The organism is Sinomonas atrocyanea, assembly GCF_030811715.1.
GTDB lineage: Bacteria > Actinomycetota > Actinomycetes > Actinomycetales > Micrococcaceae > Sinomonas > Sinomonas atrocyanea_A.
Genome location: NZ_JAUSRH010000007.1, coordinates 1 through 54357, shown reverse-complemented (window position 1 = coordinate 54357; position 54357 = coordinate 1). Strand labels below are relative to the sequence as shown.

57 protein-coding genes and 1 riboswitch (1 of these 58 only partly in view) are annotated in these 54357 nt (G+C 72.0%); of the genes, 24 read left to right on the top strand and 33 right to left on the bottom strand.

Going from position 1 to position 54357, the window contains the following annotated elements; all coding sequences use genetic code 11:
• Nucleotides 1-141: the 3' portion of a cardiolipin synthase gene (cls, locus tag J2W21_RS12115; protein WP_307114761.1), read on the top strand. Its footprint begins 1317 nt before the window's first position; only the last 141 of its 1458 coding nucleotides appear in the window; its start codon lies beyond the left edge, outside the window; the stop codon is at nt 139-141.
• A 33-nt stretch (nt 142-174) separates the two neighbouring features.
• On the opposite strand, the gene J2W21_RS12110 is transcribed toward cls, so the two are convergent.
• The 4 genes from J2W21_RS12110 to J2W21_RS12095 all read right to left on the bottom strand — a co-directional run bounded on the left by J2W21_RS12110 (nt 175) and on the right by J2W21_RS12095 (nt 4581).
• Nucleotides 175-2445 carry a chorismate-binding protein gene (locus J2W21_RS12110; RefSeq protein ID WP_307114760.1) on the bottom strand — a complete coding sequence of 757 codons (2271 nt, stop codon included), beginning with the start codon at nt 2443-2445 and terminating at the stop codon, nt 175-177.
• A 4-nt stretch (nt 2446-2449) separates the two neighbouring features.
• A complete protein-coding gene (locus tag J2W21_RS12105) occupies nt 2450-2980 on the bottom strand; it encodes a low molecular weight protein-tyrosine-phosphatase (RefSeq protein WP_307114759.1) in 531 nt (176 codons plus the stop codon).
• Nucleotides 2981-3054: 74 nt separating this feature from the next.
• Nucleotides 3055-3675 (bottom strand): LysE family transporter, encoded by a 621-nt coding sequence (locus J2W21_RS12100; RefSeq protein WP_307114758.1) that lies wholly within the window; start codon nt 3673-3675, stop codon nt 3055-3057.
• 75 nt (nt 3676-3750) lie between these two features.
• Nucleotides 3751-4581, bottom strand: coding sequence for a methyltransferase domain-containing protein (locus J2W21_RS12095; protein WP_307114757.1), 831 nt, complete (start codon nt 4579-4581; stop codon nt 3751-3753).
• Nucleotides 4582-4736: 155 nt separating this feature from the next.
• Here J2W21_RS12095 and J2W21_RS12090 point away from each other — a divergent pair, with 155 nt between their 5' ends.
• A complete protein-coding gene (locus J2W21_RS12090) occupies nt 4737-5144 on the top strand; it encodes a hypothetical protein (protein ID WP_307114756.1) in 408 nt (135 codons plus the stop codon).
• Nucleotides 5145-5232: 88 nt separating this feature from the next.
• Nucleotides 5233-6645, top strand: a complete 1413-nt coding sequence (locus J2W21_RS12085) for an MFS transporter (protein ID WP_307114755.1) — start codon at nt 5233-5235, stop codon at nt 6643-6645.
• Here the strand turns inward: J2W21_RS12085 and J2W21_RS12080 are convergent.
• Entirely contained in the window at nt 6626-7510 is an 885-nt protein-coding gene (locus tag J2W21_RS12080; protein WP_307114754.1) for a fumarylacetoacetate hydrolase family protein, read from the bottom strand. The two genes, J2W21_RS12085 and J2W21_RS12080, sit on opposite strands and share 20 nt — an antisense overlap.
• A gap of 185 nt (nt 7511-7695) precedes the next feature.
• Between J2W21_RS12080 and dnaK the strand changes: the two genes are divergently transcribed.
• The 6 genes from dnaK (at nt 7696) to J2W21_RS12050 (ending at nt 14198) form a co-directional block, all read left to right on the top strand.
• The gene (gene dnaK / locus J2W21_RS12075) at nt 7696-9579 is read left to right on the top strand and encodes a molecular chaperone DnaK (RefSeq protein ID WP_307114753.1); all 1884 of its coding nucleotides are present in this window, start codon (nt 7696-7698) and stop codon (nt 9577-9579) included.
• A 2-nt stretch (nt 9580-9581) separates the two neighbouring features.
• Complete coding sequence (locus tag J2W21_RS12070) at nt 9582-10253, top strand: nucleotide exchange factor GrpE (protein WP_307114752.1); 672 nt, start codon at nt 9582-9584, stop codon at nt 10251-10253.
• Between the two features lie 154 nt (nt 10254-10407).
• Nucleotides 10408-11388: a DnaJ C-terminal domain-containing protein gene (locus J2W21_RS12065; protein ID WP_307114751.1), complete on the top strand. Its 981-nt coding sequence runs from the start codon at nt 10408-10410 to the stop codon at nt 11386-11388.
• Between the two features lie 3 nt (nt 11389-11391).
• Entirely contained in the window at nt 11392-11811 is a 420-nt protein-coding gene (locus J2W21_RS12060) for a heat shock protein transcriptional repressor HspR (RefSeq protein WP_307114750.1), read from the top strand.
• A 115-nt stretch (nt 11812-11926) separates the two neighbouring features.
• Complete coding sequence (locus tag J2W21_RS12055) at nt 11927-12850, top strand: DMP19 family protein (RefSeq protein ID WP_307114749.1); 924 nt, start codon at nt 11927-11929, stop codon at nt 12848-12850.
• A gap of 49 nt (nt 12851-12899) precedes the next feature.
• The gene (locus J2W21_RS12050; protein WP_307114748.1) at nt 12900-14198 is read left to right on the top strand and encodes an alpha/beta hydrolase; all 1299 of its coding nucleotides are present in this window, start codon (nt 12900-12902) and stop codon (nt 14196-14198) included.
• 70 nt (nt 14199-14268) lie between these two features.
• Here the strand turns inward: J2W21_RS12050 and J2W21_RS12045 are convergent, their stop codons facing one another.
• Nucleotides 14269-14436 carry a hypothetical protein gene (locus tag J2W21_RS12045; RefSeq protein WP_307114747.1) on the bottom strand — a complete coding sequence of 56 codons (168 nt, stop codon included), beginning with the start codon at nt 14434-14436 and terminating at the stop codon, nt 14269-14271.
• A gap of 157 nt (nt 14437-14593) precedes the next feature.
• Between J2W21_RS12045 and J2W21_RS12040 the strand changes: the two genes are divergently transcribed.
• Together J2W21_RS12040 and J2W21_RS12035 are read left to right on the top strand one after the other, a co-directional pair.
• Nucleotides 14594-15103, top strand: coding sequence for a sigma-70 family RNA polymerase sigma factor (locus J2W21_RS12040; RefSeq protein WP_307114746.1), 510 nt, complete (start codon nt 14594-14596; stop codon nt 15101-15103).
• Complete coding sequence (locus J2W21_RS12035) at nt 15100-15816, top strand: anti-sigma factor family protein (RefSeq protein WP_307114745.1); 717 nt, start codon at nt 15100-15102, stop codon at nt 15814-15816. Before J2W21_RS12040 ends, J2W21_RS12035 begins: the two co-directional genes overlap by 4 nt.
• A 51-nt stretch (nt 15817-15867) precedes the next feature.
• On the opposite strand, the gene J2W21_RS12030 is transcribed toward J2W21_RS12035, so the two are convergent.
• Complete coding sequence (locus J2W21_RS12030; RefSeq protein WP_307114744.1) at nt 15868-16107, bottom strand: ATP-binding protein; 240 nt, start codon at nt 16105-16107, stop codon at nt 15868-15870.
• Here J2W21_RS12030 and J2W21_RS12025 point away from each other — a divergent pair.
• On the top strand, nt 16081-16434 hold the full coding sequence (locus J2W21_RS12025; RefSeq protein ID WP_307114908.1) for an STAS domain-containing protein: 354 nt from the start codon (nt 16081-16083) through the stop codon (nt 16432-16434). The genes J2W21_RS12030 and J2W21_RS12025 overlap by 27 nt on opposite strands.
• Nucleotides 16427-16873: an ATP-binding protein gene (locus J2W21_RS12020; protein WP_307114743.1), complete on the top strand. Its 447-nt coding sequence runs from the start codon at nt 16427-16429 to the stop codon at nt 16871-16873. The genes J2W21_RS12025 and J2W21_RS12020 overlap by 8 nt, the downstream gene beginning before the upstream one ends.
• A gap of 8 nt (nt 16874-16881) precedes the next feature.
• Here the strand turns inward: J2W21_RS12020 and trmB are convergent, their stop codons facing one another.
• The 3 genes from trmB to J2W21_RS12005 all read right to left on the bottom strand — a co-directional run bounded on the left by trmB (nt 16882) and on the right by J2W21_RS12005 (nt 20376).
• A complete protein-coding gene (gene trmB, locus J2W21_RS12015) occupies nt 16882-17745 on the bottom strand; it encodes a tRNA (guanosine(46)-N7)-methyltransferase TrmB (protein WP_307114742.1) in 864 nt (287 codons plus the stop codon).
• Between the two features lie 79 nt (nt 17746-17824).
• Nucleotides 17825-19126, bottom strand: coding sequence for an MFS transporter (locus tag J2W21_RS12010; RefSeq protein WP_307114741.1), 1302 nt, complete (start codon nt 19124-19126; stop codon nt 17825-17827).
• 26 nt (nt 19127-19152) lie between these two features.
• Nucleotides 19153-20376, bottom strand: coding sequence for a M20 metallopeptidase family protein (locus J2W21_RS12005; RefSeq protein WP_307114740.1), 1224 nt, complete (start codon nt 20374-20376; stop codon nt 19153-19155).
• A gap of 90 nt (nt 20377-20466) precedes the next feature.
• Between J2W21_RS12005 and J2W21_RS12000 the strand changes: the two genes are divergently transcribed.
• From J2W21_RS12000 to J2W21_RS11990, 3 genes are all read left to right on the top strand, one after another.
• Entirely contained in the window at nt 20467-21531 is a 1065-nt protein-coding gene (locus J2W21_RS12000; protein WP_307114739.1) for an Lrp/AsnC family transcriptional regulator, read from the top strand.
• Nucleotides 21532-21740: 209 nt separating this feature from the next.
• The gene (locus J2W21_RS11995) at nt 21741-23429 is read left to right on the top strand and encodes a DEAD/DEAH box helicase (RefSeq protein WP_307114738.1); all 1689 of its coding nucleotides are present in this window, start codon (nt 21741-21743) and stop codon (nt 23427-23429) included.
• Between the two features lie 143 nt (nt 23430-23572).
• Complete coding sequence (locus J2W21_RS11990) at nt 23573-24052, top strand: pyridoxamine 5'-phosphate oxidase family protein (RefSeq protein WP_307114737.1); 480 nt, start codon at nt 23573-23575, stop codon at nt 24050-24052.
• Here J2W21_RS11990 and J2W21_RS11985 read toward each other — a convergent pair.
• From J2W21_RS11985 to J2W21_RS11970, 4 genes are all read right to left on the bottom strand, one after another.
• Nucleotides 24021-24389, bottom strand: coding sequence for a DMT family transporter (locus tag J2W21_RS11985; protein WP_307114736.1), 369 nt, complete (start codon nt 24387-24389; stop codon nt 24021-24023). The genes J2W21_RS11990 and J2W21_RS11985 overlap by 32 nt on opposite strands.
• A gap of 2 nt (nt 24390-24391) precedes the next feature.
• On the bottom strand, nt 24392-24721 hold the full coding sequence (locus J2W21_RS11980; RefSeq protein ID WP_307114735.1) for a DMT family transporter: 330 nt from the start codon (nt 24719-24721) through the stop codon (nt 24392-24394).
• Nucleotides 24722-24732: 11 nt separating this feature from the next.
• Nucleotides 24733-24798, bottom strand: a riboswitch (guanidine-III (ykkC-III) riboswitch).
• Nucleotides 24799-24800: 2 nt separating this feature from the next.
• A complete protein-coding gene (locus J2W21_RS11975; protein WP_307114734.1) occupies nt 24801-24983 on the bottom strand; it encodes a hypothetical protein in 183 nt (60 codons plus the stop codon).
• On the bottom strand, nt 24980-25135 hold the full coding sequence (locus J2W21_RS11970) for a hypothetical protein (RefSeq protein WP_307114733.1): 156 nt from the start codon (nt 25133-25135) through the stop codon (nt 24980-24982). The genes J2W21_RS11975 and J2W21_RS11970 overlap by 4 nt, the downstream gene beginning before the upstream one ends.
• A 547-nt stretch (nt 25136-25682) precedes the next feature.
• On the opposite strand from J2W21_RS11970, the gene J2W21_RS11965 reads away from it, so the two are divergent.
• The 3 genes from J2W21_RS11965 (at nt 25683) to J2W21_RS11955 (ending at nt 27295) form a co-directional block, all read left to right on the top strand.
• On the top strand, nt 25683-26081 hold the full coding sequence (locus J2W21_RS11965; protein ID WP_307114732.1) for a YccF domain-containing protein: 399 nt from the start codon (nt 25683-25685) through the stop codon (nt 26079-26081).
• A 79-nt stretch (nt 26082-26160) separates the two neighbouring features.
• Nucleotides 26161-26754, top strand: a complete 594-nt coding sequence (locus tag J2W21_RS11960; protein WP_307114731.1) for a YceI family protein — start codon at nt 26161-26163, stop codon at nt 26752-26754.
• 19 nt (nt 26755-26773) lie between these two features.
• On the top strand, nt 26774-27295 hold the full coding sequence (locus J2W21_RS11955; RefSeq protein WP_307114730.1) for a 2'-5' RNA ligase family protein: 522 nt from the start codon (nt 26774-26776) through the stop codon (nt 27293-27295).
• 56 nt (nt 27296-27351) lie between these two features.
• Here the strand turns inward: J2W21_RS11955 and J2W21_RS11950 are convergent, their stop codons facing one another.
• Nucleotides 27352-28260: a DUF4031 domain-containing protein gene (locus J2W21_RS11950; protein WP_307114729.1), complete on the bottom strand. Its 909-nt coding sequence runs from the start codon at nt 28258-28260 to the stop codon at nt 27352-27354.
• Nucleotides 28261-28421: 161 nt separating this feature from the next.
• Here J2W21_RS11950 and clpB point away from each other — a divergent pair, with 161 nt between their 5' ends.
• Nucleotides 28422-31058 (top strand): ATP-dependent chaperone ClpB, encoded by a 2637-nt coding sequence (gene clpB, locus J2W21_RS11945; protein WP_307114728.1) that lies wholly within the window; start codon nt 28422-28424, stop codon nt 31056-31058.
• Between the two features lie 49 nt (nt 31059-31107).
• Here clpB and J2W21_RS11940 read toward each other — a convergent pair whose 3' ends face one another.
• Nucleotides 31108-31719 carry a septum formation family protein gene (locus tag J2W21_RS11940; RefSeq protein ID WP_307114727.1) on the bottom strand — a complete coding sequence of 204 codons (612 nt, stop codon included), beginning with the start codon at nt 31717-31719 and terminating at the stop codon, nt 31108-31110.
• A gap of 175 nt (nt 31720-31894) precedes the next feature.
• Between J2W21_RS11940 and J2W21_RS11935 the strand changes: the two genes are divergently transcribed.
• Both J2W21_RS11935 and J2W21_RS11930 read left to right on the top strand, forming a co-directional pair.
• Nucleotides 31895-32125, top strand: a complete 231-nt coding sequence (locus J2W21_RS11935; RefSeq protein ID WP_066500221.1) for a DUF3073 domain-containing protein — start codon at nt 31895-31897, stop codon at nt 32123-32125.
• Nucleotides 32094-33059: an NAD-dependent protein deacetylase gene (locus J2W21_RS11930; protein ID WP_307114726.1), complete on the top strand. Its 966-nt coding sequence runs from the start codon at nt 32094-32096 to the stop codon at nt 33057-33059. Before J2W21_RS11935 ends, J2W21_RS11930 begins: the two co-directional genes overlap by 32 nt.
• 217 nt (nt 33060-33276) lie before the next feature.
• Here J2W21_RS11930 and purM read toward each other — a convergent pair whose 3' ends face one another.
• The 13 genes from purM to J2W21_RS11865 form a co-directional block, all read right to left on the bottom strand.
• Nucleotides 33277-34449: a phosphoribosylformylglycinamidine cyclo-ligase gene (gene purM, locus J2W21_RS11925; RefSeq protein ID WP_307114725.1), complete on the bottom strand. Its 1173-nt coding sequence runs from the start codon at nt 34447-34449 to the stop codon at nt 33277-33279.
• Entirely contained in the window at nt 34446-36038 is a 1593-nt protein-coding gene (purF, locus tag J2W21_RS11920) for an amidophosphoribosyltransferase (protein WP_307114724.1), read from the bottom strand. Before purF ends, purM begins: the two co-directional genes overlap by 4 nt.
• Nucleotides 36039-36050: 12 nt before the next feature.
• The gene (locus J2W21_RS11915) at nt 36051-36467 is read right to left on the bottom strand and encodes a hypothetical protein (protein WP_307114723.1); all 417 of its coding nucleotides are present in this window, start codon (nt 36465-36467) and stop codon (nt 36051-36053) included.
• 105 nt (nt 36468-36572) lie between these two features.
• Nucleotides 36573-38066 (bottom strand): nucleobase:cation symporter-2 family protein, encoded by a 1494-nt coding sequence (locus J2W21_RS11910; RefSeq protein WP_307114722.1) that lies wholly within the window; start codon nt 38064-38066, stop codon nt 36573-36575.
• A gap of 246 nt (nt 38067-38312) precedes the next feature.
• Nucleotides 38313-39233 carry a factor-independent urate hydroxylase gene (gene pucL, locus J2W21_RS11905; protein WP_307114721.1) on the bottom strand — a complete coding sequence of 307 codons (921 nt, stop codon included), beginning with the start codon at nt 39231-39233 and terminating at the stop codon, nt 38313-38315.
• A gap of 6 nt (nt 39234-39239) precedes the next feature.
• Nucleotides 39240-39581 carry a hydroxyisourate hydrolase gene (gene uraH, locus J2W21_RS11900; RefSeq protein ID WP_307114720.1) on the bottom strand — a complete coding sequence of 114 codons (342 nt, stop codon included), beginning with the start codon at nt 39579-39581 and terminating at the stop codon, nt 39240-39242.
• Complete coding sequence (uraD, locus tag J2W21_RS11895; RefSeq protein ID WP_307114719.1) at nt 39578-40162, bottom strand: 2-oxo-4-hydroxy-4-carboxy-5-ureidoimidazoline decarboxylase; 585 nt, start codon at nt 40160-40162, stop codon at nt 39578-39580. The genes uraH and uraD overlap by 4 nt, the downstream gene beginning before the upstream one ends.
• A 503-nt stretch (nt 40163-40665) precedes the next feature.
• Nucleotides 40666-41139: a thioredoxin-dependent thiol peroxidase gene (gene bcp / locus J2W21_RS11890; protein WP_307114718.1), complete on the bottom strand. Its 474-nt coding sequence runs from the start codon at nt 41137-41139 to the stop codon at nt 40666-40668.
• Nucleotides 41140-41171: 32 nt separating this feature from the next.
• Nucleotides 41172-42515, bottom strand: a complete 1344-nt coding sequence (allB, locus tag J2W21_RS11885) for an allantoinase AllB (RefSeq protein WP_307114717.1) — start codon at nt 42513-42515, stop codon at nt 41172-41174.
• Nucleotides 42512-43657, bottom strand: a complete 1146-nt coding sequence (locus J2W21_RS11880) for a glycerate kinase (RefSeq protein ID WP_307114716.1) — start codon at nt 43655-43657, stop codon at nt 42512-42514. The genes allB and J2W21_RS11880 overlap by 4 nt, the downstream gene beginning before the upstream one ends.
• A gap of 29 nt (nt 43658-43686) precedes the next feature.
• Nucleotides 43687-45474, bottom strand: coding sequence for a glyoxylate carboligase (gcl, locus tag J2W21_RS11875; RefSeq protein WP_307114715.1), 1788 nt, complete (start codon nt 45472-45474; stop codon nt 43687-43689).
• Between the two features lie 140 nt (nt 45475-45614).
• Nucleotides 45615-46541, bottom strand: coding sequence for a 2-hydroxy-3-oxopropionate reductase (locus J2W21_RS11870; protein ID WP_373423106.1), 927 nt, complete (start codon nt 46539-46541; stop codon nt 45615-45617).
• On the bottom strand, nt 46538-47329 hold the full coding sequence (locus tag J2W21_RS11865) for a hydroxypyruvate isomerase family protein (protein ID WP_307114713.1): 792 nt from the start codon (nt 47327-47329) through the stop codon (nt 46538-46540). Before J2W21_RS11865 ends, J2W21_RS11870 begins: the two co-directional genes overlap by 4 nt.
• A gap of 169 nt (nt 47330-47498) precedes the next feature.
• Between J2W21_RS11865 and J2W21_RS11860 the strand changes: the two genes are divergently transcribed.
• Nucleotides 47499-47804, top strand: coding sequence for a hypothetical protein (locus tag J2W21_RS11860; protein ID WP_307114712.1), 306 nt, complete (start codon nt 47499-47501; stop codon nt 47802-47804).
• Nucleotides 47805-47985: 181 nt separating this feature from the next.
• On the opposite strand, the gene J2W21_RS11855 is transcribed toward J2W21_RS11860, so the two are convergent.
• From J2W21_RS11855 to J2W21_RS11840, 4 genes are all read right to left on the bottom strand, one after another.
• Entirely contained in the window at nt 47986-48798 is an 813-nt protein-coding gene (locus J2W21_RS11855) for a bifunctional allantoicase/(S)-ureidoglycine aminohydrolase (protein ID WP_307114711.1), read from the bottom strand.
• 16 nt (nt 48799-48814) lie between these two features.
• Nucleotides 48815-50179 (bottom strand): DUF6986 family protein, encoded by a 1365-nt coding sequence (locus J2W21_RS11850; RefSeq protein ID WP_307114710.1) that lies wholly within the window; start codon nt 50177-50179, stop codon nt 48815-48817.
• Complete coding sequence (gene aceB / locus J2W21_RS11845) at nt 50179-51777, bottom strand: malate synthase A (protein WP_307114709.1); 1599 nt, start codon at nt 51775-51777, stop codon at nt 50179-50181. Before aceB ends, J2W21_RS11850 begins: the two co-directional genes overlap by 1 nt.
• Before the next feature lie 64 nt (nt 51778-51841).
• A complete protein-coding gene (locus J2W21_RS11840) occupies nt 51842-53224 on the bottom strand; it encodes an NAD-dependent malic enzyme (RefSeq protein ID WP_307114708.1) in 1383 nt (460 codons plus the stop codon).
• Nucleotides 53225-53437: 213 nt separating this feature from the next.
• Between J2W21_RS11840 and J2W21_RS11835 the strand changes: the two genes are divergently transcribed.
• Nucleotides 53438-54193, top strand: a complete 756-nt coding sequence (locus tag J2W21_RS11835) for an IclR family transcriptional regulator (protein WP_307114707.1) — start codon at nt 53438-53440, stop codon at nt 54191-54193.
• The last annotated feature ends 164 nt before the right edge of the window (nt 54194-54357 follow it).

Below are 54357 nucleotides of genomic sequence, written 5' to 3'. Positions count from 1 at the left end.
GAGATCGTGGACCAGATGCGCCGGGTCGAGGACATGTACCGCGAGGTGAGCAAGCGCCTCGACCTGCAGGAATGGCGGCGCCGGCCGATGCTCAGCCGCTACGTGGACAACGTCGCCCGGCTCACCGCCACGCTCCAGTAGCCCGCGGCGGCCGAGCGGAGCCGGGGCCCGGCCTCAGTCCTCCGGGAACTCCGAGCCGAGCGCGCTGAGGACCGCGAACGCCTTGGCCCGGATCTCGTCGTGCTCGCCGGCGGGATCTGAGTCGGCCACGACGGCACCGCCCACCCCGAGCGTGAGGCGCGTGGCGCCGTCGTCCGCGGCGTCCATCACGAGGGTGCGGATCACCACCGAGAGGTCCGCGGCCCCCGTGCGGGAGAAGTAGCCGATCACCCCGGAGTAGACGCCGCGCGGGCCCGCCTCGAGCCGGTCCAGGATCGCCATGGTGCTGATCTTCGGCGCGCCCGTCATGGAGCCGGGCGGGAACGCTGCCGCGACGGCCTCGGCGCGGGAGGCGCCCGGGCGGAGGCGGGCGTCGACGGTGCTCACGAGCTGGTGGACCGTCGCGTAGGTCTCGACGGCGAACAGCCGCGACACCCGCACGGACCCCGGGACCGCGTGGTGGCTCAGGTCGTTGCGCAGCAGGTCCACGATCATGAGGTTCTCGGCCCGGTCCTTGGGGTTCGCGGCGAGCTCGGCGCGCACTCGCTCGTCCGCGGCGGCGTCCTCCGGCGACCCGCCGGGTGAGCGGCGGCGGGTGCCCTTGATCGGCTCGGCCCGCAGCCCGCCGTCCGCCGCGACGGACAGGAAGCGCTCGGGCGAGGTGCTCGCGATCGCGAGGCTCCCGAAGCGGGCGAACGCCGCGAACGGCGCCGGGCTGCGGCGGCGGAGCGCGCCGTAGACGTCCAGGGGCACGACGCCGGGCCGGTCGCCCTGCGCGGGGACCGTCGCCTCGAGCGTGGTGGTGAGGCAGGCCTCGTACGTGTTCCCCTCGGCGATCTCGGCCTGGGCCGCGCGCACCTTGTCCATGTACTCCGCGGCGGTGTCCCGGGCGGTGAAGGCGGGCGGCGCCGCCGAGGTCACCCCGTGGGCCGCCGAGGTCACCCCGTGGGCCGCCGAGGTCACCCCGCTGGGCGCCGAGGTCACCCCGTGGGGTGCCGAGGTCGGGGTTTCGCGCGCCGCGGCGCTGCGCTCACGTGCCGCCGCGCACTCCCGGACGGCGGCGACAGCCCGGTCGAGCCACGGTCCGGCGTCCTCTGCGTCGAGGGCCAGGACCCAAGCCTCGCCCGCCGCGTGGTCAAGGACCACTGCGCGGGCCGCGAAGACGAGCTGGGCGTCCGGCAGCCCGGGGTCCACGTCGGATCCGCCGCACTCCCGCTTCAGCTCGTAGCCGAGGTACCCGAGCCACCCGAGCGCGAACCCGCACTCGAGCCCCGATACCGCGGCAGCCTGGCCGGGGCCCCACTCGGCGTCGAGCCAGCGGAAGAACGGGATGTCGGAGCGCACGGAGACCGGCGCGTCCGTCGCGGGCCCGTGGACCACCTCGGTCCGTCCGCGCCGGTGTGCCATGCGCCGCCCGAGCAGCCCGCCGTCGTCCGCCATGACGCTGAAGTGGTTCCGCGGGGTGACGTCGGCGTTCGACGGGGTGACGTCGACGTTCGGCGGGGTGACGTCGGCGTTCGGCGGGGTGACGTCGGCGTTCGACGGGGTGACGTCGGCGTCGGAGGAGTCGAGCCAGACCGCCGCCGCGGACGCGCCGAACAGCGACCGGAAGAGCCGCTCCGGATCGGGCGCCGCCTTGAGTCGACGGACGACGGCGGGCGCGGACTCGCGCGCGGAGCGTTCGGGCGCGAGGAGCCCCCACAGCGACGGCAGCCCGGCGAGGGCGGCGAGCACCCGGCCGGCGAGCCCGTCGGGCCGTTCGGTGCCCGAGGGCGAGGCGACGGTGACGGCGGCGGCCGCGGGGACGTCGTCGTGCGCCAGCCAGGCGTCCTCCTGGGCGGCCCAGCGGTCCCAGTGCGGCGCGTAGAGGTCCCCGTCCCGGGCGAGGGCGCGCCGCCGGCGCTCGTCTGCTGGGGCGTCCACCCACACCACCGCGTCCGCGAGGGCGCGCAGGGGAGCGGCGCCCGCGCCGACCCCCTCGAGGATCACCACGTCGGCGGGCTCGCTCAGGCGCTCGGGGCCGTCGGCGCCGCGCTCCCAGTCCCACGGGCGCCAGCGGGCCTCCTCGCCCCGGCGCAGGGGGGCGAGCACGTGGGCGGCGCACCGGGAGATGCCGTCGGCGAGGCCGTCCCACCCCGGGTAGACGTCCTCGAGGTGGACGAGGGTGACGGTGCGGTGCTCGCGCAGCGCCGCCGCGAGCTCGACGGCCAGGGACGTCTTCCCCGCGCCCGACCTCCCGTCGAGCAGGATCACGGACGGCACGCGCGCCGGGACGGAGGGCCCCACGTGCTCAGGCGTCGACGGCCAGGCCGAGCGTGGCGAGCTCGCGCCGCACGTGGGCGATGATCCCGGGCACCGAGGCGGCGATGAGGCGCCAGGTGGTCTCGAAGTCGCCCTGGTCGCCGAACCACGGATCCTCGATCCCCTGGTCGAGGTGGTCCAGATGGGCGACGGCGGGGTCGAACTCGCGCAGCATGCGCACCTTCTCGGCGGCCCCCAGCGGGGCCTGCTCCCGCAGGTGCCCGTAGTGGTCCACGTCGAGGGCGAGGATCAGCTCCCGCTCGCTGTACCAGGCCGGCTCGAACTGGCGCGCGATGTGGGTGTGGCTGCCCAGCCCGTGGGCGTCGAGGACGCGCGCGGCCCGGGGGTCGATCGGCCGCCCGACCTCGTAGCTGGTGGTGCCCGCCGAATCGACGAGGACGTGCTCGGCGAGGCCGGCAGCGCGCAGGGCGTCGGCGAGCATGAACTCGGCCATGGGGGAACGGCAGATGTTCCCGGTGCAGACCGTGATGATCCGGTAGGGGCTCGCCGTCGAGTTCATGCGATCAAGCATAGGGTCCGCGGCGGCCGCGTCCCGCATCGGGGGCGCCCCGCCGCCGGTCCGTGACGGGGCGCTCAGACGACGGCGAGGAGGACGCCCACGCCGACGAACAGCACGCCGAAGACGCGGTTGAGCGTGCGCTGCCCGCGCTCGCTGCGGGTGAACCGCTGGAAGCTCTTGGCCGCGAGCGCGAAGAAGAACCACATCACCAGGATGTCCACCACGACGATCGTCGCCCCGATGATGAGGTACTGGCTCCACAGGGGGGACTCCGGGCGCACGAATCCGGGGATGAAGGCGAGGAAGAAGACGATGGCCTTGGGGTTGAGGAGGTTGACCCAGAGTCCGCGCTGGAACATGGACCATGCCGGCTCGTTGGCGAGGGCCGCTGCGGTCTCGGCGGAGGTGTCCGGCGTGCTGAAGAACTGCCGGACGCCGAGGTAGGCCAGGTAGGCGGCGCCCAGGTAGCGGATCACGTTGAACGCGAGCGGCGAGCCGGCCACGAGCACTCCGAGTCCGGCGGCGACCACGGCGAGGTGCACCACGAGGGCGGCCTGCTGTCCGAGCACGCCCCAGATGGCGCGGCGGAACCCGGAGGTGAGCGAGTTGCTCATGGTGTTGATGGCACCGGCGCCCGGGGTGAAGCTGATGAGCAGGCAGGCGCCCACGAGGGCGCCCCAGAGGGAAAGTGGCACCCCACCAGCGTAGGGCCGCGGCGGGGCGCGGCCTGCCAGCCGGGGCGCCCTCCAGGCCTAGGCATCCCGCCAGCCCTAGGCGCGGCCGATGACCTCGCCGTTGGGGATGAGGAACCAGCCGTCGGAGGAGGACCCCCAGCGGTGCCAGCCCGCAGCGATCCGCTCGAGGCCCGCCTGCTCGGCGAAGCCGTACTCGAGGGCCTGCTCGGCGAACGCGGAGTGCAGCACCCGCTCGCTCCACACCCGCGCCTGCCAGGCCCTCTGCTGAGGCGTCGCGTACAGCCAGTTGCTGCTGCTGGGGGAGACGTCGGTGAAGCCGGCCTCCTGCATCCAGCCCACGAGCCGGCGCCCGGCGTCCGGCTCGGCGCCGTTGCGCCGCGCGATGCGCTGGTAGAGGTCCATCCACTCGTCGAGCTCGTCCAGCTCGGGGTACCAGCTCATGCCGTGGAAGTCCGCGTCACGCACCGCCACCAGCCCGCCCGGCTTGGCGACGCGCCGCATCTCCCGCAGCGCCGCGACCGGGTCGGTGAGGTGCTGCAGGACCTGGTGGGCGTGGACCACGTCGAACGACTCGTCGTCGAGCTCGAGGTCGTACACGTTCCCCGCGATGAAGGAGGCGTTGCCGACCCCGCGCTCCTCGGCGAGGGCCCGGGCCTGGGCCACGATGTCCTCCGAGCGGTCCAGCCCCGTGACGTGCCCCGGGTCGACGAGCCGCGCGAAGTCGCACGTGATGCTCCCGGGCCCGCAGCCGACGTCGAGCACCGTCAGCCCGGGGGCGAGGTGGGGGAGGAGGAACGCGGCCGAGTTCTCGGCGGTCCGCGCCGCATGGGCGCGCACCACGCTCTCGTGGTGGCCGTGGGTGTAGACGTCTTCGGGGGTCTTGGCGGTGCTGTCCGGCGCTTCCATGGCACCACGTTAGGGGACGCGGTCACAGGAGCGTGTGAAGTTGGCTACTTATAGCACGGTTTCGCGGGGGTCGCCCCGCCCGGGCCCGTAAAGTGGAGGGCGAATCATATACGACCTGACGGGCGATGGTGCCCCTCATCCCGAGAGGAGCGCAGATGTCCCTGACTCACAGCCCGAACAGCGTCCACGGAATCCGCCGGCACGGCCGCATGCGCCTCGGCGAGGACATCCTCCTCGCCCGCCACGGCGACAACATCGCGAGCCTGCGCCTCGACCGCCGGGCCAACCGCATGGTCGCGACCCTGCGCGACGGCAGCATCGACTGCGCGTCCAACTCGGTCCTCGCCGCGGTGCCCTCGCCGATGGCCCGCCTCGGCGCGCAGCTCCACGCGGTCCGCACCGACACCGCGTCGGTCAGCCGCTCCGACGCCCGTGCCCTTATCAAGTTCAGCCTCGTGTGGCTGCTCATCAGCGTCGTCCTCACGGTCGGGGTGATCTGGGCGGTGACCGCCTCGGGCAACGCCGAGATGGTCAACAGCGCCCTCATGTACCCCGCCAACTGACGCACGACGCCGGCGGGCCGGCCCCGCGTCCGGCTCGCCTGGCGAGACCCTCCTGCCGCGCCGGCTGCGCCCTCGCTACCCTGAGCCGGTGAGCTCACCCGCCCCGGCCGTCTGGAACCCCCGCCTCGCGCTGCTCGTTGCCGCGACGTACTTCATGGAGTTCCTCGACGGCACGGCCCTGGCGACGGCACTGCCGGCGATCGGCGCGGACTTCGGTGTGCCCCCGGCCGACGTGAACGTGGCCATGACGGCCTACCTTGTCGCCGTCGCGATGGGCATCCCGTTCAGCTCCTGGCTCGCCGAGCGCTTCGGTCCGCGGCGCGTCTTCACCTCGGCGATCCTGGTCTTCACCCTCGCCTCGCTCGCGTGCGCGCTGAGCCCTGGCCTCGCGGCGCTCACAGCCTTCCGGGCGGTGCAGGGCTTCGGCGGGGCGATGATGGTCCCCGTCGGCTCGCTCGTGGTGCTGCGCGGAACGCCCAAGGACGAGCTGCTGAAGGCCACGGCGTTCCTCGTCTGGCCGGGCCTGCTCGCCCCGGTCCTGGCTCCCCTCGTGGGCGGGGCGCTCACCCAGTACCTCTCTTGGCACTGGATCTTCCTCGTCAACCTGCCCCTCGGCGCCGCCGCGCTCGTGGCCGCCCTGAGGCTCGTGCCCGAGGGCGGCGCCGATCCCGGTCGGCGGCTCGACTGGCCGGGGCTCGGGCTCACGACCCTCGGCGTCGCCGCCGTGGTGGTGGGCCTCGAGCTCTTCAGCGAGGGCCGCCCGGCCGGCTGGGCCGCGGCCACCCTCGCGCTGGGCCTGGCCGGCCTGGCCGCCGCCGTGGGCTGGATGCGTCGCGCGCCGCGCCCGCTCTTCGACTTCTCCGTGCTGCGCGTGCGCACGTTTCGCGCGACCCAGACGGGCGGGTTCGTCTACCGGCTCACGATCCAGGCCGTGCCCTTCCTCCTGCCGCTGCTCTTCCAGGACGGCTTCGGCTGGGACCCGGTGCACTCGGGGCTGCTGGTCGCCGCGGTGTTCGTCGGCAACATCGGCATCAAGCCGGCGACGACGCCGCTCATCCGCCGCTTCGGCTTCAAGCCGGTGCTCGTGGCCGCCGCGGGAGCCTCGGCCGCGACCTTCGCCGGGTGCGCGCTGCTCGCCCCCGAGGCTCCCGAGGCGCTCATCGCCCTGCTGCTCGTGGCCTCGGGCGCGTTCCGCTCCATCGGCTTCTCCGCGTACATGAACGTCCAGTACGCCGACGTCTCGGCAGAGCAGCTGCCCAGCGCGAACGCCATCGCGAACACGCTGGTCCAGCTGGCCGCGGCCCTCGGCGTCGCCGTGGGCGCCCTCCTGATCAGGGCAGGGGCGGCCTGGCTCCCCGCCGCCGGGGACCACGCAGCGGCCGCGGCCCTGCCCTACCGGTTCGCCTTCATGGCGATCGCGGTGCTCATGATCGCCTCCGTCGTGGACAGCGCGCTGCTGCCGCGGCACGCGGGGACCGAGGTCAGCGGGCGCCGGCGGTGATCCCTGCCGTCTCTGCGGTGAGGACGCAGCGCTGGCGCCCGAGGCCCTCGACCTCGACCTCGACCGTGTCGCCGGGGGCGAGGTAGGGGAAGCGGCCCGAGAGCGCCACGCCGGCGGGGGTCCCGGTCAGGATCACGTCGCCCGCCTCGAGCAGCATGTACTGGCTCACGTGGTGGACGAGCTCGGCCGGGGAGAAGACGAGGTCCGCCGTCCGGGAGTCCTGGCGCGGCTCGCCGTTCACCCAGCTGCGCACGCGCAGGTCCGCCGGATCGGCCTCGTCGGCCGGGACGAGCCAAGGCCCGAGCGGGGTGGAGCCGGGGGAGGACTTGCCCTTGGTCCACTGGCCGGCCGCGCCCATCTGCCAGTCGCGCTCGGAGAGGTCGTTCGCGCAGGCGTAGCCCGCGATGCACTCCGCGGCGGCCGCGACGGTGGGCAGCACGTGGGCGTCGCGGCCCACCACGATGGCGAGCTCCGCCTCCCAGTCGTACTTCCCTCCCGCTGCCGGGTACGGGGCCGGGTCGAAGGGGCCGGCGACGGTGCTCGTGGGCTTGAGGAAGACGATGGGGACGGTCGGGACGGCCGAGCCGGCCTCGGCCGCGTGGTCGGCGTAGTTCAGGCCGATCCCGACCACGGACCGCGGACGCGCCACCGGCGCACCGATCCTCAGGCCGGCCGGGTCGATGGCCGGAAGCTCCCCGGCGGCGAGGGCCGCGCGGACCCGGGCGGCGCCGTCGTGCGCGAGGAAGGCGCCGTCGATGTCCGAGGTGAGCGGGAGCAGGCTGTAGGCCCGCTCGGTGCCGTCGGGGTCGGCCGTGAGGACGGCGGGCTGCTCTGCGCCGAGGTCGCCGAGTCTCAGGAACTTCATTGGTCCTCCATGATGTGGAAAATGTTTTCCAATATCAGCCGATTCTACAGTGCCGCCCACGGTGCCCGCTCGCCGTGAACTTGAGTCCAGCTCGCTCAAGTTCATTTGACATCCGGCGCCTCCTGCGTAGAGTTGAGTGCAGACCGCTCAACTTGGTCCAGACCAGAAACCAGCAGGAGGAACCTATGTCCCGTGCAGTCGGCATCGACCTGGGCACCACCAACTCCGTCGTCTCCGTCCTGGAGGGCGGCGAGCCGACCGTCATCGCGAATGCCGAGGGCGGCCGCACCACGCCGTCGGTCGTCGCCTTCTCCAAGACCGGCGAGGTGCTGGTCGGCGAAATCGCGAAGCGCCAGGCCGTCAACAACATCGAGCGCACCATCGCGTCGGTCAAGCGCCACATGGGCACCGACTGGACGGTCAACATCGATGACAAGAAGTACACGCCGCAGGAGATCTCCGCGCGCATCCTCATGAAGCTCAAGAACGACGCCGAGTCGTACCTGGGCGAGAAGGTCACCGACGCGGTGATCACCGTGCCGGCGTACTTCAACGACGCCGAGCGCCAGGCCACCAAGGAGGCCGGCGAGATCGCGGGCATGAACGTCCTGCGCATCATCAACGAGCCCACCGCGGCCGCGCTCGCCTACGGCCTGGACAAGGGCAAGGAGGACGAGCTCATCCTCGTCTTCGACCTCGGCGGCGGCACCTTCGACGTCTCCCTCCTCGAGGTCGGCAAGGACGAGGACGGCTTCTCGACCATCCAGGTCCGCGCGACCGCGGGCGACAACCGCCTCGGCGGCGACGACTGGGACCAGCGCGTCGTCGAGTACCTCCTCAGCCAGCTCAAGGTCAAGGGCATCGACCTCTCCAAGGACAAGATCGCCCTCCAGCGCCTCCGCGAGGCCGCCGAGCAGGCCAAGAAGGAGCTCTCGTCCTCGACGAGCACCAATATCTCCCTCCAGTACCTCTCGGTCACCCCCGACGGCCCGGTCCACCTCGACGAGTCCCTCTCGCGCGCGAAGTTCCAGGACCTCACCAAGGACCTGCTCGAGCGCACCAAGAAGCCGTTCCACGACGTCATCTCCGAGGCCGGCATCAAGGTCGCGGACATCGACCACGTGGTCCTCGTCGGCGGCTCCACCCGCATGCCGGCCGTGTCCGAGCTCGTGAAGGAGCTCACCGGCGGCAAGGAGCCGAACAAGGGCGTGAACCCGGACGAGGTCGTGGCCGTCGGCGCCGCGCTCCAGGCCGGCGTCCTCAAGGGCGAGCGCAAGGACGTCCTCCTGATCGACGTCACCCCGCTCTCCCTCGGCATCGAGACCAAGGGCGGCGTGATGACCAAGCTCATCGAGCGCAACACGGCCATCCCGACCAAGCGCTCGGAGACCTTCACGACTGCCGACGACAACCAGCCGTCGGTGTCGATCCAGGTGTTCCAGGGCGAGCGCGAGTTCACCCGCGACAACAAGCCGCTCGGCACCTTCGAGCTGACCGGCATCGCACCGGCGCCGCGCGGCATCCCGCAGATCGAGGTCACGTTCGACATCGACGCCAACGGCATCGTCCACGTCTCCGCGAAGGACAAGGGCACCGGCAAGGAGCAGTCGATGACGATCACGGGCGGCACCGCGCTGTCCAAGGACGACATCGACCGCATGGTCGCCGAGGCCGAGGCCCACGCCGCCGAGGACAAGCAGCGCCGCGAGGCCGCCGACCGCCGCAACTCCGCCGAGCAGCTCGCCTACTCCGTGGACAAGCTCATCGCGGACAACAAGGACAAGCTGCCCGAGGAGGTCCGCACCGAGGTGCAGGCCGACGTCGACGCCCTCAAGAAGGCGCTCGAGGGCACGGACAACGACGACGAGGTGAAGACCGCGTTCGAGAAGCTCCAGCAGTCCCAGACCAAGCTCGGCGAGGCGATCTACGCCCAGTCGCAGGCGGGTGCCGCCGCGGGCGACGGCGCGCAGGCGGGGACGCACGACGCCGGCGCCCACTCCGGGGGCTCGGCGAACGCCGACGAGGACATCGTCGACGCCGAGATCGTTGACGAGGACGAGAAGAAGTAACCATGGCTCCTCACCACGGAAACGAGAACGAGCACGGGTCCGAGCGCCCCGAGCCGGTGATCCGGGACAACCGCAAGGTGGACCCGGTCACCGGCCAGGCCCGGCACCCGGAGGGCGCGGAGGCCTCCGAGGCCGCCCCGCACGACGGCCACGAGGAGATGCAGCCGGTGGACGAGGCCCACGACTCGGGCGACGCGCTGGCCCAGGCCGAGCAGATCCTGAATGAGGCCGAGGCCGGCGAGCAGGAGGGGCAGGCGGCCGTGGTGGCCGAGCTGCGCAACGACCTGCTGCGCCTCCAGGCGGAGTACGTGAACTACCGCCGCCGAGTGGACCGCGACCGCGCGGTCGCCGGGGAGGTCGCCACGCTGGGCGTGCTGAGCTCGCTGCTGCCGGTCCTGGACGACATCGACGCGGCCCGGGCCCACGGCGACCTCGAGGGCGGCCCGTTCGCCTCGATCGCCGGCAAGCTCGAGTCGATCGTCGCCGGCCAGGGGCTCGAGCGGATCGACCAGGCGGGCGTGGAGTTCGACCCGAACATCCACGAGGCCCTCATCCAGCAGCCGGGCGAGGGCATCGAGGTGGACACCGTCCAGCAGGTGCTCCGCACGGGCTACCGCACCTCGTCGCGCGTGCTGCGTGCGGCCCAGGTCATCGTGGCGACGCCCCAGGGCTGACCCACCCTTACGTTTCGGGTACGCATCTCGCCGCCCTCTGAGGGTTTCGGGTACGCGGGCTCCTTCGCCCGCGTACCCGAAACGGGATTTCCGTGACGAGATCCGTACCCGAAACCGTGCACACTTGAAGCAGCAGCTGATCTAAGGAGCGTTCGTGGCAAGTCAGGACTGGGTGGAGAAGGACTTCTACGCCATTCTGGGCGTGTCCAAGGACGCCTCCGAGGCCGACATCAAGAAGGCCTACCGCAAGCTCGCCCGCAAGTACCACCCCGACCAGAACCCGGGCGACGCCGAGTCCGAGAAGAAGTTCAAGGACATCACGGAGGCCAACTCCGTCCTGTCCGATCCCGAGCAGCGCCAGCAGTACGATGCGATCCGCGCCATGGGCGGGGCGCGCTTCTCCGCCGGCGGCCCCGGCGGCGGGGCGGGCGCAGCAGGCTTCGAGGACCTCTTCGGCGGGCTGTTCGGCGGCGGCGCCGGCCGCCACTCGCGCGGCTTCAACACCGGGAACCTCCCGCCCGAGTTCGCCGACCTCTTCGGCGGCGGCGGCTTCGGGGGCGCGGGCTTCCAGCCCCCGCCCCAGCGCGGCGCGGACCGCCAGGCCAGCACCACGATCTCCTTCGCCGGGTCGATCCGCGGCACCACCGTGGGCCTGCGCGAGCGGGACGGCGAGGTCATCGAGGTCCGCATCCCCGCGGGCATCCGCGACGGGCAGAAGGTCCGCGTCCGCGGCAAGGGCGGCCCCGGGTCCGCCGGACCGGGCGACCTCATGGTCACCGTCCACGTCCGCCCGCACGACTTCTTCACTCGCGAGGGCGACAACCTCCGCATCCACGTGCCCGTGACCTTCGACGAGGCTGCCCTCGGCGCCCAGATCGAGGTCCCCACCGCGGACGGCCCGACCGTGAAGATGAAGATCCCCGCCGGGACGAGCTCGGGCCGGACGCTCCGGGTGAAGGGCCGGGGCGTCAAGACCTCCAAGGGTTCGGGGGACCTTCTCGTGACCGTCGACGTCGTGGTCCCGAAGAACCTCTCGAAGGAGGCCGAGCAGGCCATCCGCGCCTTCGCCGAGGCGACCTCCAAGAACGGCCAGTCGGATCCGCGCGCACACCTTGCGGAGAAAGCGAGGCTCTAGGCCATGGCCATCGACCCGTACGCTCCGATCTTCGTGATCTCCGTGGCGGCGGAGCTGGCCGAGATGCACCCCCAGACCCTGCGCCAGTACGACCGTCTGGGAATCGTCTCGCCGTCCCGCCAGGGCGGCCGCCAGCGGCGCTACTCCCAGCGCGACGTCGAGATGCTCCGCGAGGTGCAGCGACTCTCGAAGGACGGCGTGTCCCTCGAGGGGATCCGGCGCATCCTCGAGCTCGAGAACCAGGTGGCGGCCCTCCGCGCGCGCGTGACCGAGCTCCAGGCAGAGCTCGCCAACACGCAGCGCACGAGCGAGGCCCGGCGCGTGTTCGCCGCCGGGATGGCCGGCGACGTCGTGAGCCTCGCGCGCGGGCAGCGGCCCGAGCCGCGGTCCCAGGCCCTCGTGGTCTGGCGCCCCCAGCGCTGACCGCAGCCGAAGGTTCGCCCAACGTTCACCCCGCGGCGGCCGAGCCGGCCCGCCCGCGGTGCGGCCGGCGTCGTACGTTCGATGCGTGAGTGACCGCACGAGCGAGGAGCCCCGCATGAGCACCGCCCAGCACCCCGTCGTCCTCCCGGCCGAGGCCCTCACGGCCGGCGACGAGGCCGTCGTGGACGCGAACATCGACATCGTCAACGCCATGTACGAGGAGCTGCTCGACGAGCGGGAGATCGCCCCGAACGCGCTGCGCAGCTACTACGTGGACTTCTACCTCGCGCAGATGCTGGACGGCGGCTTCGCCCAGTACGCACTCGCGGCCCACGAGCGGGCGCGCGTCGACAGCCTCGTCCGCGAGGGCCTGCACGAGATGGGCGCGTCCGCGCACCTGGCCCTCTTCGACGAGCTGGCGGCCGCCGTCGCGGCCCTGACCGTCGAGGAGACCGAGGCGTACCTCGACGGCGACCCGGAGGGCTCCGTGGCCGTAGCGCGCCTCGAGGACCTCGACGACAGGTTCGAGGGCCTCCTCGAGGAGGAGGACCTCCTGGCGCTCAACGGGTCCTGGCTCAGGGGCCAGGAGGGCCTGCTCGCCCTCGACGAGGACGGCATCGAGGACGAGATCGCCCGCCGGGTAGGCCTCATCGGTGACCTCGAGGAGCGCAGGGCGGCGGCGGACGGGGACGGCCTCGAGGACATGCCCGACTTCGAACTCGTGATCCGCGAGCTGTGCGACGCCGCGGGCCACGAGCTCGTGGCCGTGACGATGGCCGACCCGAACTACGTCCACGAGGGGATCGAGTCCTTCGGGTGGCGCTTCACGACCGACCTGGGGGAGTACGTGATGGTCGAGGAAGGCGACGAGGCGTCCATGATCGACGCCGGAGACGGGACGGTCCTCGCCACCGTCGAGTTCGTAGAGCTGGACGAGGACGAGCTGACGTCCGATCATGATGCCGATGGGCATGGTGTGGACGAGGCCTCCCTGCGGGGAGGCCCCGAGGACGGACGCGCAGCGCAGACGGCACCCTGAGCCGCCGGCCGGCACCGGCCGCGCGCGCTGACGGTGGCCGGGAGGCGGCATGGACTGGATCTACAGCCTGGACATCCTCGACGGGGCCTTCGTGGGGGGCGCGGTCGCCGCAGGCGTCGCGGTCCTCGTGGTGCTCGTCGCCGCCCGCTCTGACCGGTGGAGGGTCCAGCGGCTCCTCCTCGCCGCGGCGGCCGGGACCCTCGTGGGACTGACCTTCTTCGTCTCGTGGGACGCCGCCGATGCCCTCGGCCTGTACCTCCCGGAGGACGTCGGCCGCCTCCTCATGGCGACGTGCGCGGCCGGCGGCGTCGCCATCGCCTGCCTCTGGGACCGGCAGGCCTGGCGCAGGGCGCTGGCGGCGGCGGGCGTCCTCGTCATCGCCGTGTCCGGCGGGGCCGCGGTCAACGCCTACTTCGGCTACGACCGGACGCTCGGGGCCCTCGCCGGGGTGTCCACGGGACCGCCGATCGACCTCGGCGCGCTCCCCCAGGGCGCCGGGCCCGTCAAGGGCGCCGCGGCGGGAAAGCTCCTGTCCGCGTGGACCCCGCCGGCCGGCATGCCCGCCGTGGGCCGTCGGGGCACGGTGCAGATCCCCTCCAACGGCTTCGCCGCCCGCCGGGCCGGCGTCTACCTTCCGCCGGCTGCCCTCACGGCCCACCCGGTCCGGCTCCCGCTCGTCGTCCTCATGATGGGCTACCCGGGCACCCCGGACCCGGGCGCCGTCGCCAACGTCCTCGACGCCTTCGCTGCCGCCCACCGCGGCCTGGCGCCGATCGTCGTCGTCGCCGACCAGATCGGCACCAAGGGCGATCCCGCCTGCGCCGACTCGACAACCTACGGCCCGGCGGAGAGCTACATCCTGGACGATGTCATCCCCTGGGCCCGACGCACCTTCAGCGTCCTCGGCGACGCGGCGCACACCGCCATCGGCGGCTACTCGAACGGCGGGGCGTGCGCCTTCAAGCTCGCCGCCGAGCGCCCGGCCCTGTTCGGGGCCATGTTCTCCGTCTCGGGCGAGGAGTACCCCGGCGCCGAGTCCCCGCAGGCGGCCATCGCCGACGTCTTCCACGGTGACGTGAAGGCCTTCGACGCCGCCAAGCCCGCCGCCATCCTCGCCCGCCACCACGGCAGGTACTCGCACATCACCGCCGTCTTCACGGTCGGCTCGGGCGATCCCACGTTCACGCCCGGGGTCCGGCGGGCCGAGCAGGCGGCCAAGGCGGCCGGCATGGCCGCCTCCTTCCGCACCGTCCCCGGAGCCGGCCACGTCCACGGCGCCATCGGCGGCGGGTTCCGCACCGCCTTCGAGGTCCTGCTGCCGGTGCTGGGCCTCGGCGGGCAGAAGTAGGCCACCCGCCCGCGCTGCCCCTCAGGGGCGCGGGCGGGTGGCCGCCCAGGCCGTCAGCCTTTGTACTGCGTCAGCCGTTGTACTGCGGACAGGCCTCGTTGGAGCAGCCCTTGTCGCGGGGGATCCACTTCTCCCCGTCCTGCTGCCACACGATGTGCCGGTGCTGCCCGCAGAGTTCGCATGACGGCGCGACGAAACTGTGCTTCTCATCTTCCGTGTAGGTGCGGAAGTCTGACATGGTTCCTCCTCCACCTCGGGCTCCCCACACTACCCGCGGCACGGGGGCGGTTCCAGAGGTGCCGCCGTGCGGGCGCAGCGGCGCAGAATGATCCTGGGCGCGCCGTGCGGTGAACCGAGCCGGCGAGGAGGACGTGTGAAGGGGCGAGGAGGTCCCCATGCCCATGGACGAGGACGCGGTCGCGGCGCTCTACCGCGAGCACGGCGCCGCCCTGCGCCGCTTCGCCCGTGGCGCGGTGGGCAGCGAGAAGGCGGAGGACATCGTGCAGGAGGCCATCATCAGGGTGTGGCGGCAGGCACCGCCGGGGGCCCAGGGCCTGCGCCCCTACCTGTACCGCACCGTGCGGAACCTCATCGTCGACCAGCACCGCCTCGCGTCCCGCCGTCCGCGGATCGTCGCCCCGGTGGACGAGGCGGGCGACGGCTTCGCCGTGGCCGTGGACGCCGAGCGCATCGACGAGCTCCTGGACCGCGTGGTCATGGAGGAGGCGCTCGCGAGGCTGACGCGGGAGCACCGGCAGGCGCTCGTCGCGGTCCACTACCGGCGGCTCACCGTCGCGGAGGCGGCCCTGGAGCTCGGCGTGCCGGCGGGCACGGTGAAGTCCCGCTGCTTCTACGCGCTCAAGGCCCTGCGCGCCGCGCTCGACGAGATGGGGGTGGACCGATGAGCACCGGACCGTTCCGGCCAGGACACGAGCAGCGGGCGGACCTCGGCGCCTACGTGCTCGGGGCCCTCAGCCCGCAGGAGAGGCAGGCCGTCGAGGAGCACCTCGCCGAGTGCGCGCCGTGCCGCGCCGAGCTCGCCGGGCTCGAGACGCTCCCCGCGCTCCTCGACGCCGTGCCCGCCGAGCGTGCCGCGCAGATCGCGCACGACGCCGTCCGCCCGCCCGAGCCGGGCACCGCACCGCGCGAGCTGCTCGCCCGGGTGACGCGGCGCCGTCGTGCGCGTGCGGCGGGCTGGGCCGCGTCCCTTGCCGCCGCGGCGGCGGCATTCTTCGTCGCCGGGATCGCCCTCGGCCCGACGCTCGGAGCGGTGCCGCCGAAGGCGGCCCAGCCGTCGCCGAGCGCCACGGCCCCGGCCCCCGCGACCACGGTCACGCTCACCTCGGGCGACGGCGCGCACGTCGACCTCGCTCTCGTCACCAGGGCGTGGGGCACCGAGCTCGACCTCACCTGCCGGGGCATGCCGAGCGGGGGCGCCTACACGGTGTGGGTGGTGTCCGCCGGGGGCGCCGCCCAGCAGGCCGGCGGGTGGAGCTCGACCGGGTATTCGGGGCGCGCCGTCCTGACGGGTGCCACCTCCTTCGAGCTCTCCGCCATCCGCGCGGTGGAGATCCGGGACTCGGCCCAGCAGACCGTGGCGAGGACGTCGCTCGGCTGAGTGGCCGGCTGAGCCGGCCGGCCGGCTGAGCCGCCCGGCCGGACCCCTCGGTCAGGCCCCGGCGCTCAGGGGCAGGCGCAGCGTGAAGACGCTGCCCTCGCCCAGGACGCTGCGGCACTCGAGGGCGCCGCCGTGCTCGCGCGCGACATCGTGGGCCAGGGCGAGGCCGAGGCCCACCCCGGGGATCCCGGACTTGCGGGCGGCGTCGCTGCGGTGGAACCGGACGAACGCCTTGGCGACGTCCTCCTCCGACATGCCGATACCCTGGTCTGCGACCTCGGCGACCGCCATGCCGTCCTCGCGCCGCGCGGCGACTACGCGGAGCTGGCCGGCAGCGGCCGGCTGAACATGGTCGGGGCGCCGGAGCTGAGGGAGGCGGTGGCCGCCGCCCTCGAGTCGGGCCACCGCAACATCGTCCTGAACCTCGGCGAGACCGACTTCATGGACTCCTCGGGCCTCGGCGCCCTGGTGGGCTGCCTGAAGGCGGCGCGCCAGGCGGGGGGAGACCTCCGCATCGCCAACATCGGCCCCCAGCTGGAGATGGTCCTCAAGCTCACGAGCATGGACCGCATCCTCACGCCGTACGCGAGCGCCGAGGAGGCCTTCAGCCGTGGCTGAGGTCCTCGCCTCTGCGACGGTCCGCGGGCCGGCGCAGCCGCCGGTCATCGAGGCGCTCCATGAGACCTTCGAGCGGCTCTGGGACGACGCCCTCACCATCGGCCTCGAGGACCGCATGCCGTTCGAGCTGGCGGTCGTGGAGGTGGCCACCAACGCGGTGCGCCACGCGAAGGCGCCGGACGACGGCGCGGTGGAGCTGCAGGTCGACATGGAGGTCCGCCCGCGCCTGCTCCTCGCAAGGCTCTACGAACTCGGCGCCGCCCCGCTGGGCGAGCTCGAACTCCCCGCGTCCATGCCCGGCCCGGAGGCGGACAGCGGGAGGGGCCTGCAGATGGTGCGCCAGCTCCTGAGCACCGTCAGCTGCGAACGCCAGGGCGAGGCCAACGTCTGGACGCTCACGCGCACCTCCGGAGACGGCGCGGGCCCGGACGCCCCGTAGCGGGGCGCTCAGGTCCGGACGGCCGTGAGGTCGAAGACCACCCGGCCGGCCTTGAGGGCCTTGTTCTCGAAGCTCGTCAGGATCCGCCCCTCGAACCGCGGCGCCCAGCCGCCCACGGCATCTGCCTCCCCGGTGGGCTCGCAGTCCACGCCGGAGGCCCAGGCCGCGGTGAGCGGGCTCGCGGGGCCGGCCAGCTCGCCGTCGTGCGCGTTGCGGAAGTCCGGCGAGCCGGCCACGACGTCCCGCATCTGCTGCGCGTAGCCGGACCAGTCGGTGGCGAGGCGCCAGACGCCGCCGGGGGCGAGGACCCGGGCGGCGAGCGCGGCGAAGGAGTCCTTCACCAGGCGCCGCTTCTGGTGGCGCGTCTTGTGCCAGGGGTCCGGGAAGAACACCCACAGCTCGTCCACCGATCCGGCCGGCAGCATCGAGCCGAGCACCTCGGGGGCGTTGGCCTGGACCACGCGGACGTTCGTGAGCCCGCGCTGGCCGATCCGCAGGAGGGTGTTGGCCAGGCCCGGCCGGTAGACCTCGACGGCGAGGAAGTCCCGCTCGGGGGAGGCCTCCGCGGCGGCGACGACGGCCTCGCCGAGGCCCGAGCCGATCTCCACGACGAGGGGCGCCCGGCGCCCGAACTCGGCCGCGGCGTCGAACACGTAGTCGGGGTGCACGGAGGTGTCCGCGACGTGCCGGGGAACGTCCACCACGTAGGCGTCCGCGTGCTCGTCCCACGCGGACTGCCGGCGCCCCTGGAGGCGCGTGCCGCGCCGGACGAAGCTGAGGGGCTGGCGGCGGTAGGTGCCGAAGGAGGCCTGGCTGCCCGGGGTGGCGGGGTTGCCAGGGGTGGTCGCGGGGGATTCGGGGTGCTCGCTCATTGCCCTCCAAGGGTACCGGGGCACGCACGACGGCGCCCCGCCGGCCTGCGCTGGCGGGGCGCCGTCCGCGGCACTCGGCTCAGTGGCGCAGGTCCTTGCCCTTCGTCTCGGGCAGCCCGAGCACGGTCAGGATCGAGACGAGGACCATGAGCACGGCGTAGACGTTGAACATCCACGACTGGTGGAACACGTCGGAGAAGAGCTGCTGGAGGTACGGGGCCGTGCCTCCGAACAGCGCGACGCAGATCGAGTACGGCACGCCGACGCCCACCGTGCGGATGTGCGCGGGGAACATCTCGGCGTACGCAGCCGGGACGATCGCGGCGGAGCAGGCGATGAAGATCAGCATGACGGACATGGAGACGAACAGCTGCCACGCGGCGTTGTGCAGGAGCCACGTCATCGGGAAGTGCAGGACCGCGACCCCGGCGCCGCCGATGATGAGGACCTTCTTGCGGCCGATCCGGTCGCTGACCCTGCCCCACAGCGGCAGGGCGATGAGGAACACCACGTTGGCGCCCACGCCAGCCCAGAGCGCCTGGGTGGGGTCGATGTGCAGGCTCGAGATGGCGAACGCCGGGGCGACCACGCCCCAGACGTAGTAGATGATGGTCAGGCCGACGGTCATGCCGATCACCTGCAGGGCCTGCTTGCGGTGCTCGACGATGGAGCGCCAGAGCGGGTGCTGGGGCTTCTTCGCCCCGGCCGTGAGGCCCTCGAACGCCTCGGTCTCGGGCATCCGGGCCCGCATGATGAGCCCGTACAGGCCGAGCACCGCGCCGAGGAAGAACGGGATGCGCCAGCCGAAGGCGTCCATCTGGGCCTTGCTGAGCACGCTCGTGAGGACCACGCCGAGGAACGTGCCGAAGAGGACGCCCATGGTGCCGGAGACATAGATGAGCGAGGACCAGAGGCCGCGCTTCTCCCGGGGGGCGACCTCCGAGAGGTAGGTCTGGGACGAGGGGAGCTCGCCGCCGTGGGCGAGGCCCTGGATGAGCCGGGCCACGAGGAGCACGAGCGAGGCGAGCACGCCCACCGAGCTGAACGTCGGGGCCAAGGCGATGAGCAGGCTGCCGAACGCCGCAAGGGCCACGGCGAGCGTCATCGACGTCCGGCGGCCGATCCGGTCGCCGATCCAGCCGAACACGAGCCCGCCGAAGGGCCGGGCGAGGAATCCGACGGCGAAGACGGCGAGGGTCGCGAGGATCGCGGACGTGGGGTCGGCGCCGTTGAAGAGCTGCTTCGAGAAGAACGGCGCGAAGGTCGCGTAGACGTTCCAGTCGAACCATTCGACGGCGTTGCCGACCCCGGTGCTCATGAGGGTCTGCCGGGTCGAGGGCGCCTTGCGGACGCGTCCGGCCACGGCGGCGTTGGTGGACATGGGTGGGGCCTCCGGGTGGGGGGTGATCAGCGGCCAGCGAGCTGGGCGGTCTTGGAGAATGCGAGGTGCGCGTACAGGGCGGCGCCGTCGGCGAGGACGGCGTCGTCGAAGGTCGCGTACGGGGAGTGGTTGAAGGCGGCCGTGGCGGGGTCGACTCCGGCCGGGACGGCGCTGAGCCCGATGAAGCTGCCGGGGACCTCGGCCAGGACCCGGGAGAAGTCCTCGGACCCGCTCAGCGGCTGGGCGAGGCGTGCGTGCCGGCCGGCCGAGCCCCCGAAGAGCTCGGCCACGGCGGCCTCCGCGAACTCGGTCTGCGCGGTGTCCGTGATGGTGAGCGGGTACTCGGCTTCGTAGCGGACCTCGACGTCGAGCCCGTGGGCGTGGGCAATCCCGGTCAGCAGGCGGGGGATGGCCGTCTGCATGCGCTCGCGGTGGGCATCAGAGAAGGTGCGGATGGTGGCGTCGAACTCCGCGGTGTCGGGGATGACGTTGCGCTTGGTCCCGGCGGCGAGCCGGCCGACCGTGACGACGGTCGGATCGAACATGTCGAACTGGCGCGTGACCATGGTCTGGAGCGCGAGGACCATCTCCGCGGCGACCGTCACCGGGTCCTTGGCCGAGTGCGGGGCGGAGCCGTGGCCGCCGGCGCCCAGGACCCGGACGAACACCCCGTCGGAGGCGCTCATCATGACGCCGGGGCGGGTGACGAAGGTCCCGTGCGGGGCCATCGAGGAGAAGACGTGCATGCCGAATGCGGCGTCGGGGCGGCGCCCGGCGGCCTCGAGCACGCCCTCGCGGATCATCACCCCGGCGCCGTCGAAGCCCTCCTCGCCGGGCTGGAACATGAACACGACGTCCCCGGCGAGCCGGTGGCGGGAGTCCGCGAGCAGCGTCGCCGCACCGAGCAGCATCGAGGTGTGGAGGTCGTGGCCGCACGCGTGCATCGCGCCGTCGATCTTCGAGGTGAAGGCCGCCCCCGTGCGCTCCTGGACGGGAAGCGCGTCCATGTCCGCCCGCAGCAGGATGGTGGGTGCCGCCTCCGCGGACTCGTGCGCCCCGCCGCGCAGGACTGCGGTGACCGAGGTCGTGTCCGTGCCGGTGGAGACCTCGAGGCCGAGGCCGTCGAGCACCGAGAGGACCTTCTCCTGAGTCCGGGGGAGGTCGAGCCCGATCTCGGGCTCCTCGTGGAGGGCATGCCGCCACTCGGTGAGCGTGTCCTGGAGACTGCGGGCATCCGCGATGAGATCCATGGTTCCTTTCCTGTGACGTGCGCCACGTGGCGGTCGATGGTGACCAGTGTGTCGCTCGGGGCGCCTCAGGGGGCTAGATTCGGCAGCATCATGCAGAACTCACGCCGAGACAGTCAGAAAAATGCAGGGCCCCGGGCCACGGACCAGCTCTCGGAGGCCGACCTCGAGCTCATCAACGCCCTGCAGATCGCCCCCCGGGTCACGTGGCAGGATGCCGGCCGGATCTTGGGGGTGCGCCCGGCCACGCTCGCGGCCCGCTGGGAGCGCATCGAGTCCGAGGGCCTGGCCTGGATCACCTGCTACGGGGTCGGCGACCCCACAGAGATGACCCTCGCGTTCGTGGACGTCGACTGCGCCCCCGGCAGCACCCCGGGCGTCGCCGAAGCGCTCAACGCCATCCCCGAGGTCCAGACGGTCGAGCTGCCGGCCGGCCACCACGACTGCGTCCTCACGGTCTTCACCGCGACCCTCGCCGACTACGCCCAGCGCGTCGCTCCGGCGATCCTGGCCATCCCCGGCGTGGAGCGCGTCCAGACCTCGCTCGGGAGCCGGCTGCACCAGGCCGGCCACTCGTGGCGCCTCGCCGCGCTCACCCCGAAGAAGTCGGCCGCCTTCGCCGAGCTCGCCGCGCGCGGCGCGGCCGAGGGCCCGCTGTCCCCGGCCGCGCGGGACCTGCTGCCCCTCCTGGCGCGGGACGGCCGGGCGACGGCGGCCCAGATGGCCAAGGACCTCGGGCGCACCCCGTCCACCGTGCAGCGCCAGCTCGCGCGCGTCCTCGGCTCGGGCCTCATCGCCTTCCGCTGCGACGTCGCGCAGAACGCGGTCGGCTTCCCGGTGACGTGCACGTGGTACGCCCGAGTGCCGCCCGGGCACCACGCCGCCGCCGCGGGCGCCGTGCGGTCGCTGCGCTCCGTGCGCCTCGCCGCGTCGATCACCGGCCAGGCCAACTTCCTCGTGACGATGTGGCTCCGCTCCGTCGCCGACGTCATGACCGCGGAGCTGGCGCTGCAGGAGAAGGTCCCCGGGATCGAGCTCCTCGAGAGCCTCGTGCTCCTGCGCGTGACCAAGCGGATGGGTGTCCTGCTCGGCCCTGACGGGCGGGCCGAGGGGCGCGTGGCCATGCCGCGGGAGGCCATGCCGGCGGGGCTCGACTGAGCCGACCCCGCGGACAGGGTAGACTGGGAGGTCGGTGCGCCAGGCGCACCTGCGTCGATGAACGCGTTGACAGGCCCCGCGCCCGGACGCGAGCGCCCCCATCGGGCGCCGCCCGGAACCGCGGCGAGGCCAGGCTCCCTTTCCTCGGCGACCCCCGCGTGCCGGCTTGGCCCGTGGGGCCGATCCGACGCTGGAGTGTTCTTACAGCCATGGCTGACACCACCTTCGTTTCCCTCGGCGTGCCCACCGCCCTGACCCGCGTGCTCGCGGAGCAGGGCATCGAGACGCCGTTCCCCATCCAGACCAAGACCCTTCCCGACACGCTCGCCGGCCGGGACGTGCTCGGCCGCGGCCGCACGGGCTCGGGCAAGACCATCGCCTTCGCGCTGCCGCTCGTGGCCCGCCTCGCGGACGCCGGGGCAGGAAGCCGCCGCGCCGCCAACCGGCCGCGCGGGCTCGTCCTCGCCCCGACGAGGGAGCTCGCGACCCAGATCAACGCGACCGTCGAGCCCCTGGCCCAGGCCGCGGGGCTGAACACGACCGTGATCTACGGCGGCGTCTCCCAGGCCCGGCAGGAGCGCGCACTCAAGGCCGGCGTCGACATCGTCATCGCCTGCCCCGGCAGGCTCGAGGACCTCGGCCGGCAGGGCCTCGTCTCCCTCGCGGACGTGGACGTGACCGTCCTCGACGAGGCAGACCACATGGCGGACCTCGGCTTCCTGCCCGTGGTCAAGCGCCTGCTCGACCAGACCCCCCAGGGTGGCCAGCGCCTCCTGTTCTCGGCCACCCTGGACAACGGCGTGGACAAGCTCGTCAAGCGCTACCTGCAGAACCCGCTCACGCACTCCGTGGACGCCCCCCAGGCTGCCGTAAGCACGATGGAGCACCACGTCCTCCTCACGGCCGATGCCGCGAGCAAGAAGAACCTCATCGAGGTCCTCGCCTCGGGCAAGGGCCGGCGCGTGCTGTTCATGCGTACCAAGCACCACGCCAAGCGGCTCGCGCAGCAGCTCACCAAGTCCGGGATCCCTGCCGTGGACCTCCACGGCAACCTGTCCCAGAACGCCCGTGACCGCAACCTCGCGGACTTCTCCTCGGGCGCGGTCAGCGTGCTGGTGGCGACGGACGTCGCTGCGCGCGGCGTCCACGTGGACGACGTCGAGCTCGTGGTCCACGTCGACCCGCCCGCCGAGCACAAGGCCTACCTGCACCGCTCGGGCCGCACGGCCCGCGCCGGCTCCGAAGGCACCGTGGTCACCATCGTCCTGCCCGAGCAGAAGCAGGATGTCCGCAAGCTCCTCAAGGACGCGGGCGTCAAGGTCGAGGTGACCCCCGTGACGTCCTCCTCCCCGGAGGTGCTCGCCCTCGTGGGGGAGCGCGCCGAGTATGTCGACCCGGCCGAGCGCGCCGCCGCGGTGGCCGCGAAGATGCCGCAGCAGGGCGGCGGCCGGTCGACCGGTTCGAACGCGCAGCGCAAGCGCTCGCGCCGCGGCTCCGGGGCGGCCTCGTCGTCCTCCTCCGCGCACGACGACGTCGCCCGCCGCGGCGGCCGGGGAACCGGCGGCGGTGGCCACCGCAACGACGTCCCGGCCGCGCAGGGCCAGAGCAGCGGGGGCCAGGGCGGCGGGAGCCAGCCCGGTCGCGGCCAGCGCTCGCGCCCGCAGGGCGAGGGCGCGGCCCGGGGCCGCGGCCAGCAGGCGCGCGGACAGCAGGGCCGCGGGCAGAAGCGCGCGGAGCAGGCGTCCGGGGGCAGCGCTCCCGTGTGGAGCTCGAGCACGGGCGGCACGTCGGGCGGCAGCTACGGCGGCGGCTCGGGTGGGTCCGGCCAGCGCGGTGCCCAGGGCGGCCGGGGGCGCGGTCCGCGCCGCGCGAGCGCCCCGGCGTCCAACAGCCGCTGAAGGCCGAACGGCCACTGAAGGCCGCGCAGCCACTGAAGGCCGCGCAGCCGCTGGACCGCGCGGCGCGGGGCGCACGCAGCGCCCCGTGCCGCGGGGCCCTTGGGCACTGATCCCGAGGGCTGCGGCGTGCGTAGACTGGCCGCATGAGCAGCCACGAGACCTCTGCCCCGTCCGAGGGCGTCCGGAGCCTCTCCCCTGAGGACGCGTGGGAGCGCGCGCGCACCATGGTGGTCGGGCGGCTCGCGTTCAGCTCCGACGAGCGCCTCGAGCTGTTCCCGATCAACTACCTCGTGGACCGCGGGACCGTGCTCTTCCGCACGGCGCCGGGCACCAAGCTCGCGGCGTCCCTCGGACGGCTGCAGGTCGCCTTCGAGGTGGACGGCTACGAGCCGGACATCAACGAGGCGTGGTCCGTGGTGATGCACGGGGTGCTCGAGCCGGTGCTGGACACCGCGGAGATCGTCGACGCGGTCGCGCTGCCGCTGTTCCCGTGGCAGTCGGGCGAGAAGGCGTTCTTCGTCCGGATCGTCCCCTCCCAGGTCACCGGCCGCCAGTTCCAGGTCGCAGACCCCTCGCACTGGGTCTCCCAGTTCACCGGCGTGCGCCGCGCCCAGCCCGAGTAGCGCGCCCGGTCCGAGCAGCCCGTCCGCCGAGGGCCTTGAGCCCGGCGGAGCAGCCCACGATCCCGGCGATGAAGACGAGCTTGGCCCAGCTGAAGGCCTCGGCCCCCGTCAGCATCGCCCAGCCGACCGTGAGCGAGGCGCCGGCGCCGACCCAGACGGCGTAGGCCGTCGCGAGCGGGATCCGGCGCACGCTCCACGCGAGTCCGGCCATGCTCGCGGCCGACCCCACGAGGAAGAGGGCACTGGGACCGGGCCGGGTGAACCCCGCGGACGCCGCGAGGGCCGTGGCCCACACCGCCTCGAGCGTGGCGGAGGCCAGGAGCACGGCCCACGCCATCGCTACGCCACCGCCTTGAGCCCGGCCACGCACCCGGCGATGCCGAGCAGCAGGACCGTCCGTGCCGCCGTCGTACGCGCGCCGGCCGAGGGCTCCACCCGGGCGGCCATGGCGTAGACGGCGGTGAGGACCACGCCGACGCCCACCCACACCGCGTAGGCGGTGCCCACGGGGATCGCGGTGAGCGCCAGGGCCAGGCCGCCCATGCTCGCGGCCAGGGCGAGCACGAACACGAGGGCCGGCAGCGGCCGTCGGAACCCGTCCGACCGTTCGAGGGCGGCGGCCCAGACGGCCTCGAGGGCGCCGGAGACGATGAGGACGAGCCAGAGCATGGGGCGGGCCTTCCGGCCAGTCTTGTCGCGTTCCGGGTACTGGGTTCCCTCGTCCGGGGAGCCGCTGCGGCCCCTGGGATCAGGGTAGCAACGCGCCCGTCTCGAGCCCCAGCGACGGCACTGCGAACCGGGCCTCGGCCCGGCCCGCGCCGACGTCTGCCTCGGTCACAGTGAGGGAGGGGTACGGCGCGCCGAACACGGCCCGGCCGCCGGGCGGGAGGTCCACAGGAATCGTGGCCCCGCCCGGATGCGCCAGGGTCACCCCGGCCGCCGCCACTCTCTGGGGCAGCCGGACCCGTGCACGGAAGGCGAGGATGTCCCCTGGATCTCCGAGTAGCCCTCGCGCTCGAACAGCACGCCGATGCGCCCGTCGGGGAGCTCGGCCGCCACGAGTGCCCGGAGCTGCCCTCGCACAGGACGAGCTGGTGCGGCCACGTCGCGCCGCCGTCGCGGGAGAGGCTCAGCGCCGTGTTCCGGCGCAGCTCGGGGTCGAGGTTGGACGAGGCGAGCAGCACGCCGGGCGGGCCGGGCGCGGAGGCCCGGCTGCCGGCGTCGTGCGCGGAGGGCGCGAGCGCCACGGGGGAGCCGTTGTCGCCCGGGTCCGGGAGGCCGCCGATGGGGAGGGGCGCGCTCCAGGAGGCGCCGCCGTCGTGCGAGAGGGAGGCGAGCCGGTGCCCGGCGGCGCGCGAGTGCAGCACGAGGGTGCCGCCGGGCAGGGCCGCGACGGCGGACTCGTTGGTGCCGGGCCCCACGGTGGCTGCGCCGCAGCAGCAGGGCGATCGGGCTCGGGAGGTCGTCGAGATTGGGCCTGCCGTCGTAGGCGGCGAGGAGGGTCCCGGCAGGTGTCACGGCCAGCGAGGGGATGCGGTACTGCGTGCAGCCGTCCGCGCCGCGTCGCGCGATCTGGACGTTGGACGTGGGACAACTGTAGGGCGGGACCCCGCGGGGCAGACTGGTGTCCATGAAGACCATCCTCAATCTCATCTGGTTCATCTTCGGCGGCTTCGCCCTCGCCCTCGGCTACTTCCTCGCGGGCGTCGTCTGCTGCGCGCTGATCGTGACCATCCCCTGGGGCATCGCTTCCTTCCGCATTGCCTCCTACGCGCTGTGGCCGTTCGGGCGCACCGTCGTGGACACCGGCCGGGGTGGCGCCGCGTCGGCGCTCGGCAACATCATCTGGCTCCTCGTCGCGGGGATCTGGATCGCGATCGGGCACGTGGCGACCGCCCTTGCGATGGCCGCGACGATCGTCGGCATCCCGCTGGCGATCGCAAACCTCAAGCTCATCCCGGTCTCGCTCATGCCGCTGGGCAAGGAGATCGTCCCGAGCAGGAGGCTGTTCGCGAGCTACACCCGCTGAGCAGCGGTTCCGGGCGGGGTATCCTCGTCTGGATTCAGGGGGGAGCGCACAATAAGTTGTATCCGACAAGGAGGCACCCATGCCCGAACTCGACAGCTCCCTCGCCGGCGAGTGGCGCTTCGACCCGGCCCACACCCGGCTCGGGTTCTCAACCCGCCATGCGATGGTCACGAAGGTGCGCGGCGCGTTCAACGACGTCGACGGCGTCATCAACGTCGACGTCGACGAGCCGACCAACTCCTCCGTGAGCGTGACCATCAAGGTCGCCAGCATCGACACGCGCAACGCCCAGCGCGACGAGCACCTGCGGACCAACGACTTCTTCGACGCCCCGCACTACCCGGAGATCACCTTCGTCTCCAAGCGGATCGACCAGGTCGAGGAGAACAGCTTCATCGTCAACGGCGACCTCACGATCCGCGGGGTCACGAAGGAGATCGCCGTTCCCATCGAGTTCATCGGCATCGAGACCGACCCCTTCGGGAACATGCGCGCGGGCTTCGAGGGCTCGCGCCGGATCGACCGCAAGGACTTCGGCGTGAACTGGAACGCCGCGCTCGACTCCGGCGGCGTCCTCGTCTCCGACCGGATCCTGCTGGAGTTCGAGATCTCCGCCATCAAGTCCGCGGCAGGCAGCGGGCAGGCCGAGCAGACGCAGGCCGCGCAGGGCTGACGGCCCCGGGGCGGCTGGCATGGGCGAGGGCCCTGGCGGGTCCCCCGGAGAGTCCGAGAGCCCGGTCCGGATCCATCCCTTCGTCGCGGTGGCGTTCATCGAACCCGCCGGGATCGGCCAGCGCTTCGGCAAGCGGCACTGGCCGCTCCACGTGACGCTCCTCCGTTTCGACACGGCCCCGGAGGCCGCCCACGCGGCGGTCGCCGGGGCCGTCGCCGCGTCCGGGGCTGCCCTTCCGCTGCGCGTGCGGATCGGCGAGGACGCCGACTTCGGCTACCGCGGCCGTGTCCGGGTCTCCCTCGTGGAGCCGGACGCGGGGCTCCAGGCCCTCCACGACCGCCTCCGCGAGGACGTGGCCGCCGCGGGCGGCCGGATCCACAGCCCCCAGCACACCGGGCAGGGCTTCAGGCCGCACGTGACCGTGCAGGGCGAGCGGCGGGTCCACACGGGCCAGGTGGTTGCGCTCGGCAGCGTGGCCTTGGTCGACATGGCCCCGGATGGCGACACCGACTGGCGCGTGCCGCTCGCGGCGTGGCCCTGACCGGCCGGCCCCGCTCGCGTCGGGTGTGGCGGCGACCAGCGTGTGGAGGGCCGGGCTCAGCGCCCCAGCCACGAGCCGGCGTCGAGCTCGGCGCGCAGATTGTGCCGGGCCCGCGCAGCCCACAGGCCGCGGGCCGGGTCGGTGTGGAAGAGCGGATCGAGCCCGAGCAGCTGCTCGAGGACCGCGGCCCGGCCCGCGCGGAAGGCCTCGTCCGGCACATGCGCGAACTCGGCGCGGACCTGCGCGGCGTACCGCCGGTATCCGCGGAGGTCGCGGCCCAGCACCGCGAGGTCCGCGTCGCACAGGAGCTGCCCCGCGGCGTCGGACGCCGCCGGCGCATGCCCGGCGGTGAGGCGCACGAGCCGCCCGACCTCGCCCACCTCCGCGGCCGGGAGCCCGGCGTCGGCGAGCCGGACCTCGGCCAGGAGCGCCGACTCCTCCTCGTCCCGGCCGGGCTCGGCGCCGGCCGCGGCCGGGGCGCCGTACACCGCGTCGTGGAACCACGCGGCGAGGACGACGGCGCGCGGCGGGGTGCCGCCGTCGGCAATCGTCTCGAGGGCGCCGAGGACCGCGAAGAGGTGGGCGCGCGTGTGGTAGCGGCGGTGCGGCTCCGCCCAGCGCGCCAGGAGCTCCCGGCCGAGCCCGTCCCGGCCCGCCAGGAGCGCCTCCCAGCGCTGGGCGAGCGGACGCTCCAGGGACTTGGCCCGCTCGCGCGCGGGCACGCGCAGCCCGGACGCGATGAGGGCCCGGGCCAGGTCCCGGCCCGTCACCTCCCGGGCCCCGAGGGCCACGAGGTCCGCGTGGCGGCGCTCGGGGACGTCGTAGTGGTCCTCGTCGAAGGCGCGCTCCGGGATCCCCGCCGCGGCGGCGAACACGTGCAGTTCCGCGAGCGAGGCATCGGAGACCAGATGCGCGAAGACTGTCCCGTGCGCCGGCCACATCGGCGAGTCGATGAGGATTGCCATGGGCACCAGCATCCACCCGCGGGGGCGCCCGTGTCGCGGCCGCGGGGCGATCGCCGAGTTGCCGGTGAGACTTGAGTTGCTTACACTCAGGTTAAATGCGTTGACCTGCATGAGGTCGGCGAGGTTGGATGGATCCGGAAGCTGTGGGAAGGGAGCTCGCTTTGGACGTCAAATTCACCACCAAGAGCCAGGAGGCGCTCTCCGCGGCGGCGATGAACGCCTCGACCGCCGGCAACCCGCAGGTCGAGCCGGCCCACCTCCTCAAGGCGCTCATGGACCAGCGCGAGGGGGTCGCCGTCGCGCTCCTGAGGGCCACCGGCGCCGATCCGGACGCCGTCAGCGTGGCCGCGAGCACCGCGATCAAGGCGCTCCCCTCGAGCTCCGGCAGCACGGTCGCCCAGGCCCAGCTGAGCCGGCAGGCCCTCCAGGTCGTCCAGGCCGCCCAGCAGCAGGCCGAGCAGATGGGGGACACCTACGTCTCGACCGAGCACCTGCTGCTCGGGCTGGCCGCCGACGGCGGTGCCGCCGGCAAGGCGCTGCGGGACAGCGGCGCCCAGCTCGAGTCCCTCAAGGCGGCCCTCCCGGGGGTCCGCGGGGACCGCAAGGTGGACTCGCCCGATCCCGAGAACACCTTCCAGGCCCTCGAGAAGTACGGGACCGATCTCACGGCCGTGGCCCGCTCCGGCAAGCTCGACCCGGTCATCGGACGCGACTCCGAGATCCGCCGGGTGATCCAGGTCCTCTCGCGCCGCACCAAGAACAACCCGGTCCTGATCGGCGAGCCCGGCGTCGGCAAGACCGCCGTCGTCGAGGGCCTCGCCCAGCGCATCGTGGCGGGCGATGTCCCGGAGAGCCTGCGCGGCAAGACCCTCATCTCCCTCGACCTCGGCTCCATGGTCGCCGGCGCGAAGTACCGCGGCGAGTTCGAGGAGCGCCTCAAGGCCGTCCTCGAGGAGATCAAGGCCTCCGAGGGCCAGATCGTCACCTTCATCGACGAGATCCACACCGTGGTCGGCGCCGGTGCCACCGGCGACTCCTCGATGGATGCCGGCAACATGCTCAAGCCCATGCTCGCCCGCGGCGAGCTGCGGCTCATCGGCGCCACGACCCTGGACGAGTACCGCGAGAACATCGAGAAGGACGCCGCGCTCGAGCGCAGGTTCCAGCAGGTGTTCGTGGGCGAGCCGAGCGTGGACGACACCATCGCGATCCTCCGCGGCCTCAAGGAGCGCTACGAGGCCCACCACAAGGTGGCCATCGCCGACTCGGCGCTCGTGGCCGCCGCGACCCTGTCCAATCGCTACATCTCCGGCCGCCAGCTCCCGGACAAGGCGATCGACCTCGTCGACGAGGCGGCGTCCCGGCTGCGCATGGAGATCGACTCGGCGCCGGAGGAGATCGACCAGCTGCGCCGCGCCGTCGACCGCCTCACCATGGAGGAGCTGGCCCTCGAGGGCGAGACGGACGCCGCGAGCGTCGAGCGGCTCGCCGCCCTGCGCGAGGACATGGCGGACAAGAAGGAACAGCTCGCCGCGCTCAACGCGCGCTGGGAGGCGGAGAAGGCCGGCCTGAACCGGGTCGGCGACCTCAAGGCCAAGCTCGACGAGCTGCGCGGGCTCGCGGACAAGGCCCAGCGCGAGGGCGACCTCGCCGAGGCCTCCCGCATCCTCTACGGCGAGATCCCCACGTTCGAACGCGAGCTCTCCGAAGCCTCGGCCGAGGAGGCTGCCGGGGGGCTGGGCAGCGCGAAGATGGTCGCCGAGGAGGTCACGGCGGACGACATCGCCGAGGTCATCTCCGCGTGGACCGGCATCCCCGCCGGCCGCATGCTCCAGGGCGAGAGCCAGAAGCTCCTGCGCATGGAGGAGGAGCTGGGCAAGCGGCTCATCGGCCAGAGCCGGGCCGTCCAGGCCGTCTCCGACGCCGTGCGCCGCGCGCGGGCCGGCATCAGCGACCCGAACCGTCCCACCGGCTCGTTCCTGTTCCTCGGCCCGACCGGCGTCGGCAAGACCGAGCTCGCCAAGGCGCTCGCGGACTTCCTGTTCGACGACGAGCGCGCCATGGTCCGGATCGACATGAGCGAGTACTCCGAGAAGCACGCAGTCGCGCGGCTCGTCGGCGCCCCTCCCGGGTACATCGGCTACGAGGAGGGCGGCCAGCTCACGGAGGCCGTGCGGCGGCGCCCCTACTCGGTGATCCTCCTCGACGAGGTCGAGAAGGCCCACCCCGAGGTGTTCGACATCCTTCTGCAGGTCCTCGACGACGGACGCCTGACCGACGGCCAGGGCCGCACCGTGGACTTCCGCAACGTGATCCTCGTGCTCACCTCGAACCTCGGCAGCCAGTTCCTCGTCGACCCCGACCTCAGCGAGGGATCCAAGCGCGAGGCCGTCATGGGTGTGGTCAACGCCTCGTTCAAGCCGGAGTTCCTCAACCGGCTCGACGACGTCATCATGTTCGATGCGCTCTCGGTCGACGAGCTGTCCCGGATCGTCGAGCTGCAGGTCGACTCGCTCCAGGCCAGGCTCACCGAGCGCCGCCTCACCCTCGAGGTGACCGACGGAGCCCGCGCCTGGCTCGCGATGACCGGCTACGACCCTGCGTACGGGGCCCGGCCGCTGCGCCGCCTCGTGCAGCGCGAGATCGGCGACCGGCTCGCGCGGGAGATCCTCGCCGGCGAGATCTCCGACGGCGACACGGTCCTCGTGGACGTGGCCGACGTCGAGGTGGACCTCAAGGACCTCACCGGTGCCACGAGCGGGCTGAGCGTGAAGCGCAAGGAGCCGGCGGTCCAGTAGGGGATGGCGCGGCCCAGCTGGGAAGGCCGGCGACCAGGGAGGCCTGCGATCAGGGAAGGAAGGACGCGGTGAGCGTGTTGCCATTCGTGCTCACGATGTAGCAGTCCATCCTGTGGTCGCCGGACTTCCAGCCGTCCTCGCTCGGGTAGGCGGAGCGCTGCTTGAGGGCGCTGACGTCCTGGGGCAGCTTCACGTCGGAGGCCTTGCACAGCTGCCCGGCCCGCTGCTCGAGGGCGTCGCGGCCGGGGTAGGCCTCGCCGTCGGCCGCCTTCTCGACGCCTACCAGCTGCGCCGAGTGGGGCTCGGTGCACGGGATCCTGTTCCCGGAGCCGGCCGCGGCGTCGAAGTCGGCGAAGCAGTCGCCCTTGGCGTACGCGGTCGCCTCGACCGAGGCGGGCCTGCCGACCCCCGCGAGCGCCGCGATGCCCCAGATGATGAGGCCCACGGCCGCGATGGCCGCGAGCAGGATCCAGGCTGGCGGACGCTTCCGCCCGCGGCGCCCCTGCCGCCTCGTCGCGCCCGGCCTTCCGGTCGGTCCGTCCGCTGCCGGTCCCGCCGGAACGGACGGGACCGCCGCGGTCCGCGGGGACCGCTCGGGGCGTGGGGGAGGGGGCGGGAAATCCTCGCGGCGGGGGGCGTCAGGGACGTTGGACGTGCTCATGCACTGGGCTCGCTTCCTTGTAGCTCACACGGCCAGTGGCCAGCGCCGATCGAATACGCGGAACGGCACAATTGCCTGTAGTCTAGACCTACGACAAATTGATCAGACACTCCGGGGCCTCGCGAACGTGCCTTCGCGACAACCTCCGGGACGACGCAAAAGAGGGGGTCACGCCATGGGGCGCGGCCGTCAAAAGGCTAAGGCAACCAAGCAGGCTCGGGACATCAAGTACTACAGTCCCAGCACTGACTACGCAGCTCTCGAGCGGGAACTCGGCTCGCAGGGCGGCCACTCGTCTCACCGTTACGCGGACAACCCGGAGCCGGACTACTCGGACTACGAGGACAAGTACGCGGATCAGTTTGCCGACGAGGATGAGGACGAGGACTCTCGCCGGATCGGTTGAGGCCCTGAACCCCTTCGAGCATCCGGCCGTCGCCGGAGCGCATGCCGCCGCGCTGCGGTCCATAGCGCGCGAGGTGACGGAGAACGCCGCACCCCAGCCGACCGACGTCGCCCGTGAGGGGATCCTCGCGATGCTGCGCGGGCGGGACGTGCTCGTGCTCACGGGGGCGGGGGTCTCCACCGCGTCGGGCATCCCGGACTACCGCGGCCCGCAGGGCTCGTGGCGCAAGCACCGCCCGATGACCTACCAGGAGTTCCGCCACGATCCAGCGGCGCGGCACCGGTACTGGGCGCGCAGCTACATCGGCTGGCGGCACCTGAACCGGGCGGAGCCGAACCGGGCCCACCGGCTCCTCGCCGGGCTCGAAGCGTCCGGGCACGTGGCCGGGATCGTCACCCAGAACGTGGACGGGCTGCACGCGGCAGCCGGGACGCAGCACCTCGTGACGCTCCACGGCGATCTGGACCGGGTCGTGTGCCTCAACTGCGGCAACCTCGAAGGCCGGACCAACCTCGACGAGCGGCTCGCCCAGGCCAATCCTGGCTACGCCGAGGCCGTCGCGCACGATCCCGCCACGGTCAACCCGGACGGCGATGTCGAGCTCGATGCCCGGTGGGTCGCGCGCTTCGTCATGGTCCCCTGCCTCGTCTGCGGCTCTGACATGCTCAAGCCGGACGTCGTGTACTTCGGCGAGGGCGTGCCGGTGGAGCGCAAGGACCGGGCGACGGCGATGCTCGCCGCCGCGCGCGGCCTCCTGGTGCTGGGCTCGTCCCTGGCCGTCATGAGCGGGTTCCGGTTCGTGCTCGACGCCGCCCGCGACCACAAGCCGGTCGGGATCGTCAACCAGGGTCCCTCGCGTGGGGACTCCCGGGCTGCGTGGCGCTGGCGCGCCGACATCGGCGAGGCCCTCGAGGAACTCAGCGGCGCCCTCTGACGCCGCGGGCCCACCCCCGCCCACTGACGCGCCGCGGGCCCACCCCCGCAGTCTGACGCGCCGCAGGCCCGCCCCCGCAGCCTGACCGCGGGCCCACCCCTTACGGTTTCGGGTACGCATCTCGTCGGCAAAACGGCGTTTCGGGTACGAGCCTTCGTACCCGAAACGCCAGAACCGCGACGAGATGCGTACCCGAAACGGGGGGGGGAGGGGAGGGTCAGGCGTAGGCGTTGACGAGGCGCACCGCGCCGCCGTCCACGCCCTTGGCGCCCTGGACGTAGTCGGGGTCGCCGGCCTGGGCGAGGGACGCGTCGTCGTCCGAGACCCGGCCCATGACCCACGAGGGGAGCCCGCGCTCCGCCAGGCGCGCCAGGGCGGAGTCGGCGGCCTCGGGCGCGACGATCGCGACCATGCCGACGCCGAGGTTCAGCGTCCGCTCGAGGTCGGCCTGGGGCACGCCCCCGAGCTCGGCCACGAGCTTGAAGATGGCCGGGAGCTCCCAGGTGGAGCGGTCCACGGTCGCGAGGAGGCCCTTCGGCAGCACCCGGGCGAGGTTGGCGGCCAGGCCGCCGCCGGTCACGTGGGAGAAGCCGCGCAGCGCGAGGTCGTCCCCGCCGGCCGCGCCGTTGAGCTCCCGCACGAGGTCGAGGCAGTCCGCGGCGTACACGCGGGTGGGCTCGAGGAGCTCCTCGCCGAGCGTGCGGCCGAGCTCGGAGACCTGCCGGTCCAGCGCCCAGCCGGCGTGGTTGATGACGCGCCGCACGAGGGAGTAGCCGTTCGAGTGGATGCCGGAGGAGGCCATGCCGATCACCACGTCGCCCGCGCGCACCCGCTCTGGGCCGAGGAGGGCGTCCGCCTCGACGACGCCGGTGGCGGCGCCCGCGACGTCGTACTCGTTCTCGCCCAGCAGGCCCGGGTGCTCGGCCGTCTCGCCGCCGACGAGGGCAGTCCCGGCGACGGAGCAGGCCGCGGCGATGCCGCGCACGATGTCCGCGATGCGTTCGGGGACGACCTTGCCGCACGCGATGTAGTCGGTCATGTACAGCGGCTCGGCGCCGACCACCACGATGTCGTCCACGACCATGCCCACGAGGTCGAAGCCGATCGTGTCGTGCACGTCCATGGCCTGCGCGATCGCGACCTTGGTCCCGACGCCGTCGGTCGAGGTCGCCAGCAGCGGCCGGCGGTACGTGAGCAGCCGCGAGACGTCGAACAGGCCCGCGAAGCCGCCCACGCCGCCGAGCACCGAGTCGGTGTGGGTGGCCTTGACGGCGTCCTTCATGAGCTCGACGGCGCGGTCCCCGGCCTCGACGTCGACACCGGCGGCAGCATACGTGATGCCGGTGGCGCCCGGTGCGGGCTGGGACTGGTCAGGGGTGCTGGAGCTCATGCGGTTTCATTCCTGTCGGCCGGGGTCAGCAGGGACTCGAGTTCGGATCCGGGGCCCGGATCGCAGCCGGCGGCGCCGGGGCGTTCGGCGGGGTCGGCGGTGGCGCCGTCCGCGGTGGCCGCGGCGGACTCGCGCTCGAGGAGGTTCTTCCCGAGCCGGTCGGCGCTCGGCAGCTCGATCGGGTACGTGCCCGTGAAGCAGGCCGTGCAGAGGCGCTCGCGCGGCTGCTGGGTGGCCGCAATCATGCCGTCCTCGGAGATGTACCCGAGGGAGTCTGCACCGATGGCCTGGGCGATCTCCTCGATGGTGGCGCCGTTGGCGATGAGCTCGGCGCGCGAGGCGAAGTCGATCCCGTAGAAGCACGGCCACTTCACCGGCGGGGACGAGATCTTGATGTGGACCTCCTTGGCCCCGGCCTCGCGCAGCATGCGCACGATCGCCCGCTGGGTGTTGCCGCGCACGATCGAGTCGTCCACCACGACCACGCGCTTGCCCCGGATCACGGACTCGAGCGCGTTGAGCTTGAGCCGGATGCCGAGCTGGCGCAGCGTCTGGGACGGCTGGATGAACGTGCGGCCCACGTAGGAGTTCTTGACGAACCCGTGCGCGAACGGGATGCCGGACTCCTCGGCGTACCCGACCGCGGCCGGGGTGCCCGACTCGGGGACCGGGATCACGATGTCCGCCTCGTGCGTGTTCTCGCGCGCGAGCTGGCGACCCATCTCGACGCGGGACTCGTAGACCGAGCGGCCTGCGATCGAGGCGTCCGGGCGGGCGAGGTAGACGTACTCGAAGACGCAGCCGGCGGGCGTGGCCGCGCCGAAGCGCTGGGAGCGGACGCCCTTCTCGTCGATGGCGATGAACTCGCCGGGCTCGATCTCGCGGATGAAGCTCGCGCCGACGGTCGCCAGGGCGGACTGCTCGGAGGCGACCACCCAGCCGCGCTCGAGCCGGCCCAGGCACAGCGGGCGGACGCCGTAGGTGTCGCGGGCGGCGTAGAGGGTGCCCTCGTCCATGAACACGAAGCAGAAGCCGCCGCGGATCTTCGGCAGCAGCTCGACCGCCGTCTGCTCGAGGGTCTGGCCCTTCTGGCCCTGCAGGAGCGCGGTGACGAGGGCCGTGTCCGAGGTGTTGCCCTGCTTCATCTCGCCGGTGAGCTCGCCGCCGGTGAGCTCCTCGAGCATGTCGCGGAGGTCCGCCGTGTTGGTCAGGTTGCCGTTGTGGGCGAGGGCCACGGTGCCGTTCGCGGTCGCGCCGAGCGTGGGCTGGGCGTTGGCCCAGTGGCTCGCGCCGGTCGTCGAGTAGCGGCAGTGGCCGACGGCGAGGTGGCCCGTGAGCGTGTTGAGCGTGGACTCGTCGAAGACCTGGGAGACGAGGCCCATGTCCTTGTACACGTTGATCCGGGTGCCGTCGCTCGTCGCGATGCCCGCGGATTCCTGCCCGCGGTGCTGGAGCGCGTACAGCCCGTAGTAGGTGAGCTTGGCGACTTCTTCGCCAGGGGCCCACACCCCGAAGACGCCACAGGCGTCCTTGGGACCTTTGTCGTTTGTGTCTAAGTCGAGCGAGAGGAGTCCGTCACCACGTACCACTGGTCGATTGTCTCACGGAGCCGGGGCCGGACCGGCCTCGGGACCTTCCTCGTCCGTGGATGACGCGCCCGGCGCGGCCGGCGAGTCCGCGGACGACGGCGAGTGGCCGCCGTCGTGCGCCGGGTCACCCTCCGCCGCGGGCGCCGAGGCGGGCGCCGCCGGCTCCTCGACCTCCTCGACGGTGGCGCGCTCGGACCGGCGCAGCGAGACGCGGTCGAGCACGAGGGCCACGAGGCCGCCGAGGAGCACCCCGCCGGCGGCGAAGAGGACCATGAAGTAGCCGAACACCGAGCCCTGCGTGTAGTTCTGCGGCGCGGGCTCCGCGAAGGACGTGACCGCCGCGGCGATGACGCCGAGCAGGCCGCCGGCCACGAGGAACGGCACATACTTGGGGGCGCGGCGGACGCTGATCTGGCGCTGGGAGGGCATGGGACAAGCCTATCCGCCGCCGGCCCCACGCACGACGCCGCCCCGTCACCGGCGGATGGCGGTGACGGGGCGGCGCGGGCAGGGTGTGCGAGCCTGCGGCCGGGGTCAGTGGGCCCCGTTGGTCTCCTTCACGGGCAGCTCGTTGCCGTCCTTGTCGAGGACTTTGCCGTTCTCGCAGCGGTCGCCCTCCTGGAGGCAGTCGAGGACCTGGATCGGGATCATGCGGGTCGGGGCGGCCGCGAACACCGACGGATCGTGCGGGGTGCCGCGCTTGATCACGTTGAAGATGATGTTCAGCAGGACGGCCATGATCGCCGCGGAGGAGATGCCCGAGTCGAAGATGACCTGGAACCAGGAGGGGAAGCTCGCGTAGAACGTGGGGCTGACCACCGGGATGAGGCCGAAGCCGATCGACGTCGCCACGATGATCAGGTTCATGTTGTCCTTGTAGTCGACCTTCGACAGCGTCCGGATGCCGGAGGCCGCCACGGTGCCGAACAGGACGACGCCGGCGCCGCCGAGGACGGGCATCGGGATCGCCGCGACGACGCGGCCGAGCACCGGCAGGAGGCCGAGGACCATGAGGACGCCGCCGCCGGCGGCCACCGCGAAGCGGCTCTTGATGCCCGTCACGGCCACGAGGCCGACGTTCTGGGCGAACGCGCTCTGCGTGAAGCCGTTGAAGATCGGGGACACGGCCGAGGAGAGCATGTCGGCGCGGAGGCCGTTGGCGATGCGCTTGGAGTCGACCTTCGCCCCGGTGACCTCGGCGACGGCGAGGATGTCCGCCGTCGTCTCCGTGAGGATGACGAGGACGACGATGACCATCGAGATGATCCCGGCCGGCGGGAAGGTGGGGAGGCCGAAGTGGAAGGGGTCCGGGAAGGCGAAGATCGGGCCGTTGGCGACCTGGGAGAAGTCGGCCTTGCCGAGGAAGGCGGCGATGACAGTGCCGATGACAATCGCGAGCAGGATCGACAGGCGCGAGATCATGCCGCTGCCGAGCTTGCTCAGGACCATGATGATCACGAGCGTGAGGGCCATGAGGCCGATGTTCGCCATGCTGCCGTAGTCCGGGGCCTTGGCGTTGCCGCCGAGGGCCCAGCCGGCCGCGACCGGGACGAGCGAGAGGCCGATGGTGGTGATGACCACGCCGGTGACCACTGGCGGGAAGAAGTGGATGATCTGGGCGAAGAACGGCGCGACGATGAGGCCGATCACCGAGGCGGCCATGACCGAGCCGAAGACCGCGGGGAGTCCGCCGCCTCCGCTGACGATGGCGAGCAGGGTGGCGACCGAGGCGAACGAGGTCCCCTGGACGAGCGGCAGCTGGGAGCCGAACCACTTGATCCCGAGCGTCTGCAGGAGGGTCGCGAGGCCGCCGATGAAGAGGCAGGCCGTGATCAGGAGGGCGAGGTCAGGACCCTTCAGGCCCGCGGCGGAGCCGATGATGAGCGGCGGGGCGATGATGCCGCCGTACATCGTCAGGACGTGCTGGAAGCCGTAGGCAAACGCGGTGCCGATGGGCAGCTTCTGATCTTCCGGGCGTGCCGCCTCGGCGCTCTGATGGCCGGGTGCGGGCGCTTGATTTCGGGACATAGCGGACCTCCTTGTCAGCTGGATATTCCGAGTGCGCAACTTCTCTTGGGGTGGGGTGTGGTGTGCCGCGGGCGGCCGGCCCAGGGAGTGCGGGGCCGCCCGCGGCGGTCTGGGCCCCCCGGAGGGGACGGTCCCGCCTCGGGGTGAGGCGAGTCGGAGGGAGGACGACGGCGGCCGGAGTTCACCGCCGTCGTGCCTCCCTCCGTGGGGTGGGAGGGCGGGCGCCTAAACGGTGGTGGCGCCGGCTCAGCAGAAGCCGGTGATGCCGTCCCAGGCGTCGTTGTCCGGCGAGATGGACTCGCGCTGGAAGTTGGCCTCGATGAGGCCGTACGGGCGGTCTGCCGCGTAGAAGACCTCGTTGGGGTTGTCCAGGCCGAACGGTGTCAGGTCGACGAGGAAGTGGTGCTTGTTCGGGGTCGAGAAGCGGATCTCCTCGATCTCGGCGTGCGCGTCCAGGACCTTCTGGGCCATCTGGAAGAGCGTCTGCTGGAGGGCGTACGAGTAGCCCTCGGTGAAGCCCTCGAGCAGGAGGGCCTTGACGTCGTCGTAGGACTTGTTGAAGTCCACCGAGCCGTTGGCGACTGCCTCCGGGTTGTACCGCCACCGGGCCGAGACGTCGGTGGCGAGGATGCGCTCCGTGGTCTCCGCGAGCGTGGTGAAGCGGTCCTTCGGGTAGCCCACGAAGCCGGACTGGGTGGACTTGAGGACCGTGAGGTCGTTCAGGCCGGAGATCACCTGGATGGCGTCACCGTCCTTCACGACGACCGCGTTGCGGACTTCCTGGCCCTTGCGGACGAACGAGTGGTCGTGGCCCTCGCCGGCCGCGATGATGCGCTCCCACGCGTACTGCTCGGCCTCCCAGCGGCCGCCGGTGACCCACTCGAACTCGCCGGTGAAGTGGTTGGCGAGGCGGATGAGGAACTGCTCGGGGGAGCCGACGCCGTCACGGGCGAAGCCGTAGACGGTGTTCTTCTGGGTGTCCGTCGGGACGACGTGCCCGTTGTCGCCGTCGAAGTGCGCGGCGTCGAAGTCGCCGCGCAGCTGCGAGGTCACGTTGAGGTCCTCGATCTCGTGGCGGTCGGTGTCGCGGGTGATCTTGACGACGCGGACCTCGGCCTTGCCGTACTGGTTCTTGCCCAGGACGATCTTGGTGTTCTCGTTGCTCATGGGTACTTAGCTCCCTCGGTACGTGGAAAAGGCGAAAGGACTCAGCAGAAGCGGCACGTGGTAGTGCGCCTCGGCCGCGTTGACCGTGAAGGTCAGCGATACCTCTGGGAAGAAGGTGTCCTGCCCGATGCCGGCGAAGTAGGCTCCCGTGGCGAACTGGAGGCGGTAGTCTCCGCTGTCCAGCCGCTCGGGGCCAAGCTCTTTCACCCGCCCGTCAGCATCGGTGGTGCCCGCTCCAATCTGGGACCATGCCTCGCCGTCGCGGGCGTAGAGTTCGACGGCGACACCTGCGGCCGGCTTCCCGGCAGCGGTATCCAGAATGTGGGTGGTCACATGTGAGACGCTCACGCGCTCAGCTCCTCTCGGGACGCGCTCTCCTGCACGCTCTGCTGCAGGCGCAGCACCGCGATCTCGCGGAGCTGCTCGGCGACGATGGGCGCCTCCTGCTCGGGCGTGTGGCCCAGGCGCTCCTGGAGGGCGGAGAGCATCTCTTCGGCGCTGCGGCCGGCGGCGCGGATCAGGAAGACCCGGCCGAACTTCTCCTCGTAGGCCCGGTTCCCCTCGGCCAGGGCGGTGGCGACGGCTCGGTCGCCGGGGTCGACGCCGGCCTGCTCGCTGCGCGACATCGACGCCTCGGCCGACGCGCCGGACGCCTTCTCCCCGATGCGGGGGTGGTGGGACAGTGCGCCCTCCAGCTCCTCGGGGGTGAAGGGGTCCGCCGCGCGGCGCGCTGCTGCCAGGAGCTCCCCGACGCCCGCGAACGGGCGCGCTTCGGTGATCTCCTCGACCCAGCGGTCGATGTCGAGACAGGGCTTCAAGAGCTCTCGTGCCTCGGAGGCGGGGGCGGCATTGAACTGTTCAAGCAACATGGCTTGTCGGGTCCTCAACTGCTCAATGCTGGCATCCACGGTGACGGCTATACGGAACATCGGTTTCTGGGTTCCGCATCGTGGAACTGTTATTTCAGCATGTGCAATTATTCTCGCCTATGGATGATGTGACTGTCAACACGTCCGCGTGATCTGGGATACAGGGATTCTGCCACAGGGCCGGAGACCCGCGAGGTCACCCCGTGGGTGCGCGAAGTCATCCCGTGGGTGCGCGAGGTCGGGCCGTGGGTGCGCGAGGTCGGGTGTTAGGACGACGACGGGGGATTGCCGGACCGGACAGCACGAGGCGGCCCCTCGTCGTCGTCCGCGGAATCGGCGACCAGACCGCCACGAGTGTGTGGCTGACGCGGGTGCTGAGCGCAGGAACCCGCATCAACCGCACACTGGCAGATACGTCCCGGCCCTGCGGGGTGACGTGGCGGTCCCACGGGGTGACGCCGGCGGTCCACGGGGTGACGTCGGCGGGGGAGGAGCGGGAAAGGGATGCGGAAGGGCCCCGGACCTGCCGTGGCTGGTCCGGGGCCCTCGCGGGGCTCAGCGGGTCAGAGCCCGAGCCTGGTGCGCAGCGCGGCCACGTGGCCGTCGGCCTGCACGTTGTAGTCGACGGACTCGATCTCGCCCTCGGGCGACACCACAGCCGTGGACCGGAGGATGCCCTCGCGGACCTCGCCGTTGACGATCTTCTCGCCCCAGGCGCCCCACGCCCGGGCGACGGACGCGCCGTCGTCCGCAAGGAGCGGGAAGGTGAGCGAGTAGTCCTCGGCGAACTTCGCGATGTCCTCGACCGGGTCGGGCGAGACGCCGATGACCTTGACCCCGCCGGCGTTCAGCGCGTCCAGGCTGTCGCGGAAGTCGCACGCCTCGGTGGTGCACCCGGGGGTGGCCGCCTTGGGGTAGAAGTACACGACGACGCGTCCGCCGCGGTAGTCCTCGAGCGAGACGGGCGTGCCGGTGGCGTCGGGCAGGGTGAACGCGGGGGCCTGCTGCCCCGCGCTGAGCTTCGTCGGTGCTGTCATGGTTCCTCCTGTTGGCAGATCGGCGGAGCGTCTCACGCGGAGCCGCGGCGGAGCAGCTGGCCCTTGGGCTCGCTGAAGTCCACCTCGGTGCCGCGCACGAACGTACGCCGGACCACGCCGGAGAGGGACTTGCCCTGGTACGGCGTGATGTGGTTCTTGTGGTGCAGCTTCTCCGCGTCGACGACGAACGTCTCCTCAGCGGCGAACACCGCCAGGTCCGCGTCGTAGCCCGGTGCGAGGTGGCCCTTGCGCTGCAGCCGGGCGAGCTCGGCCGGCCTGCGCCCCATCCACTCGACCACGCGCTCGAGCGGGATGCCCCGCTGCCGCGCCTCGCTCCAGATGAGCGGCAGCCCGAGCTGGAGCGAGGCGACCCCGCCCCACGCCACGCCGAAGTCGCCGTGCTCGGGGTCCTTGAGGTCCACGGTGGAGGGGGAGTGGTCCGAGACGATGCAGTCGATGACGCCGTCCTGAAGGCCCTTCCACAGCAGCTCCCGGTTGGAGGCCTCGCGGATCGGCGGGCAGCACTTGAAGGCGGTCGCGCCGTCGGGGATCTCCTCCGCCAGCAGCGTCAGGTAGTGCGGGCACGTCTCCACGGTGAGCTTGACGCCGTCGCGCTTGGCACTGGCGATCATGGCGAGCGCGTCCGAGGACGAGAGGTGCAGGATGTGGGCCCGCGCCCTGGTCCAGCGCGCGCGCTCGATGACCTCGGCGATCGCGACGTTCTCGGCGCCGCGCGGGCGGGAGTGGAGGAAGCGCTCGTAGACGGCGCCCTCGGCGGAGGGGGCGTGGTCGATCGCCTGGGAGTCCTCGGCATGGACGATCATGAGGCCGTCGAACGCGGCGATCTCCGCGAGGTCCTTCTCGAGCTCGTCGATCTCCAGGTGGGGGAACTCGTCCACGCCTGAGTGGAGGAGGAAGCACTTGAAGCCGAACACACCCTCCTCGTGCAGCGGGCGCAGGTCCCCCGTGTTGCCCGGGATCGCCCCGCCCCAGAAACCCACGTCCACGAACGACTGCGTCTCGGCCGAGCGGCGCTTGACGTTGAGCGCGTCCACGCTGACGGTGGGCGGGATCGAGTTCAGCGGCATGTCGATAATGGTCGTGACGCCGCCGGCCGCCGCGGCCTTGGTGGCGGAGGCGAAGCCCTCCCACTCGGTCCGGCCGGGCTCGTTGACGTGCACGTGGGAGTCGACGAGGCCGGGGATGAGGGTCTCGTCCTCGGCCAGCTCGATGACCTCCCGGCCGGACAGCCCGGCTCCGAGCGGCTCGACGGCGAGGATCCGCCCGTCGGAGATCCCCACCTCGCGGGGGTGGATGCCCTCGTCCGTGAGGACCCGCTGCCCGCGGACCACGAGGTCGTATTCGATATCAGTCACCGCACAGGTTCCCTTCCGCTCTTGTCTCCAACGATAGACGCGGCCAGGTCGATCCCGACCTGCCGCACGAGGCTGCGCGCCCCGCGGATGCACGCCTCGACGTCCGGCTCGAGGTCCGTGAGCGCGTGCACGGCGTCGAAGCCGGCTGCGCCGGGGTCCGCGAGCTGGCTGCGCCCGCACACCGCCACCACCGGGACGCCGAGCGCCCGGGCCTCGGCCGCGACGCCCACCGGCGCCTTCCCGGAGAGGCTCTGGATGTCGAGGCTGCCCTCGCCGGTGACGACGAGGTCGGCGCCGGCGAGCTTCTCGCGCAGTCCCGTGAACTCGACGACGACGTCGATCCCGCGGCGCCGTGTCGCGCCCAGGGCCAGGGCCGCGTAGCCGACGCCGCCGGCGGCGCCCGCCCCGGGCTGGTCCTTGGCGGCCGCGGCCGCCGGCCCCATCGCAGCACCGAGGACGGCGGCGAACCTCTCGAGGGCAGCGTCGAGCTCCTCGACGTCCGACGGCGAGGCCCCCTTCTGGGGGCCGAACACCGCGGCGGCGCCGCGGGGGCCGGTGAGGGGATTGTCGACGTCGGCCGCGAGGGTCAGGTGCGCCAGGTCCAGCCGGGTGTCGAGGTCCGACAGGTCCGCAGCGGCGACCCGCGCGAGCGCCGCGCCGCCGAGCGGGAGGTCCGCGCCGGCGTCGTCCGTGAAGCGCGCGCCGAGGCCGGCGAGCATGCCCGCCCCGCCGTCGGTGCAGGCGCTGCCGCCGACGCCCAGGACGATGTCCCGGCAGCCGGCATCGAGGGCGGCGCGGATGAGCTGGCCGGTGCCGAGGCTGGTCGCGCCGCGGGCGTCCTTGACGCCGCCCGGGAGGACGTCGAGGCCGGACGCGGCGGCCATCTCGATGACGGCGCGGGTGCCGGACACGGCGAACTCCGCCGTGAGGGTGGCCCCGGTGGGGCCGGCCACGGCCGCCCGGCGCGGGGTGAAGCCCGCGCCGAGCGCCGCCGTCACGGTGCCCTCGCCGCCGTCGGCCACGGGGACCAGGACGAGCTCGGCCTCCGGGAGCACCGCGCGGAGGCCCTCCGCGAGCGCCTCGGCCACCTCGGGGGCGGTCAGGGAGCCCTTGAACTTGTCGGGGGCGAGGACGATCTTCATCGGTTCTGCTCCGTGCCTTCCGCGTCCGCTCAGTCCAGCAGGGCCACGATGGCGGTCGGGGCGTCCTCGTGCCGCTCGGCGAGGTCCTCGAACTCCACCACGTTGTCCAGCTCGGTGCCCATGGCGATGTTGGTCACGCGCTCGAGGATCGCCTCGACCACCACGGGGACCTTGTACTCGGCCATGAGGGCGCGGGCCTTCTCGAACGCCGGGCCGAGGTCGTCCGGGTGCTCGACCCGGATGGCCTTGCAGCCCAGGCCCTCCGCCACCTTGACGTGGTCCACGCCGTAGCCGGCCGCGGTGCCCTCGCCCTCGGAGTTGATGTTCTCGAACGCGAGCGAGACGTGGTAGTCCATCTCGAAGCCGCGCTGGGACTGGCGGATGAGGCCCAGGTAGGAGTTGTTCACCACGACGTGGATGTACGGCAGCTGGAACTGCGCGCCGACGGCGAGCTCCTCGATCATGAACTGGAAGTCGTAGTCGCCCGAGAGGGCCACCACGGTCTCGCCGGGCTTGCCGCGCACCACGCCGAGGGCGGCAGGGCCCGTCCAGCCCAGCGGACCGGCCTGGCCGGCGTTGATCCACTTGCGGGCCCCGAACACGTGCAGCATCTGGGCGCCGGCGATCTGGGAGAGGCCGATCGTGGTCACGTAGGTCGTGTCCGGGCCGAAGGCCTTGTTCATCTCCTCGTAGACGCGGAACGGCTTCATCGGCACGTTGTCGAAGTGGGTCTTGCGCTGCATCCGGCCGCGCTTGTCCTGCGACGCGGCGGCCCAGGCGCTGTAGTCCGGCAGCGTGCCAGCGGCCTTGCGCTCGCGGGCCACCTCGAGGATCTCCTCGAGGAAGGCACCCGCGTCGGAGACGATGCCGAAGTCGGGGGAGAACACGCGCCCGATCTGGGTGGGCTCGATGTCCACGTGCACGAACGTGCGGCCCGCCGTGTACTTCTCCACCGAGCCGGTGTGGCGGTTGGCCCAGCGGTTGCCGATGCCGATCACGAAGTCGGACTCGAGGAACGTCGCGTTGCCGTACTTGTGCGAGGTCTGCAGGCCCACCATGCCCGCCATGAGGCGGTGGTCGTCCGGGATCGCGCCCCAGCCCATGAGCGTGGGCACCACCGGCACGTTGAGGGTCTCGGCGAGCTCGACGAGCTGCGGGGCGGCGTCGGCGTTGATGATGCCGCCGCCGGCCACGATGAGCGGCTTCTGGGCCGCGGTGAGCATGTCGAGCGCCTTCTCGGCCTGCCGGCGCGTGGCACGCGGCTTCTGGACCGCGAGGGGCTCGTAGGCGTCGATGTCGAACTCGATCTGGGCCATCTGCACGTCGAACGGCAGGTCCAGGAGCACGGGGCCGGGGCGCCCCGTGCGCATGAGCTGGAACGCCTTCTGCACGGCGCCGGGGACCTGGCCGGGCTCGAGGATGGTCATGGCCATCTTCGTCAGGGGCTTGGCGATGGACTCGATGTCCACGGCCTGGAAGTCCTCCTTGTGCAGCTTGGCCACGGGAGCCTGGCCCGTGAAGCACAGCATGGGGATCGAGTCGGCCTGCGCGGCGTAGAGGCCCGTGATCATGTCCGTGCCGGCGGGGCCCGAGGTGCCCAGGCACACGCCGATGTTGCCGGCCTTGGCCCGGGAGTAGCCGTCCGCCATGTGCGAGGCGCCCTCGACGTGGCGCGCCAGGGTGTGGCGGATTCCGCCGTGGGCCTTCATGGCCGAGTAGAGGGGGTTGATCGCGGCGCCGGGCAGGCCGAAGGCCTCGGTGGCGCCCTCCTTCTCGAGGATGGCCACGATCGCGTCGACAGTGCGCATCTTTGCCATGTCGGAGCTCCTTGGTGGTGAAGTGGGTGGAAGAGGCGGGAATGGGGCCGGCCCCGAGGTTGCGCGCCCGGGGCCGGCTGTCTGTGGGTACGCGCCGCTGGCGTGCCGCGCGGACGACGGCGAGTGGTCGCCGTCGTGGGTCAGCTCTTGCCGGAAAGCTCGGCAGTGAGCTTGAAGAGGCCCGAGTGGTCGAGGCCGCCGTCGCCGCGGGCCACGAGGGCCGAGACGAGCTGGGCGACCGCCGCGCCGAGCGGCACCACGACCCCGGCCTCGCGGGCCGCGGAGGTGACGATGCCGAGGTCCTTGTTGTGGAGGGCCAGGCGGAAGCCGGGGTCGAAGTTGCGGTCGAGCATCTTCTGGCCCTTCTGGTCCAGGACCTTCGAGCCGGCCAGGCCGCCGCCGAGGACCTTCAGCGCGGCGTCGGTGTCCACGCCGTAGGCCTCGAGGAACACGACGGCCTCGGCGAGGGCCTGGATGTTCACGGCGACGATGAGCTGGTTCGCGGCCTTGACGGTCTGGCCGGAGCCGGAGGGGCCGACGTGGACGATGGTCCTGCCGACGGCCTCGAGGATCGGGAGGGCGGCGTCGAAGTCAGCCTTCTCGCCGCCGACCATGATGGACAGCACGGCGTCGATCGCGCCCTGCTCGCCGCCCGAGACGGGGGCATCGAGGGGGCGGATGCCTGCCTCGCGGGCCTCGGCGGCCAGGCGCGCCGAGACGTCGGGGCGGATCGAGGACGCGTCGATCCAGAGCGCGCCCTTCGGCGCGTTCGCGAAGACGCCGTCGGGGCCGGAGACGACGCCCTCGACGTCGGGGGAGTCCGGGACCATCGTGATGATGACCTCGGCGTCCTTGACGGCCTCTGCGATGCTCTTGGCCCCCTTGCCGCCCTCGGCGGCAAGCTTGTTGACCTTGTCCTCGCTGCGGTTGTAGCCGGTGACGGAGTGGCCGGCCTTGACGAGGTTGACGGCCATGGGGAGGCCCATGATGCCGAGGCCGATGACTGCGACGTTGCTCATGCTGTTCTCCTTGAAGTCTCTGGGAGGTGGTGGTTGGCGGCCGGTCAGGCGACGGGGCGGATGGCCCACTTGAAGGCCTCGGCCTGGGGCGCCTTGTACTCGAGGCCGATGTAGCCGGTGTAGCCGAGCTCGCGGGACCGGCTGATCCACTCGCCGAGCGGGAGGGCGCCGGTGCCGGGGGCGCCGCGGCCGGGGTTGTCGGCGATCTGGATGTGGCCGAAGTCCTTCGCGTGCTCCTCGATCACCGCGGCGACGTCGTCGCCGTTGACCGCCAGGTGGTAGAAGTCGGCGAGGAGCTTGACGTTGTCCACGCCGGCGTCCTGGGTCTTGGCGATCACCGCGAGGGCGTCCGCCGCCGTCTTGAGCGGGTAGGCCGGGGTGCCGGAGACGGGCTCGAGGAGGACCGTGCCGCCGATCTTGGCGACGCCCTGGGCGGCCGCGACGAGGTTCTTCAGGCCGAGCTCGTCCTGCTCCTCGGGGGTGAAGCCCTCGAGGCGGTTGCCGTAGAGCGCGTTGAACGCCTTGGTGCCGGTGCGCTCGGCGATGCCGACCACCACGTCGATGTTGTCCTTGAACTCGCCGCAGCGGCCCTTCCACGACACGAGGCCGCGGTCCCCGGCGGGCATGTCGCCGGCGAAGAAGTTCAGCCCGGAGAGCGCCACGCCCGCGTTGTCGAGCGCGGCGATGAAGGCGTCGACGTCCTTGTCCGCCGGGACGGCCTCGCTGAACGGCCACCAGAACTCCACGGCGTCGAAGCCTGCGGCCTTCGCGGCCGCGGGGCGCTCGAGCAGGGGCAGCTCGGTCAGCAGGATGGAGCAGTTCACCGTGTAGGTCATCGTCGGGTCCCTCTCGATCGATCCACTCGATTTCAGATAGTGGAAATAAATTCTCTCTGAATGAAAGTGTAGGGCTCGGATGTGACCGCGGTCAACTCTTTTGGATACCAGATGGGGATGAGTCTTCGGTCTCTGGTTAACAGCGGCCCCGTCAGGGAAAGATGGGGACATGGTCACGTACAGAGCAATGGAGCACGCGTCGAGCAAGGATCCGCACGACTGGGGACGCGCGATGGCGGTCGCGCTCAAGCGGCTGCTCGAGTCCGCGCAGGCCGATCGCAGCTACTTGGATCACCAGCACCTGATCGGACAGGACATCGTGATGCGCATCGAGGCGGAGGAGGGCGGCGCCTGCGTGCATCTGAGCTGGCGGCCGCAGAACCAGGACGACGCGCCCCAGGACGACGACGAGCGGGCGGCCATTGTCGACGATGGCGCCTCCGAGGTCGTCGAGGGCTCCGGCCGGGGCGGCTGACCGATCCACCCAGACGGGCGATGCCCGTTAACGCATCACCGGGCCCCCAAATGCTCGAGGCATCCGGGGGCCCGGGAGTGGATACGACGGCGCCGGCCGACTCAGTGCCAGGCCGACCAGCGCCGTCGTGCTCAAGGGGCACGGGCGGCGAGTGCCGCCGTCGTGCGATCGGAGGACGTCCTCAGGTGAGCTTCACCTGGCGGTTGACGTCCTTGTAGAGGAGGTAGCGGAACTCGCCCGGGCCGCCGGCGTAGCAGGCCTGGGGGCAGAAGGCGCGCAGCCACATGAAGTCGCCGGCCTCGACCTCGACCCAGTCGTTGTTGAGCAGGTACATGGCCTTGCCCGACAGGACGTAGAGGCCGTGCTCCATGACATGGGTCTCCGGGAACGGGATGACCCCGCCCGGCTGGAACGTCACGATGTTCACGTGCATGTCGTGCGCGAGGTCGTCAGGGTCGACGAAGCGGGTCGTCTTCCAGACGCCGTCCACGTCCGGCATCTCGCGCGGAGCGACCTCGGCGTCCGAGGTGACGAAGCTCTTGGCCTCGTAGCCCTCGAGCCGCTCGTAGGCCTTGCGGATCCAATGGAACGAGACGATGTCCTCCGAGACGTTCTCCAGGCCCCACTCGTCGCCGGCGGCCAGATAGGCGTACCCGCCCTCGCCGAGCTCGTGGACCTCCCCGCCCAGGGTGAGGTTCACGGTGCCCTTGACGACGAACACGACGCCTTCGACGCCGGCCTCGAACTCGGCCTTGGGGGCGCCGCCACCCGGGCCGATCTCAACGATCAGCTGCGAGAAGGTCGTGGCGAAGCCCGAGATGGGCCGGGCGATGATCCACGAACGGGTGTTGGTGAACCCTGGGAGGTTGCTCGTGACGATGTCCGTCAGGACGCCCTTCGGGATGACCGTGTACGCCTCGGTGACGATGGCGCGCTCGGTGGTCAGGTGCGTCTGGGGCGGCAGGCCGCCCTCGGGGTAGTAGTACTTGCCCATGTGTCCCTTCCTTGGGTCAGTTCGGGGCGGCGGCCGGATGCGTGTCGGCCAGCCGTGGATGCGCCAGGTGCGTGAGCTCGAGCTCGCCCAGGCCCGTCGAGGCGTGCACCTCGTCGGCGCCGACCGCCCCGCACTGGACGCCGCGGAGCACGAAGGCCGCGAGGGCGCGGGCCGTGGCGGGCTCGTCGAGGACGGCGCCGGTGGTCTGCTGCACGTAGTTGCGCAGGCGGGTCGTGGCGGCGTCGAGCCCCTCGCGGTAGAACGCGTACGTGGCGATGTACCGCGTGGGCAGCTGGTGGGCGTGGAGGTCCCAGCCCTGGTAGTAGCCGCGCTCGAGGGAGCGGCGGACGAGCCGCGCGTGCAGCTGCCAGGCCGCCAGACGCTGGTCGGCGTCGCCGAGCGGGAGGATGTTGGTCGAGCCGTCGGAGAGGCGGATCCCCGTTCCCGCGACGGCGAGCTGCATGACCTCCTTGGCGAAGTCGGCGGCCGGGTGCTCCATCGACTGGTATGCGGCGGCGATCTGCAGTGATGCCGAGTAGTCGTAGGTGCCGTAGTGCAGGGCCGTGATGCGCTGGTCCGCGAGGTGCGGCAGCTGGGCGACCGGGTGCGAGCCGTCCGGGCCGATGATCAGCTGCGGCGTCTCGACCTGGACCTCGAAGCCGAGGCGCCCCTGGGGGAGCCCGAGGGAGGACTCGAGCCGCTCGAGGGCGAACACCATCGCCTTGACCTGGTCGACCGTGGTCACCTTGGGCAGGGTCAGGATGAGGCCCTCCGGGAGGCCCTCGGATCCGAGCCGCTCCACGAGGCGGCCCACGAACAGCTCGAGCGTCCGAAGGCCGCGCCGGCGCGTGGGCTCCTCGAAGCACTTGAAGCGGATGCCGACGAACGGCGTCGCGCTTCCCGTGCCGCGGGCAGCCGCCTCCAGCGCGCCGGCGACGCCGTCCGCCGCCCGGACCGCCTCGGCGTCCTCCGTCGCGTTGGCGTCGCCGCCGGCCTTCGCGGCCCTCGCGGGGGCGAGGTAGCCGTCCTCGAAGTCGATGCGGAGGTCCTCGATGGGCTCGGTGCGCAGCTTGGCGTCGACCCGGGATGCGACCTCGGCTGCGAGGTCGGGGGCGAGCCCCACGCGGCGGGCGAGGGCCTCGAGCCCGCCGGCCTCGTCCGCGGCGGCGAGCGCGGCGGCACCCCACTCCGCAGCGAGCTGCGGGGAGACGCGGTCCGCGGGCACGTACACCGTGTGGACGGGCTGGCGGGTGCCCGAGTCACCGGGGTAGCCCTCGTGGAGCAGCCGGTCCGTGTCGGCGAGGCTGGCGTCGATGCGGGCGAGGTCGGCGTCGTCGAGCACTCGGGCCGTCTGGCCCAGATCCGCGCGGGGCTCGCTCATCAGCCCACCAGCTCGTAGGCAGGGGTCGTGAGGAAGTCCGTGTAGTCCTCGGACAGGCAGATGTCCGCGATGAGGCGGCTCGCCGGCTCGTAGAACTTCGCGAACATCTTCGGGTCCACCTCGCCGCGCAGCCGCTCGGTCTCCTCGCCGAGGATCTGCTCGACGAGCTCGCGGGTCACGGTGTTGCCCGTGTCGGCCAGGACCACCTTGTTGTGGATCTGCTGCCACACCTGGGAGCGGGAGATCTCGGCCGTGGCCGCGTCCTCCATGAGGTTGTGGATCGCCACGGCGCCGTTGCCCGAGAGCCACACCGCGGTGTAGGCCACTGCGACGTAGAGGTTGAGGTGCAGGCCGGCCTCGGTGGCCTCGCCCGCGGCGGAGGAGACGTCCAGGAGCTGCTCCGCGGTCACCGAGACCTCGGGGCGCTGGCGGTCCACCTGGTTCGGCTTGTCGCCGAGGACGGAGTCGAACACCTCGCGGCAGGTCGGGACGAGGTCCGGGTGGGCCACCCACGAGCCGTCGAAGCCGTCGGTGGCCTCACGGGTCTTGTCCGCGCGCACCTTCTCGATCGCCGCGGCCGTGATGTCCGGCTCCTTGCGGTTCGGGATGAACGCCGCCATGCCGCCCATCGCGAATGCGCCGCGCTTGTGGCAGGTCTGCACGAGGAGCTCCGTGTAGGCGCGCATGAACGGTGCGGTCATGACCACGGAGGCGCGGTCCGGGAGGGTGAACTTCTCGCCGGCGTCGCGGAAGAACTTGATGATGCTGAACAGGTAGTCCCAGCGGCCGGCGTTCAGGCCCGAGGCATGGTCGCGGAGCTCGTAGAGGATCTCGTCCATCTCGAAGGCGGCCGGGATCGTCTCGATCAGCACGGTGGCGCGGATGGTGCCCTGCGGGATGCCGAGGTAGTCCTGGGCGAAGACGAAGACGTCGTTCCACAGGCGCGCCTCGAGGTGGCTCTCCATCTTCGGCAGGTAGTAGTACGGACCGCGGCCGGAGGCGATGAGGGCCTTCGCCACGTGGAAGAAGTGCAGGCCGAAGTCCACCAGCGCGCCGACGGCCGGCGCGCCGTCGACCAGCACGTGGCGCTCCTCCATGTGCCAGCCGCGCGGGCGGGTCACGACGACGGCGAGCGGCGCATCGGTGCGCAGGCGGTACTCCTTGCCCTCGGGGGAGGTGTAGGAGAGGGAGCCGTTGGCGGCGTCCCGCAGGTTGAGGACGGAGTCGACCACGTTGGCCCACAGCGGGCTCGAAGCGTCCTCCATGTCCGCCAGCCAGACCTTGGCGCCGGAGTTGAGGGCGTTGATCGCCATCTTGGCAGGGCTCGCCGGGCCGGTCATCTCGACGCGGCGGTCCTGCAGCGCCGCGGGGGCCTCGGCGACCTTCCAGTCGCCGGCACGGATCTCGGCGGTCTCGGGCAGGAAGTCGAGCCTGCCGGTGCTCGCGGCCTCTGCACGGCGGGCCTTGCGGGCCTCGAGGCGGGCGTTGCGCTCGGCGGCGAAGCGCCGGTGGAGCTCCTCGACGAAGGCGAGGGCCTCCTCCGTGAGGATCTCGTCGGCGCGCGCGATGGGCGCGTGGTCGGTCACAGTGATGGCCATGCCATCCTCCTTCTCCCGGTGTCCGGGTTTCTCCCTGGGGCCTGGTTGTTCTGCTGCTGGGGAACTATGCCTGCACGGCCGCGACGATGGCGGCGGCGACGTCCTGGGCGACGTGCGGATCGAACACGCTCGGGATGATGAAGCTCGCGTTGAGCTCCTCGTCGGAGACGCGGGCCGCGATGGCCTGGGCCGCGGCCACCAGCATCTCAGGGGTGATGTCCGCCACGCCAGCGTCGAGCAGGCCGCGGAAGACTCCCGGGAACGCGAGCACGTTGTTGATCTGGTTCGGGAAGTCGCTGCGGCCGGTGGCGACGACGGCGGCGTGGTCCGCCGCGGCGATGGGGTCGGTCTCCGGGTCCGGGTTGGCCATCGCGAAGACGATCGCCTGGTCGGCCATGGTAGCGACCGCCTCGGGGCCGAACAGGTTCGGCGCAGAGACGCCGATGAACACGTCCGAGCCCTTGAGGGCCTCGACGAGCGTGCCGGAGAAGGCCTCCGGGTTCGTGTTCTCCGCGATCCAGATGCGGTGCGCATCGGTGTGCTGCTGGCCGCGGTGGATGGCGCCCTTGCGGTCGCACGCGATGATGTTGCGCGCGCCCTGCGCCTGGAGGAGCTGGATGATCGCGTTGCCCGCGGCGCCGACGCCGGAGACGACGATGCGGACGTCCTCGATCTTCTTCTGGACGATCTTGAGGGCGTTCACGAGGGCGGCGAGCGTGACGATCGCGGTGCCGTGCTGGTCGTCGTGGAAGACCGGGATGTCGAGTTCCTCGCGGAGGCGGGCCTCGATCTCGAAGCAGCGCGGCGCCGCGATGTCCTCGAGGTTCACGCCGCCGTACACGGGGGCGAGGGCCTTGACGATCCGGATGATCTCCTCGGTGTCCTTGGTGTCGAGGCAGACGGGCCAGGCGTCGACGTTGGCGAACTGCTTGAAGAGCGCGGCCTTGCCCTCCATGACCGGCAGGGCCGCCGCGGGGCCGATGTCGCCGAGGCCGAGCACGGCGGTGCCGTCGGTGACCACCGCGACGGTGTTGCGCTTGATGGTGAGGCGGCGGGCGTCGTCGGGGTTCTCCGCGATCGCGCGGCACACGCGGGCGACGCCGGGCGTGTAGGCGCGCGAGAGGTCGTCGCGGTTGCGGAGGGGAACCTTCGGGACGACCTCGAGCTTGCCGCCGAGGTGCATGAGGAAGGTGCGGTCCGAGACCTTGCGGACGGCCACGCCCTCGAGGGCCTCGAGCGCCGCCGCGACCTGCTCCGCGTGCTGCTCCGAGGTGGTGTTGCACGTGATGTCGACGACGAGCTGGTCGTGGTGGGACTCGCTGATGTCCAGGGCAGTGACGGGCGCACCCGCCGCCGCGACGGCAGCCGCGAGCTCGCTCGTGATGCTGATGCGGCTGGGAGCGTCGACGCGCAGGGTGATGGAGTTGCCGGGGCTGGGACTCGCCATTGAATCGTCCTTGGATCGGGAGGCATCCGCCTCAGTGGCTCTTTTTCCGTACTACGGATATTATTCTCTGTATCTTGGAAAAACAAGTACCGAGCCCGGAGGTCAAGACCGCCTAGTCGGCGTGTCCCCGGTGGGGTATCGTGGAAATGCCGCAAGTTTCCGGGATGCGGATAATTTTTGCCGGAACAGTCCGGCGGCACCCAGGAGGGAACCATGGCAGAGAAGGCGTCCGGCGGCGTCCAGTCGGTCGAGCGGGTCTTCGAGCTCCTCGAGCTCATCACGGATGCGGGCGGCGATGTCACCCTCAGCGAGCTCTCGTCCTCGACGGAGCTGCCGCTGCCCACGATCCACCGGCTCCTGCGCACGCTTGTCAGCCTCGGCTACGTGCGCCAGCTGCCCAACCGCCGCTATGCGCTCGGCCCGCGGCTGATCCGCCTCGGCGAGGGGGCCAACAAGCAGCTCGGGGCCCTGGCGGCGCCGCAGCTGGCCATGCTCGTGGAGCGGCTCGGGGAGACCGCCAACATGGCGGTCCTCGACTCCGACATGGTCATCTACGTCGCCCAGGTCCCGTCGCCCCATGCGATGCGCATGTTCACCGAGGTGGGCCGGCGCGCCCACACGCACGACACCGGGGTCGGAAAGGCCATCCTCGCCCAGCTCGAGGACGACCAGGTCCGCTCGATCGTGGCGCGCCAGGGGATGCCGACGCCCACCGCCTACAGCCTCGGCGACATCGAGTCGTTGCTGTCCGACCTCGACAAGATCCGCGCGCGCGGGTACGCGATCGACGAGCAGGAGCAGGAGATCGGCGTCCGCTGCTTCTCGATGGCCGTCCCGAACGCCCCGACGCCCACGGCCATCTCCGTGTCGGGCCCGGTGTCCCGCGTCGACGAGTCGTTCGGCGAGCGTGCCGTGCCTCTCCTGCGCGAGGCGGCCGCGAGCATTTCGGCCGAGCTCAACCGGACCTGAGCCGGCGCGCCCCTCCGGGCGCCCGAGCTGAACCCCACCCGAAGCGGGGGTGGGGCCCGGGGGGGGCCCCCCCCCCGCGGGGGGGTGTTTGCCCCAAACCCTGTACCCGCCTGATGGGTGCCACGAGGAATACCAAATAAAAAAAAAATATTAAGCCAAATGGG

Excerpts from the sequence above, each read along its gene's own strand:
- J2W21_RS12060 (WP_307114750.1), top strand. The coding sequence starts at position 11,392 with ATGGCCATCGACCCGTACGCTCCGATCTTCGTGATCTCCGTGGCGGCG.
- pucL (WP_307114721.1), bottom strand. The coding sequence starts at position 39,233 with ATGAGCAACGAGAACACCAAGATCGTCCTGGGCAAGAACCAGTACGGC.
- trmB (WP_307114742.1), bottom strand. The coding sequence starts at position 17,745 with ATGAGCGAGCACCCCGAATCCCCCGCGACCACCCCTGGCAACCCCGCC.
- J2W21_RS11865 (WP_307114713.1), bottom strand. The coding sequence starts at position 47,329 with ATGACCTACACGGTGAACTGCTCCATCCTGCTGACCGAGCTGCCCCTG.
- J2W21_RS11915 (WP_307114723.1), bottom strand. The coding sequence starts at position 36,467 with ATGCCCTCCCAGCGCCAGATCAGCGTCCGCCGCGCCCCCAAGTATGTG.
- dnaK (WP_307114753.1), top strand. The coding sequence starts at position 7,696 with ATGTCCCGTGCAGTCGGCATCGACCTGGGCACCACCAACTCCGTCGTC.
- J2W21_RS12055 (WP_307114749.1), top strand. The coding sequence starts at position 11,927 with ATGAGCACCGCCCAGCACCCCGTCGTCCTCCCGGCCGAGGCCCTCACG.
- purM (WP_307114725.1), bottom strand. The coding sequence starts at position 34,449 with ATGAGCTCCAGCACCCCTGACCAGTCCCAGCCCGCACCGGGCGCCACC.
- J2W21_RS12035 (WP_307114745.1), top strand. The coding sequence starts at position 15,100 with ATGAGCACCGGACCGTTCCGGCCAGGACACGAGCAGCGGGCGGACCTC.
- J2W21_RS11855 (WP_307114711.1), bottom strand. The coding sequence starts at position 48,798 with ATGGGCAAGTACTACTACCCCGAGGGCGGCCTGCCGCCCCAGACGCAC.
- J2W21_RS11955 (WP_307114730.1), top strand. The coding sequence starts at position 26,774 with ATGGGCGAGGGCCCTGGCGGGTCCCCCGGAGAGTCCGAGAGCCCGGTC.
- J2W21_RS11965 (WP_307114732.1), top strand. The coding sequence starts at position 25,683 with ATGAAGACCATCCTCAATCTCATCTGGTTCATCTTCGGCGGCTTCGCC.
- J2W21_RS12045 (WP_307114747.1), bottom strand. The coding sequence starts at position 14,436 with ATGTCAGACTTCCGCACCTACACGGAAGATGAGAAGCACAGTTTCGTC.
- J2W21_RS12005 (WP_307114740.1), bottom strand. The coding sequence starts at position 20,376 with ATGGATCTCATCGCGGATGCCCGCAGTCTCCAGGACACGCTCACCGAG.
- bcp (WP_307114718.1), bottom strand. The coding sequence starts at position 41,139 with ATGACAGCACCGACGAAGCTCAGCGCGGGGCAGCAGGCCCCCGCGTTC.
- J2W21_RS11980 (WP_307114735.1), bottom strand. The coding sequence starts at position 24,721 with ATGCTCTGGCTCGTCCTCATCGTCTCCGGCGCCCTCGAGGCCGTCTGG.
- J2W21_RS11990 (WP_307114737.1), top strand. The coding sequence starts at position 23,573 with ATGAGCAGCCACGAGACCTCTGCCCCGTCCGAGGGCGTCCGGAGCCTC.
- uraD (WP_307114719.1), bottom strand. The coding sequence starts at position 40,162 with ATGTTCCGTATAGCCGTCACCGTGGATGCCAGCATTGAGCAGTTGAGG.
- J2W21_RS11860 (WP_307114712.1), top strand. The coding sequence starts at position 47,499 with ATGGTCACGTACAGAGCAATGGAGCACGCGTCGAGCAAGGATCCGCAC.
- J2W21_RS11930 (WP_307114726.1), top strand. The coding sequence starts at position 32,094 with ATGAGGACGAGGACTCTCGCCGGATCGGTTGAGGCCCTGAACCCCTTC.
- J2W21_RS12095 (WP_307114757.1), bottom strand. The coding sequence starts at position 4,581 with ATGGAAGCGCCGGACAGCACCGCCAAGACCCCCGAAGACGTCTACACC.
- J2W21_RS11880 (WP_307114716.1), bottom strand. The coding sequence starts at position 43,657 with ATGAAGATCGTCCTCGCCCCCGACAAGTTCAAGGGCTCCCTGACCGCC.
- J2W21_RS12070 (WP_307114752.1), top strand. The coding sequence starts at position 9,582 with ATGGCTCCTCACCACGGAAACGAGAACGAGCACGGGTCCGAGCGCCCC.
- J2W21_RS12040 (WP_307114746.1), top strand. The coding sequence starts at position 14,594 with ATGCCCATGGACGAGGACGCGGTCGCGGCGCTCTACCGCGAGCACGGC.
- J2W21_RS12080 (WP_307114754.1), bottom strand. The coding sequence starts at position 7,510 with ATGAAGTTCCTGAGACTCGGCGACCTCGGCGCAGAGCAGCCCGCCGTC.
- J2W21_RS11840 (WP_307114708.1), bottom strand. The coding sequence starts at position 53,224 with ATGGCGAGTCCCAGCCCCGGCAACTCCATCACCCTGCGCGTCGACGCT.
- J2W21_RS11950 (WP_307114729.1), bottom strand. The coding sequence starts at position 28,260 with ATGGCAATCCTCATCGACTCGCCGATGTGGCCGGCGCACGGGACAGTC.
- J2W21_RS11995 (WP_307114738.1), top strand. The coding sequence starts at position 21,741 with ATGGCTGACACCACCTTCGTTTCCCTCGGCGTGCCCACCGCCCTGACC.
- J2W21_RS11835 (WP_307114707.1), top strand. The coding sequence starts at position 53,438 with ATGGCAGAGAAGGCGTCCGGCGGCGTCCAGTCGGTCGAGCGGGTCTTC.
- J2W21_RS11910 (WP_307114722.1), bottom strand. The coding sequence starts at position 38,066 with ATGTCCCGAAATCAAGCGCCCGCACCCGGCCATCAGAGCGCCGAGGCG.
- J2W21_RS12090 (WP_307114756.1), top strand. The coding sequence starts at position 4,737 with ATGTCCCTGACTCACAGCCCGAACAGCGTCCACGGAATCCGCCGGCAC.
- J2W21_RS12105 (WP_307114759.1), bottom strand. The coding sequence starts at position 2,980 with ATGAACTCGACGGCGAGCCCCTACCGGATCATCACGGTCTGCACCGGG.
- gcl (WP_307114715.1), bottom strand. The coding sequence starts at position 45,474 with ATGGCAAAGATGCGCACTGTCGACGCGATCGTGGCCATCCTCGAGAAG.
- aceB (WP_307114709.1), bottom strand. The coding sequence starts at position 51,777 with ATGGCCATCACTGTGACCGACCACGCGCCCATCGCGCGCGCCGACGAG.
- J2W21_RS11850 (WP_307114710.1), bottom strand. The coding sequence starts at position 50,179 with ATGAGCGAGCCCCGCGCGGATCTGGGCCAGACGGCCCGAGTGCTCGAC.
- J2W21_RS12050 (WP_307114748.1), top strand. The coding sequence starts at position 12,900 with ATGGACTGGATCTACAGCCTGGACATCCTCGACGGGGCCTTCGTGGGG.
- J2W21_RS12000 (WP_307114739.1), top strand. The coding sequence starts at position 20,467 with ATGCAGAACTCACGCCGAGACAGTCAGAAAAATGCAGGGCCCCGGGCC.
- J2W21_RS12030 (WP_307114744.1), bottom strand. The coding sequence starts at position 16,107 with ATGGCGGTCGCCGAGGTCGCAGACCAGGGTATCGGCATGTCGGAGGAG.
- J2W21_RS11935 (WP_066500221.1), top strand. The coding sequence starts at position 31,895 with ATGGGGCGCGGCCGTCAAAAGGCTAAGGCAACCAAGCAGGCTCGGGAC.
- J2W21_RS11985 (WP_307114736.1), bottom strand. The coding sequence starts at position 24,389 with ATGGCGTGGGCCGTGCTCCTGGCCTCCGCCACGCTCGAGGCGGTGTGG.
- J2W21_RS11940 (WP_307114727.1), bottom strand. The coding sequence starts at position 31,719 with ATGAGCACGTCCAACGTCCCTGACGCCCCCCGCCGCGAGGATTTCCCG.
- J2W21_RS12010 (WP_307114741.1), bottom strand. The coding sequence starts at position 19,126 with ATGTCCACCAACGCCGCCGTGGCCGGACGCGTCCGCAAGGCGCCCTCG.
- J2W21_RS11960 (WP_307114731.1), top strand. The coding sequence starts at position 26,161 with ATGCCCGAACTCGACAGCTCCCTCGCCGGCGAGTGGCGCTTCGACCCG.